The organism is Nocardia barduliensis, assembly GCF_013315795.1.
In the GTDB taxonomy this organism is placed as follows: domain Bacteria; phylum Actinomycetota; class Actinomycetes; order Mycobacteriales; family Mycobacteriaceae; genus Nocardia; species Nocardia barduliensis.
This window is the reverse complement of sequence record NZ_JABLTE010000019.1, coordinates 1-56,245: the sequence shown is the minus strand read 5'-3', so window position 1 is coordinate 56,245 and position 56,245 is coordinate 1. Positions and strand designations below refer to the sequence as shown.

The window sequence follows — 56,245 nt, the reverse complement described above, 5'->3', positions numbered from 1 at the left end:
CGACATCCGACTCGGCGGCGTCGGCCGTGGCCTTCATCGCGTCCAAGCCCTTGTTGATCGCGTCCTGGTGGCTGCCGGAGAACGCGGTGTAGACCAGGTCGCCGCCGTACGGGTGCCGCTCGTGCACCGGCAGCTGGTTGCAGTACTCGACGGTGCGGCGGATCTCGTCGATGTCGGAGAAGTTGATCTGCGGGTCGACGCCCCGGGAGAACATGTTCATCCCCAGGGTGACCAGGCAGACATTGCCGGTGCGCTCACCGTTGCCGAACAGGCAGCCCTCGATCCGGTCGGCGCCGGCCTGGTAGCCCAGCTCGGCGGCGGCGACGGCGGTGCCGCGGTCGTTGTGCGGGTGCAGCGAGAGCACGATCGCGTCGCGGCGGGCCAGGTTGCGGCTCATCCACTCGATCGAGTCCGCGTACACGTTCGGGGTGGCCATCTCCACGGTGGCGGGCAGGTTGATGATCAGCGGCTTCTCCGGCGTCGGCGCGATGATCGCCGAGACCGCGTCGCAGACGTCCCTGGCGTATTCCAGCTCGGTGCCGGTGTAGGACTCCGGGCTGTACTCGTAACGCCAGTTGGTGTCCGGGTAGCGCTGCTCGATCTCCAGGCACAGGGCGGCGGCGTCGGTGGCGATCTTCTTCACCGCGTCGCGATCGGCGCGGAACACCACCTTCCGCTGCAGGATGGAGGTGGAGTTGTAGAAGTGCACGATGACGTTCTGCGCGCCCGCGCAGGCTTCGAAGGTGCGTTCGATCAGTTCCGGACGGCACTGGGTGAGCACCTGGATGGACACGTCGTCGGGGATCGCGCCGTCCTCGATGATCTCGCGGACGAAGTCGAAATCGGTCTGGCTGGCCGAGGGGAAGCCGACCTCGATCTCCTTGTAGCCCATCCGCACCAGCAGGTCGAACATGCGGCGCTTGCGGGCCGGGCTCATCGGGTCGATCAACGCCTGATTGCCGTCGCGCAGGTCGACCGCGCACCAGCCGGGCGCACGGTCGATGACCTTGTCCGGCCAGGTGCGGTCGGGCAGCGTGATCGGCTCGACCTCCTCGGCGAAGGGCCGATAGCGGAACGTCGGCATCGAGGAGTTCTTCTGTCGGTTCCACCCGGGCTGGTCGGCCGGAGCGGGTTTGCTCGGCGCCGTGATCGAGCGGGTGGTGGATACGAACGCGTCAGCAGGGGACATGGGCGGTTTCTCCCGAGGATGTCGTTTTTCCCAATGGGCTGGGTCGACCGGCGCGGCAAAACCCCGCGACGGGAGCCGGTCCGATCAGACCCCGTCGCGGCGGTCGAGAAGAAGTGCCCGCTGCATGATGTCCGAGAGTTTACCGTGCCGGCATACCGCCGGAAAGGGAGGTCCCGTCGTCGGGTGATCCGACGACACCGCTACCGTTCGGTCCGGCAGTGGACAACGCTGGTACGGGCCCGGGGGTCCGACCGGACGTCGAAGGATTGGCTATGACCTGGCTGGAGCAACTGGCCGTCTTCGGTGCCGGCATTGCGGCGGGCGGCATCAACACTATCGTCGGCTCGGGCACGCTGATCACTTTTCCCGTTCTCCTGGCGTTCGGCCTCCCGCCGGTGACGGCGAATGTGTCCAACACCATCGGTCTGGTCCCCGGTTCGATCAGCGGCGTGCACGGGTACCGCCGCGAACTCGCGGGCCAGCGCGACCGGCTGACGCGCTTGGGCACGGCCTCGCTGCTCGGCGGCATCACAGGTGCGGTGCTGCTGCTGGTCCTGCCCGCCGGTGCGTTCAAGGCGATCGTGCCGATCTTGATCATCGTGGCGCTGGTGCTGGTCGTCGTGCAGCCGCGGCTGGCGAGCTGGGTCAGGCGCCGCCGGGAGAACGACGACGCCCCCGTACCGGAGCACGGCGGCCCCATCCTGTTCGCCGCGATCTTCGCCGCGGGCGTCTACGGCGGGTACTTCGGCGCCGCCCAGGGCGTGCTGCTGATCGGGTTGCTCGGCGTTTTCGTGCACGACGACATCCAGCGCCTCAACGGGGTGAAGAACGCGCTGGCCTTGATCGTGAACGCGGTCTCGGCGCTGATCTTCATCGTCGTGGCGGACGTGAACTGGCAGGCCGTCGCGCTGATCGCGCTGGGTTCGATTCTGGGCGGACAGCTCGGCGCGCGGCTGGGCAGGCGGATGCCGCCGACCCTGCTGCGGGCCGTCATCGTGGTGGTCGGCCTGATCGCGGTGATCCGCCTGGTGACGTCCTAGCGGAGGCGATCTCAGGGTCGGATGTCAATCCTCAGGCTGACGACGGCTGCCCGGCGCGGGCCTCAGGATGAGAGCCGTGCCTAGCTGGAAGATCGTCATCGTCGCCGCCCTCGCCGGGCTGCTACCCGCGTTGAGCGGCTGTGGCGGGCCGCCGAGCCGACACGAATCGGCGGTAGCGGACCTGGCCGCGCAGGCCGACGCGGTGCCGACGCCCCGGTTGGATTGGGCGCCCTGCGCCGAGCCGGGGCTGAACAGGTTCCAGTGCGCGACCGCGCAGGTGCCGGTGGACTACGCGCACCCGGACGGCCCGACCCTCGGGCTGGCGGTGGTGCGTCAGGAGGCCACCGACCCGCAGCGGCGGATCGGCACGCTGTTCTCCGCCGTCGGCGGTCCGGGCGGGTCGGGACTGCGCTGGGCGGCGAAGGGGGAACTGCTCGGCGGCGAACTCGCGCGCCGCTTCGACGTGATCACCTTCGATCAGCGGGGGGTCGGCCGCAGCGGGCAGGTGCGCTGTTTCGCGGACGCCGAACAGCAGCGCCGGTTCTGGTCCGCCGCGGTGCTGCCGCCGGTGAATCCCGAGCAGGAGCGCGCGGCCGACACCGCGAGCCGCGAACTGGCCGCCGGTTGCGCGGCGCACGGCGGCGCGCTGCTCGGGCACCTGACCACCGTCGACGCCGCGCGCGACCTCGACCTGCTGCGCCGGGCCGTCGGCGATCCGCAACTGACCTACGAGGGCGGTTCCTACGCGAGCTATCTGGGCCAGGTGTACGGCGCGCTGTTCGGCGATCGGGTACGGGCGCTGCACCTGGCATCGATGATCGAACCGGACGCGTACACCAACGACACCCGGCGCGCCATCGAGCGCGCCGCGGCCGGGACCGAAGAGGTCTTCGACGAATTCCTGCGGTTGTGCGCGGAGGCGGGCCCGGCGGGTTGCGCGTTCGCCGCCCAGCCGGGCGGGACCGGGGCCTCGGCGCAGGGTGGCGCCGGCGATCTCGTCCGCCCCACCGATCTGCGGGAGCGCAACGACGCTGTGCTGCAACGTCTTCGCGCGACGCCCCTCGTGGTGGGGACCGGCGAGCGGGCGCGGACGGTCACCTACGCCGAGGCGCTCTCGTCGCATGCGCTGCTGCTGTACGACGCGCAGGAGGGCTGGCCCGCCCTGGCCCGACTGCTCGCCGAACTGGAGCGCGGCCCGGCGGGCGACCCCGTCGCCGTGGGACAGATCCTCGCGGCCACCGAGCAACCGTACGATTTCCTCGACTCGTTCATCGCGATCTCCTGTGCCGACAACGCCTTTCCGCGTGACTCCGGCCAATGGCCCGCGATGGCACGGGATCTGGCGAGGGTGAGCCCGACCTACGGCGCGTTCTGGTTGTCGCTGCGTCAGCCGTGCGCGTCCTGGCCGTCCCCGCCGGAGGGATACGCGCAGCGGTATACCGGGCCGTGGATCCTGCGGTCGGACACCCCGGCTCTGCTGGTCAACAATCGATTCGACCCGGTGACCTCGCTCGGTGACGCTCGGCGCGCACAGCAGGAATTGGTGAACGCCCGGCTGGTCGTCGTCGAGGACGGGTACGGGCACACCCCGCTCAACGACTGCACCCGGAAGCTGCGCGAGCGCTACCTCGTCGACTTGCAGCTACCGGCCCCCGGGGCGACCTGCCGCCCGGACGAGCTGCCGTTCGGTCGATAGCAAAAACGGATATCTGTTCACAAAACGGGAATACCGGTAATCTGCGCACGCTAAGCCTGATGATGGAAGGTGACCGGTGCGTAGACGTGCCTTGTTCAAGGCGGTGGGCACGGCCGCCCTGCTCGGTGCTGTAGGAACGACGGCGGGGACGGGCGTGGCGCACGCCGACCCGGTTTGGGAGGGTCTGTTCCGCACCTGGGTGCCGGAGATCTTCGCCCCGATTCCCGATCCGCCGGAGCATTCGCCCGCGATCGTCGTCGGCTCCGGTTTCGGCGCCGCGGTGTCGGCGTTGCGCCTGGCCGAGGCCGGGATCGCCACCACCGTGCTGGAACGCGGGTCACGCTGGCCGAACGACCCGTGGCGCGAGATCTTCACCGGCGACGACCTGCCCGACGGCCGCGGCTTCTGGCACCGCACCCACTTCACCGGCGTGACGAAGGTGCCCATGCAGTTCGCCAGTTTCGGCGGCGTGCTGGACTGCACCGAGTACTCGGGCATCGATGTGTGGCGCGCGGCCGCGGTCGGCGGCGGCTCGGTGATCTTCAGCGGAGCCATGATCGCCCCGCAGCGCCGCTTCTTCGACCACGTCTTCGGTGGCACCGTCGACTACGGCGAGATGGAACGCGTCTACTACCCGCGCGTGCGGGAGATGCTGCGGCTGAGCCCGATGCCCGCGGACATCTACAACTCCTCGCCGTTCGCGCACTCGCGCGCCTGGGACGACCAGGTGCGCAAGGCCGGCTACCAACCGCAGGCGAACGACTCGATCTTCAACTGGGACATCCTGCGCGGCGAACTCGCTGGCGCGACAAGGGCTTCGGCCACCGCGGCCAGAAGCAACCTGGGCAACTCCAACGGTGCCAAGTTCGACTTGAACCAGAACTACCTGGCGTACGCGCAGGGCACCGGCCGGTGCGGGGTCTTCCCCGGCCACCGGGTCGACGCCATCGCGCAGGAGTCCGGCGGCCGCTACGCGGTCACCGTGGCGAAGCTGTCGCCGACCGGCGACGTGCTCGGCACCCGCACCCTCACCTGTGATCGGCTCTTCCTCGGCGCGGGCTCGATCGGCACCTCCGAACTGCTGGTGCGCGCCCAGGCCACCGGTGCGTTGCCGAACCTGAACGAACATGTCGGCGACGGCTGGGGCACCAACGGTGACGTGGTGCTCGCCAGGGGCGCCAGCGCGCTGGCCGGGCACGGGCAAGGCGTGCCGAGCGCGAGCCGGATCTTCGACGAGTCCGGCGTGCCGCTGACGCTGGAGAGCTGGTACATCCCGGGCATCCCGTTCGAGACCGGCGCGCTCGCCTCGCTCGGCATGGTGCTCGACCCGACCCGCACCCGGTTCGGCTACGACCGGGCCACCAACCGGGTCGGGCTGAGCTGGTCGACCAAGAACCGGGACGACACCGTGGCCGCGGCCAGGGCGGTCGATCGCCGGATCGCCGAACGAGCGGACGCCCTCGTCGAGTACAGCGCTCTCGGCTACGACGCGAACGCGCTGTTCACCGCGCATCCGCTCGGGGGAGCGGTGCTGGGGCGGGCCACCGACGGCCACGGCCGGGTGCACGGCCATCCCGGCCTCTACGTGATGGACGGCGCCGCGATACCCGGCAGCACCGGAACGGTCAACCCGTCGCTCACCATCGCCGCGCTGGCCGAACGCAATATCGAGGCGATCGTTCGCGCCGGTCGCTGACCGATCGGGCGCCGGGCGCGGCAACCCGGTCGGCGTTGCTCCTGGGTGTATCGCCAACTGTGCCGAGCATGCTTTTCGCGTACTAATGTCGGCGGCACCGTTCGGCGTCGAAGGGATCCGCAGTGTCCGCTCCCAGCTCCAGCTCGGGCATCGAGAGTTCGTCCGTCGACAGATACGGTCTGCGGGAACCGCAACAGCCGCAGGACTATCCACGCAAGCCGCCGATGCTGTGGACCGATTTCGTGATGCTCGCGCTGGCCGTCGTCTCCGTGGCGCTGGTGGGCTGGATCACCTTCTTCCCCGTCTCCGGGCGCACCTATCAGGTGATCGTGGTCGTGGACTGGGCGTTGTGCGCGGTGTTCGCGGCCGAGTTCCTGTGGCGCTGGCGCCGCGCGGGCTGGCCGTGGACCTTCCCGTTCGTCTACTGGTACGAGGTCGTCGGCATGATCCCGGTGACCAGCCCGTTCTTCCGGGGTTTCCGGTTGTTGCGGATCGTGGTGATCGTCGTGCGGCTGGCCAGGGTGGCCGACCGCGTGTTCGGGGACCGGGTGACGGCCGCCGTGGTGAACCGGTTCGTGGCCACCATCGTCGACACCATTCGCCGTCCGATGACGATCGCGGTGATGGACGAGGTGGCGCAGGTGCTGCGCACCGGGCATTACACCCGCAATATCGCGGCCGCCCTGGAGGAGAACCGCGCCGAGCTGGACGAGATGATCTTGGAGCTGATCAAGAAGGACCCGCAGGCGGGCCGGGTGCGCTACATCCCGTTCCACGACGAGATCATCCGGCTGATCGCCGACACCAGCTTCCGCATCGTGTTCCAGGTGCTGGAAGATCCGCGCACCGACGAACTCGTCGCGGATATGTTGCGGGAGAACATCGATCAGATTCGCGACGCGGTCCGCGACGGTGTCCGGGTGCCGCCGTCCGCGTACGGGCGCACGCCCGACGAGGACTGCGTGGCGCAGCGCGTCACTCGGCTACCGCGTGCCTGATCGCGTCCCTCGGCTGCGCCAAACGCACGGTTTCCCAGGCGATCAGCGCGACCAGCACGAGGCACAGCAGCGCCAGCGACGCCAGCGCGGGCAGGGCGCACGCCAGCGGGATGAGGGCCAGCAGCACCACCACGGCGATCACTCGCGGCGCCGTGACGGCCCCCGTGGCGAAGTGCTTGAACCCGATCAGGGCGATCAGGTACAGCGCGACGCCGCCGTAGAGGGCGTAGAGCGGAATTCCGTACAGCGCGTCCTTCAGGGTGTGGTCCGCGGAGTCCCCGACGTAGTAGAGGACCTTCTTCAGCCCGAGCGACAGCGCGATGATCCCGACGATCATCGGGAAATGCCAGAAGGTGTAGGAACCCTGCGCGATCTTGATCTGCCGCCTGCCCTCGGCGTGGACGAGTTCGTGTTCCACCGCCAAGGCCGCGACGTCGAAATACGCCCACCACAGCAGACCGGACACGGCCAGGCCGAGCAGCGAGGCGAGCGCGATCGGCCAGGAGATCGGCAGACCGGCCACCCCGATGCCGATCGAGACGATCGATTCACCGAGCGCGACGATGATGATCAGCCCGTAGCGTTCGACGAAATGCCTGGCCGAATTCAACCGCCAATCGGTACCGGCGAACAGCGTCCACAGGTAGTCGCCCGCGATCGCGGCGATCCACAGCGCGATCTGCACCTTGCCGGTGGTCATCGCGGCGACCACCAGCAGCGTGGTGCCGAGGGTGATCGAACCGAGCGCCCAGCGCAGCAGCTGGTTGCGCAACTGCGGGTCCTCGGCGCTGGCCAGCCAGAAAATCCCGAAGTGCACCAATCGCACGACCAGATAGGCGATGGCGAAGACCAAGGGCCCGAACCATCCGCCCGGCGCGTCGTCGAACGCCTCGGGGATGGTGAGCGCGGCGAGGAACGCCCCGCCCATGGCCGCGAACATCGCGACCCGCGCGAGGCCCTCGTCGGCCCGGACCACGTTGCCCAGCCAGGAGTAGGCGATCCACAGCCACCACATCACCGCGAGCACCAGCAGCGCGCGCAGCGCGTTCTTCGCGTTGGTTTCGTTCGCGACCAAGCCGGTGACCATGGTGAACGCGAAGACGAGCACCAGGTCGAAGAACAGCTCGAGCTGGGTTACCGAGGCGCCTTCGGCCATCGGCTGGAACCGCACTCGTTTGGAACCGATCATGCCGCTCATCGTCGCACCCCGATCGGTTCGGCGCCGGTTCGCTGCCCCGCTCGGCCGCCGATTTCGCGCAGAGCACAGCGCCGCAGCTACACGGGTTGATATGTCTCGCTCTGGGGGAACCGCTCGGCGAAATCGATGAAACACTCCACGACCACTTCGTTGGCCTTGCGGAAGGTGCGTTTGAGCAGAAATCCCGGAACCGGGAGGGGCAGATAGAGCTCGACGTGGTACCAGACGTGTGTGCCGTCCACGCTGTCGGACACCTCGAAAAAGCCGCCGCCTCGGACGCCGCGGGTGCTGTCGGCGACGGTCCAGGAGGTCCGGTCGTCGGTCCAATCGTATTCCAGTACTTGAAGATCCGAGCTGCCCAGCAGTTCCGCCGCGAGAAAGACGCGCCGCGGCCTGCGCCGTGCGTCGCGGGTGGCGACCCGCACGTCGCTGTAGGAGGACGACCATTCCGGAAGGGATTCGACCGCCGTCAGAGCGTCCATGACCTGTTCGGGATCGGTGTCGACGAAGAATCGGATATCCGTTTTGGTGCGCATGGCATACCTCCGACCCCCGGATGGAACAAGTCCGCCCGATTGTCTCCGCGTTTTGTCCGGTTCGTCAAATTGACTGTGGCAGGAGGAATCTCGGCTAACCGGAAACGTGCCGTTATCTGGTCGAGATCGGCGATCGGCAACCGCGGGAACATCTTCCGGATGGAAGGAGGGGTTCGCGTGGGGGTTCGCGCGCCTAGGATCGGAGCCGAATGATCGTCGGTATCCGATGCCGTCGGTCCGGTCGGGAGGTTGTCATGAAATACGCCGAACTGCTGGCGCAGACCCGGGACGCGATCACGGTGCGCCGGGTATACGGCGAGCCGTACGAATCCGGCGGGGCGACGATCATTCCCGCCGCCGCGGTCGGAGGCGGCGGCGGTGGGGGCGGCGGTACCGGGAACGGTCCCGACGGGGAGGGCGCGGGCGAAGGCGCGGCATTCGGCGTGGGCGCCAAGCCGGTCGGCGCGTTCGTGCTGCGCGACGGGGAACTCACCTGGCACCCGGCCGTGGACGTCAACGCGATCATCGAGACCGCGAGCAGGGTGCTGATCGCGGTGATCCTTGCTTTCGCGCTGACGCGCCGCGGCAGGCGACGCGCCTGACCCGCGCGGTCGGACGAAGCTCGTCGGCTAGCGCCGGGTCCGAGCGAAGGCGCCGCCTCCGCTCGCACCCGGCGAAACGTCTATTCCGACGTGGCGGGCTCGACGATCGCGTCGGGCCCTGGATACACCAGCGACTCGTGACCGTCGGAGAACCGCACCACGTACGGTGGCGTCCCGTCCGGTCCGCGGACCTCGATGATCTCGGCCAGGTGATCCACTTCTCCCACCACGTGCCCGTGCACGCAGAGTCGATCTCCTACATGTGCCATCATCGCCCCATTATCGAACGGCAGTGCTGCGGGTCACAACCACTCGCGGCAAGTGCGGCGGGTCCGGTTCAGTCCGCCGTGCCGATGACCCGCTCGACCGCGGTTTCGATCAATTGCTGGCTCTGCTCCTCGGTGAACACCTCGGGCAACGTGAGCCGATCGACGATCAGCCAGTTCAGCGCCAGGTAGAGCAGCAGTACCGACTTCTCGTCGCCGGGCAGGCCCGCTTCCAGGTGATTGCGCACGTTGTACTCGATGTCCTCGCGCACCCGCTCGGTCAGCACCGCGCGCAACTCGGGCCGCCGCGTCGCCTCCAGGCGCAATTCCAGCAGCGCCAGGTAGCCGGTGCGGAACGCCTCGATGCGTCCGACCGTCTCCCGCATCAACTCGATGATGTTGGCGCGGGTCTTCGGCCCGCCGGTCAGCTTGGCCACGGTGTCCGCGCTCGGCTGTAGCCGCTCGTAGAAACGGCGGCCCGCCTGGGTCAGCAAGTCGTCGCGGTTGGCGAAGTAGTTCGATGCCGTGCCCGCCGGTACGGCGGCCTCTTTGTCCACCGCGCGGAAGGTCAGTCCGCGTGCGCCGTCGCGGGCGAGGACTTCGATCGCGGCGTCGACCAGCGCCTGCCGACGTTCCGGGTTGGTCCGCACTTGACACCACTCCATTCGTAGTACTACCTTCAAATCACTACGAACAGAGTACAACGAGTTGGGCGGTAATTACATGCGAAAACTGGTCTACTACGTGGGCGTGTCGCTGGACGGCTACATCGCGGGCCCGCAGGGGCAGTACGACTTCTACCCCTGGGACGCCGAGATGACGGCCTGGAGCATCAGCGAATATCCCGAGTTCGTGCCCACTCATCTGCGTCAGGGCGTTGGCATGGCGGTGGACGAGCCGAACAAACGGTGTGACACCGTCGTGATGGGGCGCGGCACCTACGAACCCGGCCTGTCCGAGGGCGCGACCAGCCCGTACACGCATATGAAGCAGTACGTGGTGTCCAGCACTCTCGGCCGGATCGGTGACCCGGCCGTCGAATTGGTCGAGCGTGATCCGGTCGGGCTGGTGCGCGGCCTGAAGCAGGCCGAAGGCGGGGACATCTGGCTCGCCGGCGGCGGCAACGTCGCCGCCCAACTGCTCGGCGAGATCGACGAGATGATCATCAAGAGCTATCCGGTCGTCGCGGGCGGCGGCATCTCCGCGTTCTCCGGCGCGTTCCGGCCCACCTTGTTCACCCCCGCGCGGCGCAAGGAGTTCGGCAACGGCGCGCAGGTCACCTGGTTCGAGCGGGCCTGACCCCGCCGTCGGTTCTCGAGAGGATTCCGCATGCGAAAACTCGTCTATTTCGTCGGTCTGTCCCTCGACGGCTACATCGCTGGCCCGAAAGGTGAACTCGACTTCTACCCGCTCTCCGACGATATGTGGGACTGGCTGCGCGCCGAGTATCCGGAGACATTGCCCACCCACGTCCGGCCGCACGTCGGCATCGCCGTGGACGCGCCCAACCGAAAATTCGACACGCTGGTGATGGGCCGGGGCACCTACGACCCAGCCATCGCCATCGGCGTGACCAGCCCGTATGCCCACATGAAGCAGTACGTGGTGTCCAGCACGCTCGGCCGGATCGATGACCCGTCCGTCGTACTGGTCGAGGCCGACCCGGTCGGGCTGGTCCGCGAGCTGAAGCAGCAGGACGGTTTGGACATCTGGCTGGCGGGCGGCGGTAAGTTCGCCGCCGCGCTACTGGAGGAGATCGATGAGCTGGTGATCAAGAGCTACCCGGTCGTCGCGGGCACCGGCGTGCCCGGTTTCGCGGGCGAGTTCCGTCCGACGCTGTTCCGGCCGACCCGGCGCGCCGAAGTCGGCGGCGGAGTCCAGGTCAGCTGGTTCACCCGGGCGTGAGCGGGCGCCCGGTCCACTCGGCCGAGGCGGCTGCGAGACGAGGCTGTCGTCCGCAGGCCGCCGCCCGGGGGCGGAATGCGACCGGACCGGGTCAGCCCGCGTCGGTGAGAAAGGACAACCGCACCTGCCGGTCGGGGTTGTCGACGTTGAGATCGACCAGCGCGATCGACTGCCAGGTGCCCAGGGCGAGTGCTCCGCCCAGCACCGGGACCGTCGCATACGGCGGGATCAGCGCGGGCATCACATGCGAGCGCCCGTGCCCGCGGGAGCCGTGGGCGTGCCGCCACCGGTCGTCGGCGGGCAGGAGATCGCGCAGGGCGGCCAGCAGGTCGTCGTCGCTGCGCGCGCCGAGTTCCATGATCGCGATCCCGGCGGTGGCATGCGGCACGAAGACGTGCAGCAGTCCGTCGCCGCCCGCTTCGCGCACGAAGGTCGCGCACTGCGGCGTGATGTCCTGTACCACTTCCCGGTGACCCGTTCGCACCTCGAGCAGCGTGCTCTTCATGCGCACATCGTCCCTCATCCGCGGCGGTGCGCGCGGTGCGATCGGGATCGGATGCGGCTGTGGGTTTTTCCACAAGCCGGGTAGGTAGCGGCAAAACCGCTGGCCTCGGCCGGTAGTCTGAATGACTGTTACCAGTTTGTTGTCGATCTTGGAGGACCCTGTCGTGGCTCTCGTGGTTCAGAAGTACGGAGGATCCTCGGTGGCGACCGCCGAGCGGATCCGGCGCGTCGCTGAACGGATCGTGGAGACCAAGAAGCAGGGCCACGATGTGGTGGTCGTCTGCTCCGCCATGGGCGACACCACCGACGAGCTGCTCGATCTCGCCCAGCAGGTGGCGCCGTCGCCGCCGGCCCGCGAGATGGACATGCTGCTCACCTCGGGTGAGCGCATCTCCAACGCGCTGGTCGCCATGGCCATCCACTCCCTCGGCGCCGAGGCCCGCTCGTTCACCGGCTCGCAGGCCGGGGTGATCACCACGGGTGCGCACGGCAACGCGAAGATCATCGACGTCACCCCTGGCCGCGTGCGCGCCGCGCTGGACGAGGGCCTCGTCGTGCTGGTCGCCGGCTTCCAGGGCGTGAGCCAGGACAGCAGGGACGTCACCACCCTCGGCCGCGGCGGTTCGGACACCACGGCCGTCGCGCTGGCCGCCGCGCTGGACGCGGACGTCTGCGAGATCTACACCGACGTGGACGGCGTCTTCACCGCCGACCCGCGGATCGTGCCCGACGCGCAGCGGCTCGAGCAGGTCTCCTACGAGGAGATGCTGGAACTGGCGGCCTGCGGCGCCAAGGTGCTGATGCTGCGCTGCGTCGAATACGCCCGCCGCTACAACGTGCCCGTGCATGTGCGCTCGTCCTACACCGACAAGCAGGGCACTTACGTTTACGGATCGATGGAGGACATCCCCTTGGAGCAAGCAATCCTCACTGGCGTCGCGCACGACCGCAGCGAGGCCAAGGTGACCGTGGTCGGGCTGCCGGACGAGCCGGGTTACGCCGCCAAGGTGTTCCGCGCCGTGGCCGACGCCGAGATCAACATCGACATGGTCCTGCAGAACATCTCGAAGATCGAGACCGGCAAGACCGACATCACTTTCACGCTGCCCAAGTCCGAGGGGGCCCGCGCGGTCGAGATGCTGACCAAGCGTCAGTCCGAGATCGGCTTCTCGCAGGTGCTCTACGACGACCACATCGGCAAGGTGTCGCTGGTCGGCGCGGGCATGAAGAGCCACCCCGGCGTCACCGCCACCTTCTGTGAGGCGCTGGCCAAAGCGGGTGTGAACATCGACCTGATCTCCACCTCGGAGATCCGGATCTCCGTGCTGGTCAAGGACACCGAGCTGGACGAGGCGGTCCAGGTGCTGCACAAGGCGTTCGACCTGGGCGGCGACGAGGTCGCGGTGGTCCACGCCGGAACGGGGCGATAAGCCATGGGTATTCGGGTAGGAGTCGTCGGCGCGACCGGACAGGTCGGCGCCGTCATGCGGAAGCTGCTGGACGAGCGCAACTTCCCGGCCGACGAGGTGCGCTTCTTCGCGTCCGCGCGTTCGGCGGGCAAGACGCTGCCCTGGCGCGGCCGGGAGATCGTCGTCGAGGACACCGAGACCGCGGATCCGTCCGGCTTGGACATCGCGCTGTTCTCGGCGGGCGCCACCATGTCCCGCGTGCAAGCGCCGCGTTTCGCCGCGGCGGGTGTCACGGTGATCGACAACTCCTCGGCGTGGCGCAAGGACCCCGAGGTCCCGCTGGTGGTCAGCGAGGTGAACCCGGAGCAGACCCGCAACCTGGTCAAGGGCATCATCGCCAACCCGAACTGCACCACCATGGCGGCCATGCCGGTGCTCAAGCCGCTGCACGACATCGCCGGTCTGCGCCGGCTGATCGTGTCCAGCTATCAGGCGGTCTCCGGCAGCGGCCTGGCCGGTGTCGAAGAACTGGCGAGCCAGGCCCGCGCGGTGATCGACGACGCCGAGCAGTTGACTCACGACGGCCGCGCCGTGGACTTCCCCGCGCCGAACAAGTACGTCGCGCCGATCGCGTTCAACGTGCTTCCGCTGGCCGGTTCGCTGGTCGACGACGGCTCCGGGGAGACCGACGAGGATCAGAAGCTGCGCAACGAGAGCCGCAAGATCCTCGGCCTCCCGGATCTGGCGGTCAGCGGCACCTGCGTGCGCGTGCCTGTCTTCACCGGTCACTCCCTGTCGATCAACGCCGAATTCGCCGAACCGCTCTCGGCCGAGCACGCCAAGGAGATCCTGGCCAAGGCCCCGGGCGTCAAGCTGGTCGACGTGCCGACGCCGCTGGCCGCCGCGGGCATCGACGATTCGCTCGTCGGACGCATCCGGCAGGACCCGGGTGTGCCGGACGGCCGCGGACTCGCGTTGTTCATCTCCGGTGACAACCTGCGCAAGGGCGCCGCCCTCAACACGATCCAGATCGCCGAAGTGCTGCTCAGCAACCGCTGAGAACTTTCCCCTTCGAACGGGCCGCGAGATTCTCGCGGTCCGTTCGTCGTTTCCGGATCAGGGGCATCGGGCGCACGGCGGCGCAGTGGTACCATATGTTGTACTACTTGCTGGGAGGAATCATGGCTTCGGCGATTACCGCGAGTGAAGCGCGCAGAAACTTGTTCCCCCTGATCAGGATGGTCAACGAGGATCACGACACGATCGAGATCGTGTCGAAAGGGGGGAACGCTGTGCTGATGTCGAAGGATGATTACGACTCGCTCATGACCACCGTGGAGTTGTTGAGCGGGCGCGACGGTGCTCGTCTACGCCGATCGATCCAGGAACTCGAAGGCGGAGGCGGCGTCGAACGCGACCTCATCGAATGAAGGTCGTTTTCTCCGAATCCGCATGGGAGGAATACTCGGCGTGGCTGCAGCGCGACCGGCTCGTGCTGAAGAAGGTCAATGTCTTGATCAAAGCGATCCTGGCCGATCCCTTCCAGGGCATCGGCAAGCCTGAGCCGTTGAAGCACGACTTGGCGGGGTACTGGTCACGCCGCATCACGCAGGAACATCGCATCGTCTATCGAGTCGTGGACGATGCGATTTGGATCGCCAAGGTCGGCAAGCACCACGACTGATGCGTGCCGGCCGGTGGAAAATCGCCTGGCTCGGCGCACAGCGCGACTGTTAGCCTGCGCCGATGGCTCATCCTCATCCTCATGTGTTTCTCGGCGACCGGTTCGTTGCGGCTGATGCCGCCACGGTGGGGGTCGCGTCGTCGGCGGTGCTGTACGGGCTCAGTGTCTACACCGTCTTCCCGGTGCACGTGGATGGGGCAGCGCGGACGGCATTCCGTTTGGACGACCATTTCCGTCGGCTCGAGGAGTCCTGCAAGATCATCGGGATCGATCGGTTCGCGGCGGAGTGGGATTTCGAGCGGTTCCGTGCGACCGTCGTGGAACTGATCGCGGTGAATGCTCCGCGTGCGGACGTTTTCGTGCGGGCGACGGTGCACGTGGTCGAGTCCATTCCGGGCACTCGGGTGCGGGGCTGTGCGATTCAGGTCAGCATGTTCGTCTACGACGCGGTGCCGATCGTCCCGCAGGACGGCATGCGCCTGAAGTCAAGCCCGTGGCGCCGCATTCCGGACAACGCGATACCGTCTCGCGCGAAAGTCAATGGGGCATACGTGAATTCGGTTCTGGCCAAACAGGACGCGATCGACAGCGGCTACGACGATTGCGTTTTCCTCGACGGCAACGGGCACGTCTGCGAACTCAGCGCGGCGAACATCTTCCTCGTTCGCAACGGCACGCTGATCACTCCGGACGTCTCCTGCGACATCCTCGACGGCATCAATCGCAGGACCGTTCTCACCTTGGCGGCCGAAGACGGCATTCCGGTGGTCGAACGCACCGTCGACCTCACCGAGTTGTACATCGCCGACGAAGTCTTCGTGACCGGAACGTCGGCCGGTGCGGCACCGGTGGTCGAGGTGGACGGACGCGTGGTCGCGGACGGTGTGCCCGGCCCGATCTCCCAGGCGCTGCGCAAACGTCATCACGCGGCACTGCGCACCGACAGCGTGCACGGCTGGGTCACGGACTTGTCCACCGCCCGGTAGTTCACGACGCGTCGCTCAGCGGATACCCGGGGTGCGCGGGTCGGTGCCGAGGCAGGCGAGGATGGCGCACCCTGGCGGGGTATCCGCGAACGGCGGGGCGAGCGGTTGATTCAGGCACGCGAAGACATTGCAGCCCGGATAGGCGGCGGGCCCGATGCCGAACACGGCGATCAGGATGTCCGTGTCGACGAAGCGCCGCGGGTCCAGCCGCAACGGCGGTTCGACGTACGGGCCCGGGTCGGGCACCGGACGGTCGTAGAACGCGTCGAACACCTTGCGGAAGAACTCGTAAGGCAGTTCCTGCGTGTTCTGCACGATTCCGGACAAGCCCTGGCCGCTGACGTTTCCGAAGACGCCGGTCCACACCACCGTGAGATCCAGACTCGGAATGACGAAGACGTTCTGCAACCCCAGGCCCGCCATCGCGTACACGTCCTCGGGCAGGTAGTCCGCGATCTCGGCGCAACCGCTGCCGAGCCAGAACAGGTATCCGTAGCACGCGTTCGCGGGTGAGGGCGTGCGTGCCTTCCGCAGGTAGTCGAGCGAGACGATCTGCTGTTCGCCCCACCGCCCGTCGTTGCTCACCAAAAGACCCAGCTTCGCGAAGTCGTTCGGCGGAATCATCAGGTGCGCGTAGCCGTAGGTGTGCCCGGAGCGGTCGCGGGCCCAGTAGTAGTCACTGCGGGGAATGCCGAGCTGATCGAACAATTCGCGCTGCGCGAACTGTTGCAGCGGTTCGCCGACGGCCAGTTCCAGCACGTAGGCCAGCAGGTCGACGTTGCGCTGGCTGTAGGTGAAGACGGTGCCCGGCGGATTGTCCAGCGGCACGCCGAGCGCCTGCACCGGGCTGTCCGGGTCGATCGGGATGACGCCGGTGACACCCTCGGTCAGCACGCCGACCCGCATGCCCGAGGTCTCGGTGAGCAGGTTCTCGACGGTGATCGACCGGTGTTCCGCGTCGCCGAGGCCCGCGGGCAGGTAGCGGTCGATCGGTGCGCCGAGTTCGAGCTTGCCTTGGTCCCAGGCGATTCCGGCGAGCAAGGAGACGACGCTCTTGGTCGAACTCCAGATATTCCATGCCACATTGCCGGTCTGGTTGTTCGTCAGCCCCTCGCCGATGAGGCAGTTGTGCCGGAACACCTGCACGTTGAAACGGTTTCGCCCGGCCGCGAACGTCATCGCCTCGCGCAGCTTCGCGGAATCCAGCCCGACCTGTTCCGGCGCCGCCCGCTCCAGGTCACGTCCCGAAGTGACGGCGCACCGCACGTGATCGCCGGGCGCGGCGACCGCATTCGCCGCGAAGAGATTGCCCGCCACCAGCGAAACCGCCGCGATTCCTGCCAGGAATCCACCGAAACGCCCCATGCGCAAAAGGCTAGCGCTCTTCGGCCTGTTCAGTCGGTCAACAGGCGGGGGCGACGGTTGGCTGGGTTCGGCGTCATCGGCGGTAGCGCCTACCCAGTGCGTAGAGCGCCGTGCCGATCGCCAGCGCCCCGAGCCCGCCGAGGACGGAACCCAGGGGCAGGGAGAACCCGACGACCACACAGCCCACCGCACCGACTACCGGTATCCACCGGGGCGGGCGATTCTCCTCGGCGGTGAGCGTCGCGGCGCAGATATTGGCGATCAGGTAGTAGAAGAGCACGGTGAACGAGGAAAACCCGATGGCAGCGCGCAGATCGAAGAGTGCGGCGACCACGGCGACGATCGCTCCGACCACCAGTTCCGCGCGATGCGGCACGCCGAACCGCGGATGCACAGCGGCGAGCGCGCCCGGCAGGTAACGGTCCCGCGCCATGGCGAGCACCGTGCGCGATACGCCGAGGACCAGTGCGAGCAGCGATCCGGCCGCCGCGAGCACCGCGCCGATCCGCACCACCGGGGCGGCCGCTGGGACGCCCGCCGCACCGACCATTCGCGCCAGTGGGTCGGTGGCCTGGGCCAGCCCGGCCGAGCCGAGCACACTCAGCGCCGCGACCGCCACCAGCGTGTAGACCGCGAGGGCGATTCCGAGCGCGATCATGACGGCGCGGGGAATGGTGGTTCGCGGTTCGCGTACCTCCTCGCCGAGCGTGGCGATGCGGGCGTATCCCGCGAACGCGAAGAACAGCAGTCCCGCCGCGGTGAGCACGTCACGCGGACCGATCCGGTCGGGCAAGGCCGTTGCCGCCGAGTGCGTTCCGGCCAGCCCGATCACGATCACCGCGGCCAGCACCGCGAGCACCAGCGCGACGAGCACCCGCGTGGCCGACGCCGACTTCTGTACCCCGGTGTAGTTCACGGCGGTGATCGCCACCACTGCGCCGACCGCCACGGCATGGGCCTGCTCGGGCCAGGCGTAGCTACCGACGGTGAGCGCCATCGCCGCACAGGAGGCCGTCTTCCCGGCGACGAATCCCCACCCCGCGAGATATCCCCAGAACGGTCCCAGCCGCTCCCGTCCGTATACATACGTCCCACCGGATACGGGATACCGCGCCGCCAGCCGCGCCGACGACATCGCGTTGCAGTACGCAAGCAGCGCCGCCACCGCGAGCGCAACCAGCAACCAGCTTCCGGCCGAAGCCGCCGCGGGCGCCAGCGCCGCGAATATCCCCGCCCCCACCATCGCGCCCAAGCCGATGACAACCGAATCGGTGAGCCCGAGCCTGCGGTGCAAGGTCTCGTCCTGCGCCTTCATACGACGCATCCTCCCGCACCGTCCCCGACCCCGCAGCACAGGTACGCGGCGGCGAAGACCGAGCGGTGGACCGACCGGAGTTCATGACGAGGCTCGACGGGCGTACGACATGACAGCGCCGCCGGGTTCGCGAGGAACCCGGCGGCGCCGTGAGCTCGGACACCATGCCGGTGCCGCAACCGTGGTCGACGTCCCACAAGCGCCTCTCGGCGGGTGGTCGCTCGAAGCGACGAAGGGGATGCGGCCCGGGGCTGTCCGGACGCCGACTTCGGGTGTCGACGTCCCACAAGCGCCTCTCGGCGGGTGGTCGCTCGAAGCGACAAAGGGTGCGGCCCGGGGCTGTCCGGACGCCGACAGGGGGTTCAACCACGGGTCCCGGCAACCTATTCCGGCACTGATTTGTGACGCTCGCCACTTGGATTCGGCCCGGTCGAGGCGCTGTGACGGGTGTGTCCCGGCCGGTAGGCCCTCCTTTTCGTGCCGGAAGTTTTCTTGACTGATTCCAGATTGTTTTCTTGACTTATTCCAGAAAAGGGCCAGAATCGAAGCATGCACACCAATGGCGCCGCTCCCCGCGAGTGGCTGCGAGCAGCGGGGATGCGGGTCACCGCCCCGCGGATCGCTGTGCTGAACGCGGTCGCGGCGCGGCCGCATTCGGATGCCGACACGGTGGCCGCCACCGTCCGGGAAGCGCTGGGTTCGGTGTCGACACAGGCGGTCTACGACGTCTTGCGCACTTGCGTGCGCGCCGGAATCCTGCGCCGCATCGAGCCTGCGGGCTCGTCCGCGTTGTACGAGACCCGGATCGGTGACAACCACCACCATTTGGTGTGCCGAAGCTGCGGTGCGGTCGCCGATGTCGACTGCGCTGTGGGCGCAGCCCCCTGCTTGGACCCCTCGGACGCTCACGGATTCGTGGTCGATGAAGCCGAGGTCGTCTTCTGGGGACTGTGCCCGACGTGCCGTTCCCAGTAGCGGTCCACCCTCTCATGCCCGGGCAGCCCTCCCGGGACGATGTTCACCAGCCGAGGAGACTCCATGACCAAACCGACGACCACGAACACCGGAATCCCGGTCGAGAGCGACGACGAATCGCTCACCGCGGGCGCGCAAGGCCCGATCCTGCTGCACGACCACTACCTCATCGAGAAGCTGGCCCAGTTCAACCGCGAACGGGTGCCGGAGCGCATCGTGCACGCGAAAGGCGCGGGCGCATACGGTGAGCTGGTCGTCACCAACGACGTCAGCGGGTACACCAAGGCGAAGCTGTTCCAGCCGGGTGCGCGCACGGAGTCGCTGGCGCGGTTCTCCACCGTGGCCGGTGAGCAGGGCAGCCCGGACACCTGGCGTGACCCGCGCGGTTTCGCGGTGAAGTTCTACACCGAGGACGGCAACTACGACCTCGTCGGCAACAACACGCCGATCTTCTTCATCAAGGACCCGATCAAGTTCCCCGACTTCATCCGGTCGCAGAAGCGTTTGCCCGGCAACGGCCTTCGCGACCACAACATGCAGTGGGATTTCTGGACCCTGCGTCCGGAGACCGCCCATCAGGTGACCTGGCTGATGGGCGACCGCGGCATCCCGAAGACCTACCGGCACATGAACGGCTACGGTTCGCACACCTACCAGTGGGTCAACGCCGCGGGCGAGCGCTTCTGGGTCAAGTACCACTTCAAGACCGACCAGGGCATCGAGTTCCTGACCCAGGCCGACGCCGACCGGATCGCGGGCGAGGACGCCGATTACCACCGCAAGGATCTGTGGGAGGCGATCGAGCGCGGCGAGTTCCCGAGCTGGACGGTGTACGTGCAGGTCATGCCGGTCGCGGAGGCCGATGGCTACCGGTTCAACCCGTTCGACCTGACCAAGGTGTGGTCGCACCGGGACTACCCGCTGATCGAGGTCGGCAAGTGGACGCTGAACCGCAACCCGCGCAACTACTTCGTCGACATCGAGCAGGCCGCGTTCGAGCCGTCGAATGTCGTGCCCGGCATCGGCTTCTCGCCGGACAAGATGCTGCTCGGCCGCGTCTTCGCCTACGCGGACGCGCACCGCTACCGCATCGGCGCGAACTACGCGCAGCTGCCGCCGAACCAGGCCAGGGCGGCGGAGGTGAACTCCTACTCGAAGGAGGGCGCCATGCGCTACTACTACAACGACCCGAGCGTCCCCGTGTACGCGCCGAATTCGTTCGGCGGCCCGCACGCCGACCCGGAGAAGGCGCCCGACGGCGGCATCTGGGACTTCGACCCGGCCATCGTCCGGGCGGGCTACGTCAGGCACGCCGAGGACGGTGACTTCACCCAGGCGGGCACCCTCGTGCGCGAAGTGCTCGACGACGCGCAGCGCGAGCGGCTGGTAGGCAACATCGTCGGTCATGTGCTCGGCGGTGTGCGCGAGCCGGTGCTCAGCCGGGTCTTCGAGTACTGGAAGAACGTGGACGCCGACCTCGGCAAGCGGGTCGAGGAGGGCGTGCGCGCCGGGCTCGCGGACTGATCGCACGGAAGGCAGGTGCGCGCCACGGCGTGCGCCTGCCTTCGGCGTGTCCGGCCGATGTTGTTCTGCCCGGTGTGTGCCGGGTGCCAGATCTCCAAGACGCTCGCGGCCGCGGCGCTGCTGTACGCGCATCCGCGCCGGGTGGCCCACGGGAGACAAGACCGGCGCCGGCTCCTACGGGTCCGCCGACGACGTCGCGATCGTGGAGGCGTCCGACCGGAGGCGACACGGCTCAGGTCATTCGCCGCGCGGCTGGTCCGCCAAGACGGATTCGGAAAACCGGGCGACTTCCATATCGATCTCCTGGATCTGGAGCGTCACGCCGTCCGGATCGATGACCCGCAGGCTGCGACCGAAGTCCTCGTCGTGGATCTCGTAGTCGTATCCGCGAGCGCGCAGCCGGTCCGCGACCACTTCCAGCTTCTCGTCGGTGGCGAACCCGAGTTCGACCGATCCGGCCGGGCGACCTTTCGACACCCGGAAGTCGTGCAGTCCGACCGCGCCCGCCGCACCCGAGAGTTGCGCCCAGACATCGAGACTCGCCTCCGGATCGAGCGCGAGGCCGAGACCCGCGTAGAACTTCCGGCACGCTGCCACGTCCGCGACGTACCTGATGGGCAGGACAGTAAGCATCTTCACTCCTTCTCCGAACAGCTGGTCCGAGTGTGGAGCGAGATCGAGCGCCGCGGCACTTCCCGGCGGTGCATACGCCGGGATCCGACACGCAACGCGGTCCACATGACGGATTCCGTCACGGCGGACAGTCGCATCGTCCGGTCGTCGCCGCTACCAGGGGGCGGCGTTCCGGTGTAGGTGCCTTGCGACGGAGGTACGGCGAGGCCGGCCTGCGAAGCGCGGAAGGCTCCGCGACGTGCGGTAGTAGACCTGGCCGGGGTAGTCGGCCAGGTTCGGACACCTACAGCAGGCCCCACCAGTAGAGCAGGCTGGCCAGAATCCAGACCACCACGGTTTCCATCGTCGCTCCCAATCTCCTTGGCGCACTTGTCACCATCATCCCGCGATCCGGGGTCCTGCGGTAGGCGCTTGCCGGGTCACCACTTGGTAAAGCCCGCTCACCTGCGGATTTGATCTTGCAAGGAGTTCTTAAGTGCGCGCCAAGCCCGCGCCTGCATTGTTTCTACCGCAGGGAGGACAAGCCTCCGCCGGAGGTGCGAACCGGGGAACGACCTGTCTCGCGGGGTGACAGGCCGGGCCTCGGGGACGGTGTCCGCCGGGCCGGTCTACGAGGGGTGGCCGGCCCGGCGGACGCGGGACGCGCAGCGATCGCGCGCCGGCTCTTCCCGGAGCTGACCGGCAACGAAATGGTTGTTGCCGCTGCCGAAGGTAACCGACGAGTGTGTGGCGCCGGGTCCGGCATGGCGAAAGGGCGGCTGGGCTGGTCGTAAGGGTGATCGGCCCACCGAACTGCAACCGGTTCTAGACAGTTTTGGTATTTTGTCTTACTGTCGATACATGGTGAACGTCGCGTATCGGTCGGCTCCGGTTTTCGAACTTCGTTCCGGCCCCACGTGGGCCTCGCCGTGGGAGATGTACGCGGCGTTGCGTGCGCACGATCCGGTGCAGCACGTCGTACCGCCCGCGCGGCCCGAGAACGACTATTGGGTGCTCACCCGCCATGAGCACGTCTACGCGGGGGCGCGCGACAGCGACACGTATTCCTCACGCGACGGGTTGACGGTGGAATACGGCGAACTCGACGAACTGGGCCTGTCCGACAACCCGCCACTGGTGATGCAGGACCCGCCGCAGCACACCGACTTTCGCAGGCTGGTAGCGCGCGGGTTCACGCCGCGGCAGGTCGAGGAGGTCGAGCCGGTGGTCCGCCGGTTCGTGCGCGACCGGCTGGACGACCTCGCGGCCCAGGGTGGCGGCGACGTCGTCCGGCAGCTGTTCAAGCCCCTGCCGAGCATGGTGGTGGCGCACTACCTCGGCGTGCCCGAGCAGGATCGAGCGAGGTTCGACGGGTGGACCGACGCCGTCGTCGCGGGCAGCATCGATCGGGCGAACGCCAAGGCACAGGCGGCGTCGGCGGAGATGATGGGGTACTTCGCGGAGCTGATCAAGCGCAGGCGCACCGATCCGGGCGAGGACACCGTGTCACTGCTCGTCCAGGCGGGAATGGCCGCCGACGACACGGACGTGCGCGGCCTGGTCCAGATCCTCGCCTACACCTGGACCATGGTGGCGGGGGGCAACGACACCACGACGGGCCTGCTGGGCGGCGCGGTCCAACTGCTGCAACAGAATCCGGACCAGCGCGCCGTGCTCGCCGCGGAGCCGGACCGGATTCGCGTCGCGGTGGAGGAGTTCGCCCGGCTCACCTCGCCGGTGCAGGGGCTGGCCCGCACGACGACGCGCGATGTCGAACTGGCTGGGCGGACAGTGCCTGCGGGGCGCAAGGTGCTGCTGGTGTTCGGGTCCGCCAACCGGGACGAGCAGGCGTTCGGCGCGGATGCCGCCGACCTGGACATCGACCGTAACCCGCAGCGAATCCTCACCTTCGGGCACGGCCCGCACCACTGCCTGGGGGCGGCCGCCGCGCGGATGCAGGCCCGTGTCGCGCTCGAGGAGTTGCTCGATCGGTTCCCGGAGTACGTGGTCGACATCGACGCGGTCGAGTATGCGAACGGCCCGTACGTCCGGAGGCCGACTACCGTGCCCTTCCGGTGCAGGGGCTGAGCGGCGCGGTCGGGGCAGCGCGGTCGGGGCAGCGCGGGCACACACTGCTTCGTTCGCCCCGAAGTGGGTGTACGCGAGCCGCGGAGTTCGGTGCCGCGAGTGCGGTGGACCAGGAGAGGACGAGGACACACTATGAGTGGCGATTGGCTGGCCGACGGCCGCGCCGAACTGGCCGGTGAGCGCATCCTCGACGCGGTGCGCGCGCTGTTCATCGACAAGGGCGTCAACGGTGTCGGCATGGCCGAAGTCGCGGACGCCGCAGGCTGTTCCAGGGCGACGCTGTATCGCTACTTCGAGAACCGGCAAGCGCTCTACGTGGCGTTCGCGGGCCGGGAGGCGCGTCAGTTGGTCGAGCGGGTGTGGCGCGACCGGGCGGTGCCTGCGAGCGCGGAGCCGGGGGAGCAGTTGCTCGGCACGTTGACCGCGCTGCTGGCCGAGGTGCGCAAAACGCCGCACCTGGCGGTCTGGTTCGAACCGTCCAACGTGGGCATCGTTGCCCAGCTGGCGAATTCGCCGGGCGTGATCGACGCGCTCGCCACGAACTTCGTCGCCGGTTTCCGCCCTGGATTGCCCGCGCTCGCGGCCGAGCGCGTCGGTCGGTGGGTGGTGCGGGCGATGGTGTCGCTGCTGACGCTGCCCGGCGCGGGCGAGGACGAGGAACGAGCGATGCTGCGCAATTTCGTGTTGCCGTTCCTGCTCGACGAACGCACCGTGATCGACTGATCCCGGTACGTCGTCCGCCCGGCGCGCGGAAACCCGGTCCGAGCGTGCCCACTGCGACGCACGGGTTCAGCGCCCGGCGGTCACCGCCGAGTAGTCGGGCAGATCGTAGGTCTCGGTCTTGCTGAGCATCCGCAGCACGAGCGGGCGCATCGCCTTGGACATCATCAGCTTGCTGAGTACGTGTCCCGCGCGGATGCCCAAGCGCGACTTGGGCGTCATGGCGCTCAAGCCGCCCGGCTGCAACTGCTGGGCCTTCCGCACGAAGGGGCGCAGCACCTCTTCGTAGCGGGTCAGGCCCGCTCGGGGGTTGCCTGCGTGCGCGGCGAGTTCACCGGCGAGGACGTACCCGCCGACCAGTGCCATGGCGGTGCCCTGCCCGGTGAGCGGTGAGCCGCAGTACCCCGCGTCGCCGAGCAGGACCACCCGGCCCTCGACCCAGCTCGGCATGTCGATACGGGCCAGCTCATCGAAGTAGAAGTCCGGCGCCTCGGACATGGCCTCCGCGATGCGGGCGGACTCCCAACCGCCGCCGGCCAGGCGCGCTCGGATGAACTGCTGCTGCGCGGCGACGTCCCGGCGCAGCGCGGGATCGGCCGCGGCGCGGATCACGACGAGCGCCTTGCAGGTGGCGGGATCGGCGTCGGGCCGCATGCCCAATCCCGTGGCACCGACCAGCGAATGCATCGTGAACCAGTGCGGCTCCAGGTCTTCCGGCCGTGGCAGCGTGAAGAACGACATGTAGCCGCCCAGGTACGTGGTGAATTGCTCTTCCGGGCCGAACACCATCCGGCGGGTGGCGGAGTGCAGGCCGTCCGCGCCGATCACGATGTCGAATCGCTCGGCGGCGCCGGAGGCGAAAGTGACGTCGACGCCCGCGTCGTCCTGCCGGATCTCGGTGATCCACTCCCCGTACCGGTAGTCCACCCCGCCCTCGGCGGCGAGCAGATCCAGCAGCACCTGGTTGAGATCGCCACGGCTGATCTCGATCTCGGCGACCGCGCCCTTGCCGTCGAAGATCTCGGCGGGCATGCGGAGGATCTCGCGGCCCGCGTCGTCGACGTACTTCATGCCGCGCTCGTCGAGCTGGTATTCGCGGATGCCGGGCATCATGCCCATGCGCTCGGCCACTTCCCGGCTGGGTCCGCGCAGGTCGACCGCCTGCCCGCCCGGCCGCGGCGCCGCGGCGCGTTCCACCACGGTGGCCCGGATGCCGTTGCGGAGCAGTTGCAGCGCAACGGCATTGCCGCCGATGCCGCCGCCCGCGACGAGCACGCGGAGCTGGCTGTTGACGGAATTGGCGTTCATGACTTCCTCGACTCCCACTGGCTTGACCAAATGTCTCAGACATATGTCTAACACGGCACTTGCACGTGTGTCTAGCACAAATGTCTAAACCGGCGACCGGCGAATGGCCCGCGGCGGCGAGGAACTCTCGCGACCACGGGCCATCGGTGCGGCTAGGAGCGATGTCGCAGGTACTCGCGCCAGCTCGTGAGGTGGGTGATGTCGGTGGCGGTGCTCGCGGCATCGTGGGTACAGGTGAAGCCGACAACCTCGCGGCCGTCGGCCAGTTCGATACTGGTCAAGGCCATGGGAGCGGGCAGTCCGGCGAGAAAGCCGCCCAATCCGGCCGCGCAGACGCGGAAGAGTTCGCCTTCGATCGCGGCGCCGCGACCCGGGCCGTGACGTACCAGTCCCGGCTTGGGCGGGGTGGTGTCCAGCGCGGTCAATCGGTAGGCGTCGGTGGTCCGGATGTCACCGACGAAGCGGGCGCCGAGCTGCTCTAGCTGCCAATGCAACGGTTGTCCACGCAGGTGCGCCCCGAAGACGGCCAGATCGACACCGTGGTCGACCAGCAGTGGCGCGCTGTCGAGTCCGAGCAGGCGGGCGGCGAGGTCGATCGCCACCTGATCGGCGAACGCCGGAGTGACCAGCATGACGCCGAACGGCGCGCCGTCGGCGGTCGACGCGCCGGGGACGGCGACGGCGGCCATGTCCAGCAGATTGCAGAAATTGGTGTAGGTGCCCATCCGCCGGTTGATCCCGACCGGATCGGCTCGCACCGCGGCGATGCTCGGGTGCTCGGTGGTCGTCGGCAACAGCAGTGCGTCGAAACCGCGCAGCAGTTCGGCCGCAGCCGCTTTCGTACGGGCGAGCGTGTCCAGGTCGGCGGCGAACGCCGGTCCGGTCTTCGCGCGCGCGGCGCCGATGATGGCGGCGACGGTGGGATCCGCGCCGGCGGGGGCGGTGTCCAGGAACGCGCCGACCGCGGCATAGCGTTCGGCGACGAGCGCGCCGTCGTAGAGCAGCAGCGCGGCGTCCAGCAGGACGGAGACGTCGATCTCCTCGGTTTTCATGCCCGAGTCGGCGACCTCGGCGACGGTGCGGGCGAACGCTTCCCGATACGGCCCGCTGAGCGCGGCCAGATCTTCCGCGCGCGGCACGGCGATCCGCGGCGCGAGCGGGGCGGCCAGCCGGACGTCGGCGGGCCAGGTGCGGCTGCGCGGGTCGCGCGGCTCCGGGCCCGCCATCACCGCGGCCGCGCTGACCGCCAGGTCGAGATCGGCGGCGAAGACCGTCACGGCGTCGTAGTCGGCGCAGGCCGGCACGGTCCCGTGCGCCGGGATCACGCCCAGCGTGGCCTTGATGCCGACGATCCCGTGCAGCGCCGCGGGCACCCGGCCGGACCCGGCGGTGTCGGTGCCGATGCCGATGTCGGCGACGCCGAGCGCGACCGCCGCGGCGGAGCCGGAACTCGATCCGCCGGCCACCAGTTCCGGGTCCAGGGCGTTGCGCACCGCGCCGTACGGGCTGCGCGTCCCGACCAGTCCGGTGGCGAACTGGTCCAGGTTCGTCTTGCCCAGCACCAGCGCACCCGCCGCGGTCAACCGCTCGACCGCCGCCGCGGTGATCTCCGGCAGGTAGGCGAACTCCGGGCACGCCGCGGTGGTCGGCAGGCCCGCCACATCGATGTTGTCCTTGACCGCCACCAGCAGTCCGGCCAGCGGCAACGTCGCACCCGCGGTGAGCCGCTGGGCGAGCGCCGCGGCTTCGGCGGCGACCTCGGCTTCCGGTCGCAGCGTGATCCACACCTCCGGCCGATCGACCTCGGCGATCCGCCGATAGGCGGCCGCGACGCGTGCGACGGGGTCAGCCGGGTTGCCTGGGACGCCTGGGGGCATTCAGTCGACTCCGATCACGACTAGGGGAGTCCCCGGCTCGACTTTGGCGCCGGGGGTGGTCAGGACCTTCAACACGGTGCCATCGGTGGGGCTGTGCACCGGCAGTTCGAGTTTCATCGCCTCCAGGACGACGACCGGCGCACCGGCCGTGACGTGCTGTCCCGGCTCGACCTCCACCCGCCAGACGTTGCCGACCATCGGCGCGGTCACCACGCCCGCGCCGCCGGGCACCCCGGCCAGCGGGTCCTCGACCGGTGCGGCGACCGGCGCGACGGTGGTGCGTTCGAACTCGCCCGCCGCCCGCCATGCCTGTTTCTCCGCCTCGAACGCGGCCGCCTGCCTGGTCTCGAACTCGGCGATGGCGTCGGCCTCGGTGCGCAACAGCCGCAGATGGTCGGCGAGGGCGAAACTGCCTTCGCTCACCTCCGCGTCGAACCGGCCCGCTTCGGCCGCCGCACGGTATTCGAGCAACTGCTCGGCGCCGACCGGCTCCCAGACGATGCGGTCGAAGAACCGGAACAGCCACGGCGTGCCCGCTTCGAGCGGCGCGGACTGCCGATAGCTGGACCAGATCGGCACGGTGCGGCCGATCAGCTGGTAGCCGCCGGGGGAGGCCATCCCGTACACGCACAGGTACTTGCCGCCGATTCCGACGGCGTCGGACGGGGTCCAGGTCCGCGCCGGGTTGTACTTGGTGGTGACCAAGCGGTGGCGCGGATCGAGCGGAACGGCCAGCGGCGCACCGAGATACACGTCGCCGAGTCCGAGGACGAGGTATTCGGCGTCGAAGACGGTGCCGCGCACGTCCTCGACGCTGTCGAGCCCGTTGATGCGGCGGATGAACTCGATGTTGGACGGCAGCCAGGGCGCGGTGTCGCGCACGCCGCTGCGATAGCGGTCGATCGCCTCGGCGATGGACGGGTCGTCGAACGACAACGGCAGCCGGATGGTGCGGCTCGGCACCACCAGGTCGGTCGTGGCGGGCAGCTCGAGTTCGAGTTCGGCCAGCGTGCCGAGCAATCGGTACTGCGGCAGCACCTCGGGATCGAAGTGGATGTGCAGGGATCGGACGCCCGGCGTCACGTCCAGAATGCCGGGCAGCCGGGCGCCGGCGAGGGCCTCGGCCAGCGCGTGCACCCGCATCCGCAGCCCGAGATCCAGCACCATCTCGCCGTATTCGACCAGCACGTTGTCGTCCCCGCCGCGCAGGTACCGCACCCGCGGACGGTCCTGAGTCGCCTCGATGCCGCCGAGGACGCCGCGATCACGCAGGGCCGCGGCAGCATCGGGGACCAGGTCCGGCACGCGCCCGCGGTCGGACGCGCGCAACGCGGCCGCCTCCGCGTCGTCGACCGGCACGAAACGCACCGTGTCGCCGGGACGCAACTGGCCCATCCGCCAGCGATGCGCGGACACCACGGTGAGCGGGCAGGCGAAGCCGCCGAGGCTGGGGCCGTCCGGGCCGAGCAGAATCGGCGTGTCACCGGAGACGTTCAACGCGCCCACGCTGTAGGGGTTGTCGTGCAGGTTGGACGGGTGCAGCCCGGCCTCGCCGCCATCGGTCCGCGACCAGGCCGGTTTCGGCCCTTCCAGGCGGATGCCGGTGCGGTTGGCGTGGCTGGCGACCCGCCACGGGTGCGTGCAGAATTGGGTCATGTCGGCATCGGTGAAGTACGCGGGCGAGGTCTGCGGACCGACACCGACCGCGAGCTGCCAGTCGTGGGTGAATCGCGGCCGGACCTCGGGCGGCACCGGGGCGGGGACGCCGAGGTCGTCGGCGGTTTTCGGGGCGATGCCGAGCACATCGCCGGTGGCGACCGCTTTGCCGGTCACCCCGCCGAATCCGCCGAGGGTGAAGGTGGCCGCGCTGCCGTGATAGAGCGGGGCATCGATACCGCCGCGCACCGCCAGATAGGTGCGCAGTCCGGTGTCGGTGGGTGCGCCGATATCCAGCACCGCGCCCGCGGCCACGGTGACCGGCTCCCACATGGCCACCGGGTGGCCGTCCACCAGCACGGGGGTCGGCGCGCCGGTCACGCATACGACCGTGGTGTCGGAGAATCGCAATTGCGGGCCTTGCAAGGTGCATTCGAGTGCGGGGACGCCGACCGGATTGCCGACCGCGGTATTGGCGAGGGTGAAGGAGAGGTCGTCCATCGGACCGGACGGCGGAATGCCGACCTCCCACAATCCGATCCGGCCTGGGTAGTCCTGCACCGTGGTCATGGTCCCGCCGCGCAGCACATCGATGCGCCGCCCGACCGGGTGGATATCGGCCAGGGTCGTAGTGGTGTGCTCGGTGGCCAGCACCCGGGCGTCGCCCGCGGCTCGGCGCAATTGGGGCAGATTCGTCTGCACGCCGTAGATCCGGGTGGCGACCAGCGCGGTGCGCAACGCGGCGAACGCCTCCGTGCGGCTCTCGCCCGAACTGATCACCTTGGCCAGCAGCGGGTCGTAATACGGACCGACCTCCGAGCCGGTGCCTACCCAGGTGTCGACCCGCACGTCGGCCGGGAAGCGCGCGGCCGTGACCAGACCAGCGCTCGGGCGGTAATCGTGGCCGGGGTCCTCCGCGTAGACGCGCGCCTCCACGGCGTGGCCGGTGATCGCCGGTCCGCTCTCCGGCAGCTCGTCCACCATCGAGGTGTCGCCGCCGGCCAGGCGCAACATCCAGGCCACCAGGTCGACGCCGGTGACCGCCTCGGTGACCGGATGTTCGACCTGAAGACGGGTGTTCATCTCCAGGAACGACGCGGTGCCGTCGTCGGTGTCGTACACGAACTCGACCGTCCCGGCCGAGCGGTACCCGACCGAGCGGGCGAGTTCCCGGGACGCGGCCAGCAGGCGTTGCGACAACGCCTCGGTGAGTCCCGGCGCGGGCGCCTCCTCGATCACCTTCTGGTTCCGGCGTTGCAGTGAGCAGTCCCGGGTGCCGAGGCTGACGACGCGGCCGTGGCCGTCGCCGAACAGCTGCACCTCGACATGCCTGGCCCGTGCGACGAAACGTTCCAGGAAGACGCCCGTCGAGCCGAAGTTCGACGCCGCGACGCGCTGCACGCGTTCGTAGGCCGTGCGCACCTCGTCCTGGCCGAAACAAGCCTGCATACCGATGCCGCCACCGCCGCCGACCGCCTTGAGCATCACGGGGAAGCCGATCCGCTCCGCCTCCGCCACCGCGTGATCGACTGATTCGAGCAGGTCGCTGCCCGGTACGAGCGGCACGCCGACCGCGCGTGCCGCCGCGCGGGCGGTGTGTTTGTCACCGAAGACGCGCAGCTGCTCGGGCGTAGGCCCGACGAAGGCGATCCCCGCGTCCGATATCGCGGTGGCGAAATCGGCGTTCTCCGAGAGGAATCCGTAGCCGGGATGAATCGCCCCGGCTCCGGTCGCCAAGGCCGCCTCGACCACCAGGTCGGCGCGCAGGTAGGACGCCGCGGCGGGGCCAGGACCCAGACGCACCGCCACGTCGGCGTTCTCGACGTGCGCGGCGCCCACGTCGGCGTCGGAGTACACCGCGACCGTCTTCAACCCGAGCGCCCGTGCGGTACGCATGATGCGGCAGGCGATCTCGCCGCGATTGGCGACGAGCACCGTATCGAATTCCAGCCCCACAACCGCTCCCTGCTAATCCGTGGCCAGCGACATCGCCGTGATCGCGCGGGTGACTCGTTCGAGCACCACGTCCAGCGATTCACCGATGTGCGTGTGCAGCAGCCGGTAGGCCAGCGGGAGATCGTCGGCCAGCACGGCGTCCAGGATGCCGAGATGCTCGGCAATTGTGGTCTCGATCCGGTTGTTGACCATGAAGTCGTACATGCGCACGTGGCGGATACGGGAGTTCACCGCCTTGAGCGCGCGCACCATCTCGGTGTTGCCCGCCGCGGTCAGCAGCGTGACGTGGAATTCCTCGTCGCGCACCACGAAACCGGGTTCCTGTTCGGGCGGGTCTGCGCGCAGTTGCAGCCAGGCGGCGCGCTCGGCTTCCAGCAGTTCCCGATCGTGCGTGACGGCCGGGTTGGTCATGGCGCGCTGGAGACCGCCCAGTTCCAGGGTGATTCGCAGCTCGTACAGGTCGCGGATCAGGGGGATGCTCGGGCGCACCGGGCTGAAACCGTACTCTTCGCGTTGCAGCAGTCCATCCGAGCACAGCACGGTCAACGCTTCCCGGATCGGCGTGCGCGAGATGCCGAATCGCGCCGACAATTTCGGCTCGGTCAGGCGTTCGCCGAACTTGATGTCCCCGTTCATGAGCTCGCTGCGCAGCGCCGCGTACACCACGTCGCGCAGCGGTTTGCCCGCCGCGTCCGCCAAGGTGGCTATCCGTGTCGACATGGCTGTGTACGCTATTGACCTCGCATTTCGGTGGGGTGTCCGTAAGTTATCGCCGCGTTAGCGTCTGCTCACCACGCTGTGCCCGACGCTGGGCGAAACGGAATCCGGCGCGGTTTCGACAGAGTTGTCGAGTCGGTTGTCCCTCAGCGAATCACCAAGGAGACGGTATGAAGCGCAGCACGAAGTTCGCCGGAGCACTCGCCGCCGTAGCGGTGGCGCCGATCATCGCGGCGGGTAACGCACAGGCCGACCCGGGCACGGTCTACTTCTCGGTGGGTGGCACCAACTGCGCGATCTTCGGGAATGGTTCCGTCGGCTGCGATTTCGCCTCTCCCCTGCACCTGAGCTACTACATCGGGGACACCTACGTGCCGGTGCCGGTGAAGGTGAGCGAGATCGTGATCGACCAGCCGTGGCTGCCCGCGCATCCGACCTTCGACCTGGGCACCCCCTACACGCTGCCGGGCGGCAATCCCAGCATCTACGACGTGCAGACCGGCTCGGGACAGTGGGGTCCGATCATCGCGCACGCGGGAGCGACCTGCCAGGTCGGCTTCCACGGCAGCTTCGGCTGCCAGGCGTTGGGCCGCGGCTTCACCACCTACGGCGGCACGATCGTCGCGTGATGGTCCACTGACGTGACGGGCACGCCGCCGGGTCTACCGCGGCGGCGTTCCCGCGGCGTCGAGCCGGATGACCTGCGCGTTCACCGTGCTCGCCGCGTCGCCGGCCAGGTAGGCGACCACCGCCGCGGGCTCGGCCGGAGTGATCGCGGCAAGGGCGACTTCGAGTTCCGCGTTGTCGGTCGTGCCGGCCCCGTAGCTGACCGTGTTGACGGTGATCCGCCGCGGCACGAAGTCCGGGGCCACGGCCTGGCCGAGCTGCTCGACCGCGCCGCGCGTCGCGTCGTGCACCGCGCTGCCCGGATCGGCGGGATCGCAGACCGTGATGACCCGGCCCTCGTCGGCCAGATGCTGGAGGGCCAGCTGGAGACCGTGGAACACGCCCTTCACCGTCGTGGCGAAATGGCTGTCGAACGCCTCCGAGCTGAGCTTGGGGAACGGCTCGGATTCCGGCACCGCCGCGGTGTTGACCAGCACGTGCCAACCGCCGCATTCCTCCAGCAGCACCTGCACCAGTTCCTCGTACTCGGTGCGATCGCCGATGTCCGCCGCGAGCGCCTGCGCCGTGCCGCCCGCCTCGGTGATCTCCTTGACCACCTCCGCGGCGGGCTCCGGGAAGTGCGGATGCTGGATCACGACGTGAGCGCCTTGCGCGGCGAGCGTTTTCGCGATCGACCTGCCGAGGCCGGTGTAGGCCGCCGTCACCAGCACGGTCTTCCCGGACAGCGATTCGTCTGCGCGCACGCCATCGACGGGCTTGCTCATCTGCCGACCTTTCGTCGATTGCGGGATCAGGACTTCAGCGATGATATTCCCGCATTCGATCCATTTACTCGTAAAGCGGCAAGTGACCCACGTGTCGGAGTCGTCGTAAGCGGCGGGCCGCCCTGTTCGTGGCGATCGCTCAGGTCCGGCCGGCGCGGGCATCTGTGGCGAGCCCAGCTCTTTCGCGCCAGCGCCGTCACGAACCCGTATCCGGCCGTCCAGAGTTGATCGATCGTGTCGGTCAGCACGTCTTCGGCTTCGAAACGGGCACGGGCGGTGACGATCCCGTGCGCGCGCGTCACCACCCGTATTGCTACGCGTCGACGAACAAGTCGGTGGCCAGCGCGCCGTCGCCCGGGACGACACGGTATCGGTCCAGATCCGTCACGCCGTTGGCGGTCAGCACGTCCTCGTCGAGCAGCAGTTGGCCGGTGTAGGTCGCGGCGGGGCTGGTCACCATGAGCAGGGCGGCGTCGGCGCAGATGTGCGCGGTGCGCGACGCCGCGACGGCCTCCGCGCCGCCGAGCAGGTTGCGCACCGCAGCGGTGTCGATCTTGGTGCGCGGCCACAGCGAGTTCACGGCGATCCCGTAGGGCCGGAACTCCTGGGCCAAACCGATGGTCGCGATGCTGACACCGTATTTCGAGACGGTGTAGGCGACGCCGTTGCCCACCCACTCGGGATTCATATTCAGCGGCGGGGAGAGGGTGACGATGTGCGGATTCCGTCCGGCTCCGGCCGAGACGCGCAGATGCGGCAGCACCAGCTTCGACAGCAGGAACGGGGCGCGCAGGTTCACCGCCTGCATGTGGTCGTAGCGCTGCATGCCGATCTGCTCGGCAGCGGTCAGATCGACCGATCCGGCGTTGTTGACCAGGATGTCGATGCCACCGAACCGGTCGACGACCCGCTCGACCGCCTCCGCCATCGCCTTGTCGTCGCGCACATCCGCCACCAGCGGCAGCACATCACCACCCGCGGCCTCCGCACGCGCGGCGGCGGTGTGGATGGTGCCCGGCAGCTTGGGATGCGGCTCCTGAGTACGGGCGATCATCGCGACGTTCGCCCCCTCCGCCGCGAACCTGACCGCGATCGCCAAGCCGATACCACGGCTGGCTCCGGTGATCACCGCGGTCTTGCCGCTGAGCAGGCCCTCGACTGCATCGTGGGAAGTGGATCCGTGCATAGCTGGTGCTGCCCTTCGGATTCGGGTCGATCGTGCTCCGAGGCTAACCGGCTATCGAGGGACGCGGGAGCGGTTCGGAGGTCACCGCCGAGTGCCACGAGTTCGCTGTCTCGTGCCCACAAAAGAAGGCCCCGACCGTGTACCGGTCAACAAACAACCTGGATGCTTCTCGGTGAGCGAAGTACCCAGCGCGATATGCTAGGTGCGTGAGTTTTGGAACGCTGGAAGCTTTAGCAAGTGCGCTCCACAAATCCTGGTCCGCAGATACTAGTAGTGCTCCCGGCTGGACGGAAGATAACGGTGCCAAGGGGCAATGCGCCGTCACCGCGTGTGTGGTGCAAGATTACCTCGGCGGGCATATTCTCAACACGATCGCTACCCTTCCGAACAATGAAACAGTATCGCACTATTTGAATATCGTAGACGGCAAGATGATCGACCTGACCCGGCAGCAGTTCCCGGAGGGAACGATGTTCACGAAGCCGACAGAAAAGAAGGGTCGATACTCCTCAACTCGCGAGTATTGCCTCTCGTACGAGAGCACCCGGTTGCGATATGAAAAGCTCCGTGACCGGGTTGCTGACTACATTGGTAGCGGCGCGTAACATCACCCAGCCATCCACATCCCGAGGAACGCTCGTGCCTCCGGCACCGTCGAGTACGACCGCAGCTGGTTGACGATTTCGCTGAGAGCGCTCTGGAGCCGGGTTGATGCCACTGCCCGAATGTGGGCAAAATTGTCAGTCAGTAGGGTGCAGCCGTCGTCGATGACCTCGGCCTGAATCATGTTCTGGGCCAGGCGAATCTGCCAGGCGGTCCGTTCACGCGGGTAAGCCGCAGTTCCGTTGATGGCGGACCGCAGGTATGTGGTCGCCGTCTGGTAGTCGCCCAGGTGCATAAAGGCCAGTCCGGTAAGGCCGCTGATCTGGGCTTCGGGCAAGTGAACGAGATAATCGGGGTCATGCCCCCTGGTCGACTCGTAGGCGCGGTGCGCCCGGCTGACCGCTGACACCATGGCAGTCCGGTCACCAATCACACTATGGGCTTCGGCTTCTCGAATCGCTGCCAAGGCTCGCAGCTTCGGACCGCCCTCGCGTCGGGCGGCGAGCTGTGCGGCTTCGGCCAGTTGAACACCTTCCTTTGGCCGTGAACCCTCCCGGTACGACAGCAGGCATGCGTTGATCCACGCATGGGCCGCGGCGATGCCATCGCCCGCGACCGTGGCGGCGTGTGCGGCATCGGCGTAATAGCGTCGGGCTTCGCGCCAACGGCCGGCGTCATAGTGGACCCAGCCTGCGGCAGTCATCATCTCGGCAGCGGCGCCGGTCAGCAGCTTGCCTACTTGGTCGGTGTAGCTACCCGCGTCCAGCAACTGCTCGACATACCGCACTTCGTTGGCCGCGACTGCGCACAAGCGATCGCCTCCCGCCACCAGTTGAAGCTCATGGATCTGGTTGATATTGCTCATGATCCGCTCGACGTCCGATTTGTCCACCCGCACCTCCGCGCCCGGGACCGCGACACCAGGGTTCTGCCCTTGGCCTGCCACCACTGCGGCACCGACTGTCCCGGTTCTGAAGAACTGACGTCGGTTCACATCCGCCTCCTCATCCGATTGCACCGCCAGTATGGTCATCGGTACTTGCAGCGCTTTTGCCACACGGCGGAGAACGCGGACATCGTAAACGGCGGGGCCGTCATGTTCCAGCTGCGAGATGGCAGGTTGTGTGAAGTGAATGAGCGCGCCGAGTTCCGCCTGGGTCATTCCGGCGGATTTGCGAATCCGGCGGATGGTCTCGCCCGTCGTCATATACATCTTCGGTACCCCCTGCCGCGTCGTATGGTCGTAGATAGTCGTCAAGTGTTATCTACCAATTGAATTTGGCCCGCCCGCACCATATATCGATCTCCATATGTTTCAACAGGTTTCGGCATTCAACCGGAGACAGGCGGGTTTTCAGCCGTACGGTTCGCTGGGTATCCGGCACCGGGACGACGCCGTACTTCCGCACGGCGCACCAGCTCGCCAGAGTGGCAGGCCGGTGGCGCAAGCCCCCGGTGCCGGTACCGCCCGAACCTTCGCCGCTCCGGATCGGAAGGAAGTACAGCGCCATGCCCACCAAATCCCTTGCCGTCTACCCACTCGTCGCCATGCGCGATGAAGTCGCCCTGAGGCGCCAAGCGTGCCGTTCACGATCTCGCAGGCACCCACGGTGATGCGCTACCGCGTGGCCTGCCGGGCGAAGCGCTGCCCGCGCAAGGCCGCCGCGCCGTACGAGGGCGAACCGGCATGACGACATCGAACCCCGGAGCGCATAGCACGTTCGTACACGCCGACGGCGTTCTGGCCGAGGTGATGTGCCGAGTCCACCTACTGGAATTGACGGTTGAGCGCGCCCGGCAGCTGCTGCAGCTCCACTGCGAACACCACCCGGACGAATGCATGGTGCACCTGGAGGCGGCATATCTGCTGCTGATCGAGGGAGACTTCTGAGCGATGCCATTACTCCTTGTATCGGTGCCATGGGTCGGCTCAGTCGTCTTCGTGGGAGTGCTGTGCTTCCGGGCGGGCGTGTGGCGAGGTGTTCGCCTTCCGAGTGGGCACACCAACGCGTTGGACAGCCGTCGCAGTGATGAAGCGGAGGCGTACCAGCCGACCCCCGTCGTGGAGCTGGTAGTGGACGACGCTGATACGGAGGTCTTGCCGCAGATACAAGATATTGTTCCGCCGCTGCGGCCGACGCCGATTCGACGGCCGCCCTGGCTGTGAGACCCGGCGCTCCCGACCACAAAGAAGGCCCCCGACCGGATACCGGTCAGGGGCCTTCCCGTCGTCTCAACCACGAGTCGGGGTGACAGGATTTGAACCTGCGACCTCTTCGTCCCGAACGAAGCGCGCTACCAAGCTGCGCCACACCCCGTGAAGCGAACCTGGAGTAGCTTACAACAGGGTGGCGCGAGACGTTAAACCGGCAGGTCAGTCAGCCTTCGGAGGCGCGGATGCTGGTGAAGATGCGCTTGGCGGTCTCGGCGTCGAGTGCGTGCGGAACGCCGGTGTCGGCGGCGATCACCATGACGAAGTTCCCGCTGTCGTTGGGGAACGCGGCGGTGTAGACGGAGTACGCCTTCGCGCAACCGGGCTTGGCGTCGGCGACGGTGCCTTTGGTCTCCACGAACATGCCGTGCTGGGAGCCGTCCAGCGAGGCCAGCGGCATGGGCAGGCCGGGTGTGCCACCGGAGGTCGCCTTGTAGGCGAGCGTGGCGGTCTTCGTGCCCAGTTCGGTGGCCGCCTTGCCCGGGTCGGAGGTGTTCGAGCCGGTGAGGAAAGCGACGGTCCGGGTCGAGCCGGGGCAGTAGCCCTTGCCCTCGCTGGCCAGGCCCTTACCCGCGACGGCGTTCGGCGGTTCCCCGAAGCCGCCGATGGTGCCTTGCGGGGCGACGGTCCAGTCGGCGGGCACGTCGTAGGCGGCCCCGCTGTCGGGTGCCTTGACGACCTGGTAGCCGGGGATGAGGGGGGTCTTGTCGGCTGGCCCGCGCGCGGTCGTGGTCGGGGCGGGCTTGGTCGTGGCAGGAGCGGTCGAGTTCGCGGCGGCGCCGGTGGTGGTGGTGAGCGCGTTCACCATCGACGGCGGGCTGTCCTGCGCCGAATCCTCCGACTTCATCGTCGTCAAGGCGACTGCACCGGCGACGAGACCGGCCACCAGCAGTGCCACGAGCCCGGCCGACAGGACCAGCTTTCCTCCCGGATCGCTCTGCTGTGGCGGCGGTGCCGCGAATCCGCCCTGCGGAGCGGACTGATATCGCCCGTCGGGTGCCGCGCCGTAGTGCCCCGGTCCGCCGACTGGTTGCCACTGCGAGATCTGCGCCGGTGGGCCGAACCCATCGGCGTTCGGATAGCCGAGCAGGGTGGGCGCCGAGTCGCTCGGCCCCCGGCCGAAGGGACCGTGCTGGTCGATCGCGCCGAGCGGTTGTCCGAGCATGGTCGGGTCGTTGCGCCCGTGAGGACCGGGACCCGGCTCGGCCTGCGGCGGCCACTGCCCCGATGGCGGCTGCCCGAGGGATCGGGCCAGCATCGTCGGATCGTTCCGGCCGCCCTGGTCGGGTGGCGCGGAATCCGGCTGTCCGCCACCCAGCGACGGGCCGAGCAAGGTCGGATCGGTCAGCGGGGGCGTGTGCGGCTCAGGCATCCAGGACGTGGCGGGATCACTCTGCCCGCCCTGCCATTGGAGCGTCGGCGCGGGCTCTTCGTTCGGCGGCCATCGGGTGGGGTCGGGCTGCCACGGATCAGGCGACGCGCCCCCGGCACCGGCGCCCGGCAACTGCGACGTCGGCGCGGGCTCGTTCGAGTTCAGCGGCCGCCACCCCGAAGCGTGACCGGAGGACTGCTCTTCGGCGCCGCGCTGCCATGGCGTGACAGCGGGGCGTCCGGTTTCGTCGTCCCCGGGCCGCTGCCACGGCGCCGACTGTTGCGGCGCACCAGCCTGCCGGGCGCCGTCGGCGTCACCGGATGGCGGAGAGGCGAAACGCGGTGGGAAAGACTGTTGCCGGGGAGTGGGCGGCCCGGCGGACCGTCCCGGAGTCGTCGGGTCGTCGCGCCGGTCGTCGAATCCACTCACAGTTGTCCCCTACCTGCCACACGTCTCGGCAGGGGACCTTAGCGGGCGACGGCCTCCGATGCCGACACACCCTGACCCGTGTCGGCGACCGGACGCTTCGGCGGCGCGGCCACCAGCGTCAACAAGGTCGCCTCCGGGCGGCAGCAGAACCGGTAGGGCGCCCACGGCGAAGTGCCGATGCCCGCGGAGACGTGCAGCTGGGTGTGTTCACCCCACTTCGACGGACCCTTCACCCGGGACCGGTCGATCCCGCAGTTGGTGACCAGGGCGCCGTAACCGGGCAGGCACAACTGGCCGCCGTGGGTGTGCCCCGCCATCACGAGGTCGTAGCCGTCCTCGGCGAAGCGGTCCAGTACCCGGGGCTCGGGCGAGTGGGTGAGGCCGATGCGCAGGTCGGCCAGCGGGTTCGGGGCGCCTGCGACGGTGTCGTAGCGGTCGCGCTGCAGGTGCGGATCGTCGACGCCCGCGGTGGCGATGCGGATACCGGCCACCTCGAGGTCGCGGCGCACATGCGTCAGGTCGAGCCAGCCACGCTCGGTGAAGGCCGCGCGCAGGTCCTTCCACGGCAGCGGCGCGCCGTAGGTGCGGCGGTGGTCCTTCTTGAAGTAGTTGAACGGGTTCTTCGCCACCGGCGCGAAGTAGTCGTTGCTGCCGAAAACGAAAAGGCCAGGGCGGGAGAGCAATCCGCCGAGGGCCTGGACCACCGCGGGCACCGACTTCTGATGCGAGAGATTGTCGCCGGTGTTGATCACCAAGTCCGGCTCCAGCCGGTCCAGCTCCCGTAGCCACTGCTGCTTGAGCTTCTGGCCGGGCGTCATGTGCAGGTCACTCAGGTGCAGCACGCGCAGCGACGACGACCCCGGCGCCAGTACAGGCATGGTCGCCTCCCGCAGAACGAAGGCGTTGCGTTCGACCAGCGAGGCGTAGCCGAGTCCGGCCACCGCGGCCCCGGCGGCTCCCAGCGCGGTCGTGCGTACAGCAGAGGTCGAGATCACGGGCATTTGCCCAGCATAGGTGACCCCGCTCGAGCGCGCCGAGTGTGTTTCCGCACAAGCGCCCGTTATCGGGCGGGAAAACCGGCGACGCGGCAAATGTAGTGGGACCGCCGCGCCGCAGCGGCTACCGTGATCGGCATGTCGGAACTCAAATCGCAGCTGAGGGCGGATCTGACCGCCGCGATGAAAGCCAAGGACACGCTGCGCCTTTCCACGTTGCGGATGCTGCTGTCGGCGATCCAGACCGCCGAGGTCGCCGGTTCGGAGGCCCGTGAGCTCACCGACGCCGAGGTCGTCTCCGTGCTGCAGAAGGAGTCGAAGAAGCGCAACGAATCCGCGGAGGTCTACACACAGGCCGGGCGCGGCGAACTGGCGGCGAACGAGCACGCCGAGGCGCGCATCATCGACGAGTATCTGCCGACCCAGCTCACCGACGCCGAAGTCGCCGATCTCGCCGACACCGCCATCGCGCAGGTCGCCGAGGAGAACGGCGAGCGTCCCGGCATGCGCCAGATGGGGCAGGTCATGAAGATCGCCACCGGGCTCGCCGCGGGCAAGGCCGACGGCTCGCGTATCTCGGCCGCGGTAAAGGCGCGGCTGTAGGGCAGCGACGCGAAAAGGGGCCGCGAACCGTGTGGTTCGCGGCCCCTTTTCGCGTGCTCAGCGCGGGATCGGAATCGGAATCGGGATCGGAGGCAGCCGCGGCGGTAGCGGCAGCCCCGGAATGCCCGGCGCCGGTGGGGGCGGCCCCGGCGGCGGCGCGGCCCGGACGGTGCCGTCGCTGATGTACAGCGTGATCACCGAACCGGGGATCGCCGAGCCGTTCGGGGCGGTGCCCATCACGGTGCCCTTGGGTCGATCGCCCGCCCCCGTCACCGGCTGCACCTGGAAGCCCGCGGCGACCAGCGCCGAGGTGGCCTCACCCTGGGTCATGCCGACGACGTCGGGCACCTGCGCGTTGTTCGCGCCGCGCACGTACTTGTCGTCCAGCGGCGGCAGCGCGGGCGGCGGGAACAGCGGCACCACCGGCTTGATGGCGTTGAACCAGGTCCGAGCCGGTTCGTTACCACCGAACAGGTTGCCGTCCCCGCAGTTGCGCAGCGGGAACGAGCAGATCTCGCCCGGGGTGGGGCTGTCGCCGTAGACGTAGACCGCGGCGGCGAGCGAGTTGGTGAAGCCGAGGAATGCCGAGGAGCGGTGGCTCTCGGTGGTACCGGTCTTGCCCGCCATGGGGAGGTTCCAGCCCACCGACTGGGCCGCTGCCGCCGCCGTGCCCGCGGTGTCGTCCTTGCTCATCGCGTTGGCGAGAGTGTTCGCCAGGCCGGGCTCGATGACCTGCTCGCAGGCCTGCTGGGTCAGCGGCACCTGCTTGCCCTGGCGATCGATGACTTCCTTGATCGGGTTCGGCGGGCACCACCGGCCGCCGGACCCCAGCGTCGCGGCCACGTTGGACAGCTCCAGCGGGTTGATCGCGACCGGGCCGAGGGTGAACGAGCCGAGATTCTGGCTCTTGATCATGTCGGCCAGGCTCTGGTTGCCGTGGCCGGAGGAGCCAGCTTCGGTGAACGAGCGCATGCCGAGCCGGACGGCCATGTCGACGGTCGGGGTGACCCCGACGGCCTGGATCAGCTTGACGAACGCGGTGTTCGGCGAGGTGGCCAGCGCCTCGGTGACGGACATCGGCGATTTGTACCGGCCCGCGTTCTCCACGCAATAGGTGGCGGGCGGGCAGCCGCGGGCGCCACCGTTACCCATGCCCTTGGCCTCGAACCGGCCGGGCACGTCGAGCTGGGCGTTGATGCCGAGGCCCTTCTCCATGGCGGCGGCGGTCGTGAAGACCTTGAAGATCGACCCAGCGCCGTCGCCGACCATCGAGTACGGCTGCGGCTGCACGGTCTCGCTCGCGTCCCGGTTCAGGCCGTAGGTGCGGCTGCTGGCCATCGCCAGGACGGGATGCGTGTCCTGCCCCGGCGCGACCACGGACATGACCTCCGCGATGTTGTCCAGGTTCGGATTGGCCGCGTCGGTCACCGCCCGCTTCACCGAGTCCTGCACGGCCGGATCGAGGGTGGTCCGGATCAGGTAGCCACCCTTCTCGATCTGTTCGCGGCTGATTCCAGCGTTGGCCAGGTACTGCAGCGCGTAGTCGCAGAAGAAGCCACGGTCGTTGGCCGCGATGCACCCGCGCGGCAGACCTTTGGGCTCCGGCAGCACGCCCAGCGGCTTGGTCTTGGCCTCGCGGAACTCCTCGGCGCGGCTGGGGATGTTCTGGATCATGGTGTCCAGCACGGTGTTGCGCCGGGCCAGCACGCCGTCCGGGTTGGTGTAGGGGTTCAGCTTGGACGAACTCTGCACCATGCCCGCCAGCATCGCGGCCTGCGACACGTTCAGCTCGGCCGCGTCGACGCCGAAGTAGGTCTTCGCGGCGTCCTGGATGCCGTAGGACGAGTTCCCGAACGGGACCAGGTTGAGGTACCTGGTGAGGATCTCGTCCTTGGTCAGCTCACGGTCGAGCGTCAGCGCCATCCGGATCTCCCGGATCTTGCGGGCGGGGGTGGTCTCGATGGCGGCGCGCCGTTCGGCGTCGGTCTTGGCGACCACCAGCAGCTGGAAGTTCTTCACATACTGCTGATCCAGCGTCGACGCGCCCTGCTGCACCTCGCCGCTGGTGGTGTTGGTCAGGAACGCGCGCAGCGTGCCCTGCCAGTCCACGCCCTCGTGCTCGGCGAAGCGGCGGTCCTCGATGGACACGATCGCGAGTTTCATGTCGTTGGAGATCCGGTCGCTGGGGACCTCGAATCTGCGCTGCTCGTACAGCCAGGCGATCGGATTGCCCGCCGCGTCGACCATGGTCGAGACCGCGGGCACCGTTCCCTCGACCAGCTCCGCGGAGACGTTGTCGACGGCGTCGGCGGCGCGGTTGGAGACGAACCCGAAGCCGCCGGCGAGCGGGAACAACAACCCGGCGACGAGCACGGAGGCCAGCACGCAGCTGCCGGCCAGCCGCGCGAGCGTATGTGTGATCGGCACGAATCAAGACTACGGGTTGCCATTCGAGCCTTCTTGGCGGCATTTGTCCGACGGCCGGAACTGGTTGTTCGCGAACCGGAATGGGCGTGTCGCGCGATCGTGCCCGGCGTGTCGCGCGAGGGCCCGCACGCAATCTGCCTGCCCGTCCTGTGCGCACCCGGCTTTGCAGGGACGGACGTACCAAAAAATCTCGAGGTGGTCTTGCGCAAGCGCCATACCTTTACCTAGATTGAGAACCCAGTGTGATAGAGCTAACACTCAAAGTGGAATGTGGTGCACTTCGCAGCGGGGTTTGGGTGCTGCGTGGTGACAACGCGATTCTGGAGCGCCGTTGACCGGTGTTCGGACTGCAAAGGGGCACACCAAATGCACATGACAACCCCCATCGCTCGATTGGACGTGGAGCAGGCCGAAGCAAGGATCGCCTGGGTAGCCCAGGCCCGATGCAAGGAAGTGGATCCCGATCAGTTGTTCGTCCGCGGCGCGGCGCAGCGCAAAGCGGCGACGATCTGCAGGCACTGCCCGGTGCTCATGCAGTGTGGTGCCGACGCGCTGGACAATCGCGTCGAGTTCGGTGTGTGGGGCGGGATGACGGAGCGGCAGCGTCGCGCCCTGTTGAAGCAGCATCCAGAAGTGACCTCGTGGGCCGATTTCTTCCAGGCCCAGCGCCAGCACCAAGTGGCGATGTAGTTCCGCAAAACCGAAACAGAGCCCGCGCGAGCGGGCTCAGTTTCGTTTCAGGACCGATGCTCCGGTTGGAAGCAATAGCGGATACGCCTAAGTATCAGGCGGTCGCGCGGGTCGTGCGGGTGAGCTGATCGCCGACCACGCGCAGCGCGTCGAGATCGGACACCTCGAACGGAAGCGCGGTGACCGAGACGATCGGCACCCGGGGGTGCGCGCCCGTGAAGCGGTGCAGCAGGTGCTGCTCGCGCTTGTCGGTGGCGACCCGGCGGGCGTGCACCCGCAAGACCGCCGCGGTGAGCGGATCGGATTCGGCCACCTGATCGGCGGCGGTGAGCGCGTGATCGGCCGACAGTGAACTCAGCACCGGATGTGTGCGGTTGAGCACCAGTCCCGCCAGCGGCATGCGCTCGGTGGAGAGGCGGTCGACGAAGAACGAGGCCTCCCGCAGCGCGTCCGGTTCCGGCGCCGCCACCACCAGAAAATGCGTGCCCGGCTTCGACAGCATCGCGAAGGTACGCTCGGCTCGCTCCTGGAAGCCGCCGAACAGCGATTCCAGAGATTGCAGGAAGTTCGACGCGTCCTTGAGCATCTGACCGCCCACGACAGTGGACACGCCCCGCACGGCCAGGCTCATCGCGCCGGTCACCAACCGGGTCACGCCGCGGCCGGGAGCCATGATCACCCGGATCATGCGTCCGTTGAGGAAATTGCCCAGCCGCTTGGGGGCGTCCAGGAAGTCGAGGGCGTTGCGCGAAGGCGGCGTGTCGACCACGATCAGGTCCCATTCGCCCCGGTGGGCCAGCTGGCCCAGTTTCTCCATCGCCATGTATTCCTGCGTGCCGCCGAAGGAGGAGGCGACCGTCTGATAGAAGGGGTTGGCGAAGATCTGCTCGGCTTTCTCCCCGCTGGTGTGCTCGAGCACCATGTCGTCGAACGTGCGACGCATGTTCAGCATCATCGCGTACAGCTCGCCCTTGACCTCCGGACCCAACGCCACCCGCTGCGGGTTGTTGCCCAGGTCCGCGACGCCCAGCGACTGGGCCAGCCTGCGCGCCGGATCGATGGTGAGCACCACGACCTTGCGCCCCTCCTCGGCGGCGCGCAGCGCGATAGCGGCGGCGGTGGTGGTCTTCCCGACGCCGCCGGAACCGCAGCAGACCACCACGCGCGCGGAGGGGTCGGCGATGATCCGCGAGACATCCAGCGGGGCAGCCGTGGGGTGGGTCGGCGTGCTCATCGGACTCCCTGGGCGGTGAGGTGTTCGGCTAGTTCGTACAGCCCGCCAAGATCCATCCCGTCGGGCAGGGCGGGCAGGTAGAGGCGGGAGATGTCGACTTTGGCCAGCTCATCGGCACTGTCGTCCTGGGCTTGCAGCGTGGCGGAGTGCTCGATCGTTTCGGTGAGCAGGCCCTGGAAGTCGCTGTCGGAGAGGGTGATCCCCGCGGAGGTGAGTCCGGCGCGAACGGAGTCGGCGTCCAGCTCGCCCCGAGCGGCCCGTGCGCGCAGCTCGGGTGGGAGCTGGCCTTCGGTCGCGCGGTTCACGATGACGGTGCCGATGCGCAGGTCGGCGGCGGTGAGTTCGGCGATCGCGTCGGCGGTCTCCTGCACCGGCAGCGCCTCCAGCAGCGTGACCAGATGAATCATGGTCTGGTCGGAGTGCAGCAGCTGCGAGACGCCCTCGGCCTGCGAGGCGATCGGCCCGCCCTTGGCGACCTCGGCCATGGCCTTGGTGACGTCGAGGAAGCCGGCGATCCGGCCGGTGGGCGGGGCGTCGACCACGATCTCGTCGTAGACCCGCTTTCCGGACTTGTCCACGCGTACCGCGCACTCCTTGATCTTGCCGGTCAGGATGACGTCGCGCAGGCCGGGCGCGATCGTGGTGACGAACTCGATGGCGCCCATCCGGCGCATCGCCCGTCCCGCGAAGCCGAGGTTGTAGAACATGTCGAGGTATTCCAGGAAGGCGTGCTCGATGTCCAGCGCCAGCGCGACGACTTCGCCGCCGCCGTCCGCGGTGGCGATCCGTGTCTCGGTCGGCGGCAGCGGCGGCAGATCGAACAGCTGCGCGATCGATTGCCTACTCTCCACCTCGACCAACAGCACGCGCCGTCCGCCCGCGGCGAGCGCGAGCGCCAGCGCCGCGGCCACCGTCGACTTGCCCGTGCCTCCCTTTCCGGAGACGTAGTGCAAGCGGGCCTGCTCAGCGCGCTTCGGCCACCCTGTGTCCAGTCCCGGCTCCGCCGAAAGCGGCACTGCAGTTGGTACTCCCACGCTCGCGAGCCTATAACTGGTCCGCGACCGCGGGGCACCGGCCGTACCAGACGGGTGGGTCGAGGCGCCGACCCCCGCTCCCGCCCCGCCGTCATCCGAGTTCCGCCACACCCCGGCGAGCAGCCCATCGCTACCCAGGTAGTGCGCTACGACGCCCACGCACTCAGCCCACACCCGACCGCCGCTTTCGAGCGAAGCGAGCCCACCCAAGCACCGTTCCCGGCCCGCCTCACGTTCGCGCGGCCGCCGCACACGCGACGAAGGAGCAAGCCGCGGCCGCGAAGGCCACAAAGCCCCGCGGCCACGCCGCATCGCAAGCCACCTGCCCTGCGAACTGCCGTGCGTTCTGTCCTGAGTTCGACTCTCCACGCCCCCAGCGCACCGCAACCACGTCTTTCGAGCGAAGCGAGACCGAGCATGCGCCGTTCGCGGCCCGGCTCGCGTTTGCGCGGCCGCCGCGCAAGTGACGAAGGAGCAAGTCGCGGCCGCGGAGGCCACAAAGCCCCGCGGCCACGCCGCATCGCAAGCCACCTGCCCTGCGAACTGCCGTGCGTTCTGTCCTGAGTTCGACTCTCCACGCCCCCAGCGCACCGCAACCACGTCTTTCGAGCGAAGCGAGACCGAGCATCCGTCGTTCGCGGCCCGGCTCGCGTTTGCGCGGCCGCCGCGCAAGTGACGAAGGAGCAAGTCGCGGCCGCGGAGGCCACAAAGCCCCGCGGCCACGCCGCATCGCAAGCCACCTGCCCTGCGAACTGCCGTGCGTTCTGTCCTGAGTTCGACTCTCCACGCCCCCAGCGCACCGCAACCACGTCTTTCGAGCGAAGCGAGACCGAGCATGGGCCGCGAACCCGCCGCGACGAAGTCGCGGCAATTAAACAGAGCTACGCTCTCGCACATGAGTGATACGACCCTGTGGGAGTACGCGACCGTGCCGCTGCTGACGCATGCGACGAAGCAGATTCTGGACCAGTGGGGAGCCGACGGCTGGGAGTTGGTCACCGTGCTGCCCGGCCCGACGGGTGAGCAGCACGTCGCCTATCTGAAGCGGCCGAAGTAGAGGTGGGTGACGCGGTGACCCAGTGGGAGAAGAATCTCGCCGAACTCGGCATCACTCTGCCGCCGGTCGCGGCTCCGGTCGCGGCTTACATTCCCGCGATCCGCACGGGGTCGCTCGTCTACACCTCCGGGCAGCTGCCGTTCGTGAACGGCGAGTTGTCCGCGGTCGGCAAGGTCGGTGCGGAGGTTTCGGTCGAGGCGGCCAAGGAGGCGGCCCGGCTGTGCGCGCTGAACGCGCTGGCCGCGGTGCACGACCTGGTGGGGTTGGACGCGGTGGTGCGCATCGTGAAGGTGGTCGGATTCGTCGCCTCGGCGCCGGGATTCGGCGATCAGCCGGTGGTGATCAACGGCGCGTCGGAGTTCCTCGGTCAGGTCTTCGGTGACGCGGGCAAGCACGCGCGCTCGGCTGTCGGCGTCTCCGAACTTCCGCGCAATACCCCCGTCGAGGTCGAACTGATCGCCGAGGTGCGCTAGACCGGAACTGTCGGCTCCGTTTCTATCCGAGGTTTTGCGATGACGTTGACTCACCCCGCCTACGGGCAGCTCCGGCAGGTCACCGAGACGGCGGCGGTGCTGCTCGCCGACAATCCGGGCCAGATGACCTTGGAGGGCACCAACACCTGGATCCTGCGCGCGCCCGGACGGTCGGATTGTGTGGTGGTGGATCCGGGGCCGAAGGACAAGTCGCACTGTGCGGCGATCGTCGAAGCGACCGGCGGCCGGATCGCGCTCACCTTGATCACCCACCGTCATCACGACCACACCGGCGGGATCGATCGCCTGGTGAAGCTGACCGGGACGCCTGTGCGGGCCAAGGACCCCGCTTTCCTGCGCGGTGCGGATGCCCCGCTCGCCGACGGTGAGGTGATCGAGGCGGCGGGCCTGCGGATCACCGTGGTGGACACACCGGGCCACACCGGCGACTCGGTCAGTTTCGTCCTCGACGACGCCGTGCTGACCGGTGACACCATCCTGGGCGCGGGCACCACCGTGCTCGACTCCACCGACGGGGCACTGGCCGACTATCTGTCCTCGCTGGACCGGCTGGTCGAGGCGGGGAAGGGTAAGGCGTTGCTGCCCGCGCACGGCCCGGACCATCCGGATCTGGAGCCGGTCGCCCGCTACTACATCGCGCATCGGCACGAGCGACTCGGCCAGGTGCGGGACGCGCTGCGGGCGCTCGGCCCGGACGCGGGCGCGATGGCGGTGGTGCGGAAGGTGTATTCCGACGTGGACAAGCGGCTTTGGCCGGCCGCGCGCAGTTCGGTGCAGGCGCAGCTGGAGTACCTGCGCGTGCACGGCTAGCCGGAACGACACGACGCCGGGTTCAGTGGAGCGCTGAACCCGGCGTTCGCCGTAGGGGATCCGTTATCGCGCGCGGCGGGCCAGGCGCTCGGAGTCGGAGATGAGCACGCTCTTGCCCTCCAGGCGCAGCCAGCCGCGATGCGCGAAGTCGGCGAGCGCCTTGTTCACGGTCTCGCGGGAGGCGCCGACCAGCTGGGCGATCTCCTCCTGGGTGAGGTCGTGGGTGACCCGCAGCGCGCCCGCCTCCTGGGTACCGAAGCGCTGCGCGAGCTGCAGCAGCGCCTTGGCGACCCGGCCAGGGACGTCGGTGAAGATCAGGTCGGCCAGGTTGTTGTTGGTCCGGCGCAGGCGGCGCGCGAGAACACGCAGCAATTGCTCGGCGATCTCGGGTCGCTGATCGATCCAGGTCTTGAGGGCGTCGCGGTCCATGGTCACCGCGCGCACCTCGGTCACCGTGGTTGCGGTGGACGTACGCGGTCCCGGGTCGAAGATCGACAGTTCGCCGAACATGTCGGACGGGCCCATGATGGTCAGCAGGTTCTCGCGGCCGTCGGGCGAACGACGTCCGATCTTCACCTTGCCGGAGGTGATGATGTAAAGCCGGTCGCCCGGCTCGCCCTCGTTGAAGATGACGTGGCCACGCGGGAAATCCACCGGTTGAAGTTGCTTGGCGAGGGCGGCCACCGCAGTGGGCTCGACGCCCTGGAAGATGCCTGCTCTGGCGAGGGCCTCGTCCACGAATGTGCTCCTTAGGGAAATGGCTCTGTACTGGACCGAAGCGACTCGGCCAACAGCGCAGTCTACGCGGCGTGCCTACAGCGTAGTGACGGACACCACGTAACGAGTGGATTGCGCGACGCTCGCGCCGGATCAGCTCGCGCGGGCCACGTCCAGCTCATCGCCGCGGGAGCGGCGCCTGCGCATCCGGGCCACGGCGGCCGGAAGACCGAGCTTCGTCAGCTCCTTCACTTCGGCGTTGCTGGCCTTGTCCAGGTACTGCTGAACCTCTTCGTCGGGTTCGAGAAGCTTGCGGAGCCGATTCTCGACCCGCTCCATACCCAGTGCGAACAGCATCAACACCACTGGGAAGAGCACCACAGCGAGTCCTTGCATGACGAGCAGTAAACACCGTCGAGGTCTCAGATGGAACACGGCAACTGAACTGGAAGGGCAACGTTGTCTGCCGGTTCCGTATGGTGGACGCGTGCGCGTCTCCCCCTCCACCGCCGCCGGGAACGGGCTTCCGGCCGGCTCCGAGTCCTCCGAAACGCCGCCGATCGCCGCCGCGGCTCCGAGACGGAAAACCAGGGCGCGACAGGCGGAAACCCGGCTCGGGCTGGTCCGCAGGGCGCGCCGGATGAACCGCGAACTCGCGGTCGCTTTCCCCGACGCGCACTGTGAGCTGGATTTCACCACGCCCCTCGAATTGGCGGTCGCGACAATCCTTTCCGCGCAGTGCACCGACGAGCGAGTGAATCTCACCACCCCCGCACTGTTCGCCCGCTACCCCGACGCACGGGCGTATGCCGAGGCAAACCGCGCGGAGCTGGAGGAATACATCCGGCCCACCGGGTTCTTCCGGAACAAGGCCGCCTCGCTGATCGGACTGGGCCAGGCACTGCTGGAGCGGCACGACGGTGAGTTGCCTCACACCCTGGCCGAACTGGTCCAGCTGCCCGGCATCGGGCGCAAGACCGCGAACGTCATCCTCGGTAACGCGTTCGGGGTGCCCGGCATCACGGTCGACACCCATTTCGGCCGCCTGGTGCGCCGCTGGGGATGGACCGAGGAAGAAGATCCGGTGAAGGTCGAGCACATCGTCGGCGCGCTGATCGAGCGCAAGGAGTGGACGATGCTCTCGCACCGGGTGATCTTCCACGGCCGCCGGGTCTGCCACTCCCGCAAGCCCGCCTGCGGCACGTGCGTCCTGGCCAAAGACTGCCCGTCGTTCGGGATCGGGCCGACCGATCCGGAGGCCGCGGCCCAACTGGTGAAAGGGCCGGAGCGGGAGCATCTGCTCGAGCTGGTGAGCCGGTGAGCTCGGAGCCCTCGGGCCGAAGGAGTCATGCGTGGCGGTGGGCGCTCGCCGGTCTGATCGCGGTGCTGGCGCTGGCGGTCGCGGTGTGGCCGCGCGGCGACGACGGCGAGACGACGGGGCCGCGGTCCACCTCGCTCGCCTCCGGCGCTTCCGATGACCTGCGCGCCGCCGCAGGCCTGCCCGACTGCCCGAGCGGCGCCGAGCCCGGCAACGGCCCGCTGGCCGGGATAACCCTGCAGTGCCTGGCGAACGGCAAGCCGGTCGACCTGGCCGCCGCGCTGGCGGGCAAGCCCGCCTTGCTGAACCTGTGGGCGTACTGGTGCGCACCGTGCGCCGAGGAGTTGCCGTATTTGCAGCAATACGCCCAACGCGCCGGGAACGCGGTTACGGTGCTGACCGTGCACAGCGACCCTGATGAGGCGAAGGCCCTGTCCCGGCTGCGCGGACTGGACGTTCGGCTGCCCGGCGTGCTCGACGCCGACGCGCGGGTGCGCACGGCCGTTGGCGCCCCCGCGGTGCTGCCGATCTCGGTGCTGGTGCGGGCCGACGGCTCGGTCGCCGAGGTCGTGGTCCGCGCTTTCGAGGGGGTGGATGACATCGCGAACACGGTCGCGGGCAAGCTCGGAGTGGCCGCATGACAGTGCGGGTGGACAAATCACTGGTGGAGGTGTCGGTGCGGGCGGTCAGTCGGAGACGCGTGCGCGGGGGAGGTGTGCGATGACGATCGAGCCGCCGCGAGATCTACCGGCCTGGCTGGCCCGCTCCGCGGAACCGGCCGTCGACAGCGCCGACACCTTGACCAGGGCTCGTGCGCTGCGCCGGGTCCTGACCGCCACGTCGAAACCGCGCCAAGCCGCCGTGCTCGTGCTGTTCGGCGGCTCGCCCGAGGCGGACCCGGACGCTCCGGGCGGACTACCCGCCGACGCCGAGGTACTGCTCACCCAGCGCGCGTCCACGATGCGCCAGCATCGCGGCCAGGTCGCGTTCCCCGGCGGCGCGGTGGACCCGGAGGACGACGGGCCGATCGACACCGCGCTGCGCGAGGCGTGCGAGGAAACCGGCCTGGACCGTTCGGGCGTCGAGCCGTTCGCGGTGCTGCCGAAACTGTTCGTGCCGCCCTCCCGGTTCGACGTGACACCGGTCATCGCGTACTGGCGCACGCCGGGCGAGGTGCGGGTGGTGGACGAGAGCGAGACCGAGCGGGTGGTGCGCGTCCCGCTGGCCCAGCTGCTCGATCCGGCGAATCGCTTCCTGGTCCGCAGCACGCTGGGCTATCAGAGTCCGGCGTTCCAGGTGGACGGGATGCTGGTCTGGGGGCTGACCGGCGGCATCCTGGCGGGGATCAGCAAGGCGTCGGGGTGGGACCGGGAGTGGGACCACGAGGACGTTCGTGACCTGGAGACCGCACTCGCCGCCGTGGGGATGACGTTATGAGCTCGTCGGCCTGGCTCGACATCGCCGTCGTGCTGCTCGCGCTGCTGGCCGCCTCCTCGGGGTGGCGGCAGGGCGCGGTGGCCTCGGCGCTGGCCTTTCTCGGTGTGGTGCTGGGCGCCGTCGCGGGCATCCTGATCGCGCCGCACATCCTGGTGCACGTCGACGAGGGCCGCACCAGGGTGCTCACCGGTGTGCTGCTCATCGTGGTGCTGGTGATCGTCGGCGAGGTCGCGGGCATGGTGCTCGGTCGCGCCGCGCGCAGCGGCATGCGTCATCCGTTCACCCGCAGCGTGGACAGCGTGGTCGGCGCGGGGCTGCAGGCGGTCGCCGTGCTGGTCACCGCGTGGCTGCTGGCGCTGCCGCTGGCCACCTCGTCGCAGCCGGCCATCGCCACCGCGATCAACGGCTCGCGGGTGCTCGCCGACGTCAACGACGTCGCGCCGAATTGGCTGCGCAGGCTGCCCAACGAGTTCTCCAAGCTGCTCAACACCTCCGGCCTGCCGGACGTGATCGGGCCGTTCGGGCGGGCGCCGATCGCGGCCGTCGAACCGCCTGATCCGAGCGTGCTGGCCAGCCCGGTCGCGGCGTCGCTGCAGCAGAGCGTGCTGCGCATCCGCGGGGTCGCCCCGAGTTGCCAACGGGCGCTGGAAGGTTCCGGCTTCGTGATCGCGCCGGAGCGCGTGATGACAAACGCGCACGTCGTCGCGGGCACCACGAGCATCGATGTGGACACCGCCTCCGGCTCGCTGCCGGCTTCGGTGGTGCTGTTCGACCCGTTCACCGACGTCGCGGTGCTCTCGGTACCCGGCCTCACCGCTCCGGTCGTTCCGCAGGCGCCCGCTCCCGCTCGTTCCGGCGAGAGCGCCATCGTGCTCGGCTACCCGGGCGGTGGCCGGTACACCGCGAGCGCGGCTCGCATCCGCGAGACCCTGGATCTGACCGGGCCGAACATCTACCGGGACGGCACGGTGAAGCGCGAGGTGTACACGGTGCGCGGGCTCGTTCAAGCGGGCAACTCCGGTGGGCCGCTGGTGGATACCCAGGGACAGGTGCTCGGAGTCGTCTTCGGCGCAGCGGTGACCGACAACGACACCGGCTACGTCCTGACCCTCAACGAGGTCCGTTCCGAACTCGAGGCTTCGGAGCGTTCCGCGGGCCCGGTCGCCACCGGAGCGTGTGTGCTCAGCTGATCCCGTTCCTCGGTTTCCGGCCGCGGCAGCCGGAAACCGAGGTCATCCGGCGGGGCCGGGGCACGAGCGGTCAGTCCAGGAGCTTCGCGAGTTCCGCCGTGACCACGTCGGGGTTCTCCTGGTGTGCGAAGTGGGCCGCGCCGGGCACGGGGACCAGTTGTCGTCGCGGTGACCATTCGTGCCCGCGGCGGAACGTGGCGGGCAGGATGTAGGGGTCCAGTTCGCCGCGCATGGCGAGGACCGGGATGTGAATGGGGTCGCGCATGGTCGCCATGAAGCGGCGGCCGTCCGGACGCCACTGGCTGCGGAAGGCCCAGCGCTGGTACTCCAGTGCGCAATGCGCGGCGCCGGGGATCTGGATGGCCGAGCGCATCCGCCGCGCCGTGTCCACGAATTCGGCCGTGCCCGACCATCCCGGGCTCACCCGCTGCCGCAGCAGCCGTTCCACTTCGAAGCCGTCGGTGGTGGTCAGCAGATGCTCGCCGTACCGGGGCACCTGGTAGCGAAGGAAGTTCGGCAGCCAGGCCGCGCGCTGGCGGCGGTTGCGCAGGATCGAACTCTTCAGCGCCGCCGGATGCGGGGAGCCGACCAGCGCGATGGAGCGGACCAGTCGCGGATGCAGCACCGCGGTGGTCCAGCAGACCAGCCCGCCGTCGGCGTGCCCGACCAGGGTGGCCTCGGTGTAGCCGAGCGCCCGGATGAGCCCGGCGACGTCACCGGCGAGCGTCCAGCCGTCGTATCCGCGCGGCGGCTTGTCGCTGTCGCCGTAGCCGCGCAGGTCGACGGCCACGGTGCGGTAGCCGAGTTCGGCCAGGCCGGTCAATTGGTGACGCCAGGACCACCAGAAGTCCGCGAAGCCGTGCAGCAGCACGACCAGCGGGGCGTCGGACCGCTCCGGTGCGGCGTCCACGACGTGGAATCGAATGCCGTTGGCGTGCACGTCCCGATGGGTCCACGGTCCGTCGTAACGGACGCTGGACGGATCCGGAAGCAAGTTCGCCGACACGGCGACCGAGCCTAGTAGCCGCCGTACCGGCTCGCGAACGCGCGCCTAGGAAGTCCGCTTCTCCAGCGCGAGACGGTCGTCGTGCGCGCCGGCGCCCAGGCTGTGCGGCAGCACCGTGCGCGCCTGCTTGAGCGAGTCGATCGTCTTCTCCGGCGCGCGCAGTTTCTTCACCCGCAGGTACCCGAGCAACGCCAGCGCCGCGGTCGCCACGACCATCAGCAGGAAGACGATGAGGAAGGCCGCCCAGCGCGCCAGCCACACGTCGAGCAGTTCGCCGAGGAAGAAGAAAAAGAAGAACGTGCTGAACAGCAGCACGGTGAGGGCGAGGATGAAGAAGACGCTGCCCTGCAGGCCCTTCTTGATCTCGCCGGTGACCTCGGCCTTGGCCAGTTCGACCTCGGCGCGGACCAGGGTCGACATCTGCTCGGCGGCGTCGCGGACCAGCGTCCCGAAGCTCGCGGAGCCGAGCGGATCGGCGTCCGTGAGCGGAATGGAGGTGACCGTACGACCGCGCTCCGCGTCGCTCCCGTTACCGCCGTGGTTGAAACTCACTTGGTCGACCCTTCTCCCTGTCCCGGCACTGCTGAAACTCCCGTTCGATCGGCGGCGCTCCCGGTGCCCTCCGTGGTCACGCAGGCTACCGCCTCCGGGCGGATCGCTCGCGCCGCCGTACTGTTCACGTTGTAGCGCACGGGCGTCCCGCCGAGCCTGGTGGACACGCCCACGCCGCAACAGTAGCGCCGAACCGGCGAGCGACGCCGCCATTGATGTCACCAACACAGCTGCTTTCGCCAACTCGACGGCTGACCCGTCCGCGACGTCGGCCAGAGCGAGTTCCGCCACCAGAAGGCTAACCGTGAAGCCGATCGCGCCGAGCACCGACAGTGCGAACATGTCCCGCCAGCCGAGTCCGCCGGGGCGCGTCGCGATGCCCAACCGGATTGCCACCCAGCTCATCCCGAAGATCCCGACGACCTTGCCCACCAGGAGACCGAGAATCACCGCCAGCGCGAGCCGGTCGGTGAACAACTCGCCGAAGACCCTGGGATTCAGAGGGACTCCGGAGGCGAACAGGGCGAACAGCGGGACGCAGAATCCGGCGGAGACCGGCTGGAACAGGTGCTCGAGCCGGGCGGCGGGCGCTATCTGTTCACCGGGGTCCGGGCGCACCCGGGTGAGCAGACCGAGCGTGACACCGGCCAAGGTGGGGTGGATGCCCGCCTCGTGCAGCGCGTACCAGGACGCCAACGCCAGCGGCACATAGAGCAACGGCGTGCCGATTCGGGCGTGTTGCGCCAGCGCCCACCCGGCGAAGCATCCGGCGGCGACGAGCAGCCACAGCAGCGACACCGTCGTGGTGAACAGCACCGCGATCAGGACGATCGCCATCAGGTCGTCGACCACCGCGAGGCTGAGCAGGAATACGCGCGCGCCCGCGGGGATGCGCGAACCGGTCAGCGCGAGCACGGCGAGCGCGAACGCGATGTCGGTGGCGACGGGGATGGCCCACCCGCGGTCCATGCCGGGGACGCCGAATCCGACGACCGCCGCGATCAGCGCGGGGGTCACCACTCCGCCGACCGCCGCGATGACCGGCAGCGTGGCGCTTTTGCGGTCGGAGAGCTCGCCGACGACCAGTTCGCGTTTGAGTTCCAGCCCGGCGACGAAGAAGAACACCGCGAGCAGGCCGTCCTTGGTCCAGTCGGCGATGGTCAGTTCCAGGTGCAGCGGCGGCAGCGCGACGACCGTCTCGGTTATCGTCAGATAACTCGCTCCCCACGGCGAGTTCACCCACAGCAACGCCGTCGCGGCCGCGATCAGAAGCAGTGCGCCGCCGACGGTTTCCGTGCGGAGGTAGCGAGACAGTTCCGAGCGCACTTGGGTGATCACGGGAAACCTTTCGGGCGCGGGCAGGCAGCGCGGAAGCGGCACCCGCCGAAGTCGGCTCAACGGGTGCGCGACCGCTCGCCGACCAGACTTCCCGGCACACCTTACGCAATCTTAGCGGGTGCGGCCGGTGACGAACCCGCCACCGGCCGCGCTCAGCGCTGGACGGTCAGTCCTTGCCCGCCCGGATCGCCTCGAAGACGCTCGGGTCCACGAGGGTGGAGGTGTCGCCGAGTTCGCGTCCTTCGGCGACGTCGCGCAGGAGGCGGCGCATGATTTTGCCGCTGCGGGTTTTGGGGAGTTCGGGGACGATGTGGATTTCGCGGGGTCG

Annotated in this window: 53 protein-coding genes, 1 tRNA gene and 1 pseudogene (1 of these 55 cut by a window edge); 28 read left to right on the top strand and 27 right to left on the bottom strand. The window is 68.6% G+C overall.

Features of this window, described 5'->3' with window-relative positions; genetic code table 11:
* A protein-coding gene (gene leuA / locus HOV91_RS11160) for a 2-isopropylmalate synthase (RefSeq protein WP_174185374.1) crosses the window boundary here: on the bottom strand, positions 1-1,189 show its 5' portion. The gene continues 605 nt to the left of window position 1, outside the view; only the first 1,189 of its 1,794 coding nucleotides appear in the window; it begins with the start codon at positions 1,187-1,189; its stop codon lies off the left edge, out of view.
* A gap of 272 nt (positions 1,190-1,461) precedes the next feature.
* Between leuA and HOV91_RS11155 the strand changes: the two genes are divergently transcribed.
* The 4 genes from HOV91_RS11155 to HOV91_RS11140 all read left to right on the top strand — a co-directional run bounded on the left by HOV91_RS11155 (position 1,462) and on the right by HOV91_RS11140 (position 6,619).
* Complete coding sequence (locus HOV91_RS11155; RefSeq protein WP_174185373.1) at positions 1,462-2,229, top strand: sulfite exporter TauE/SafE family protein; 768 nt, start codon at positions 1,462-1,464, stop codon at positions 2,227-2,229.
* 67 nt (positions 2,230-2,296) lie between these two features.
* On the top strand, positions 2,297-3,925 hold the full coding sequence (locus HOV91_RS11150; protein WP_174185372.1) for an alpha/beta hydrolase: 1,629 nt from the start codon (positions 2,297-2,299) through the stop codon (positions 3,923-3,925).
* 76 nt (positions 3,926-4,001) lie between these two features.
* A complete protein-coding gene (locus HOV91_RS11145) occupies positions 4,002-5,621 on the top strand; it encodes a GMC oxidoreductase (RefSeq protein WP_174185371.1) in 1,620 nt (539 codons plus the stop codon).
* Positions 5,622-5,743: 122 nt separating this feature from the next.
* Entirely contained in the window at positions 5,744-6,619 is an 876-nt protein-coding gene (locus tag HOV91_RS11140; protein ID WP_438822651.1) for an ion transporter, read from the top strand.
* Here the strand turns inward: HOV91_RS11140 and HOV91_RS11135 are convergent.
* Positions 6,597-7,808, bottom strand: a complete 1,212-nt coding sequence (locus HOV91_RS11135; RefSeq protein WP_174185370.1) for a low temperature requirement protein A — start codon at positions 7,806-7,808, stop codon at positions 6,597-6,599. The two genes, HOV91_RS11140 and HOV91_RS11135, sit on opposite strands and share 23 nt — an antisense overlap.
* Positions 7,809-7,894: 86 nt before the next feature.
* Complete coding sequence (locus HOV91_RS11130) at positions 7,895-8,353, bottom strand: SRPBCC family protein (protein ID WP_174185369.1); 459 nt, start codon at positions 8,351-8,353, stop codon at positions 7,895-7,897.
* A 254-nt stretch (positions 8,354-8,607) separates the two neighbouring features.
* On the opposite strand from HOV91_RS11130, the gene HOV91_RS11125 reads away from it, so the two are divergent.
* Positions 8,608-8,955, top strand: coding sequence for a spore germination protein GerW family protein (locus HOV91_RS11125; RefSeq protein WP_174185368.1), 348 nt, complete (start codon positions 8,608-8,610; stop codon positions 8,953-8,955).
* A gap of 80 nt (positions 8,956-9,035) precedes the next feature.
* On the opposite strand, the gene HOV91_RS11120 is transcribed toward HOV91_RS11125, so the two are convergent.
* A complete protein-coding gene (locus tag HOV91_RS11120; RefSeq protein WP_174185367.1) occupies positions 9,036-9,227 on the bottom strand; it encodes a DUF1918 domain-containing protein in 192 nt (63 codons plus the stop codon).
* Positions 9,228-9,292: 65 nt separating this feature from the next.
* Positions 9,293-9,886, bottom strand: coding sequence for a TetR/AcrR family transcriptional regulator (locus HOV91_RS11115; protein ID WP_174185366.1), 594 nt, complete (start codon positions 9,884-9,886; stop codon positions 9,293-9,295).
* A gap of 58 nt (positions 9,887-9,944) precedes the next feature.
* Between HOV91_RS11115 and HOV91_RS11110 the strand changes: the two genes are divergently transcribed.
* Together HOV91_RS11110 and HOV91_RS11105 are read left to right on the top strand one after the other, a co-directional pair.
* Entirely contained in the window at positions 9,945-10,520 is a 576-nt protein-coding gene (locus HOV91_RS11110; RefSeq protein ID WP_174185365.1) for a dihydrofolate reductase family protein, read from the top strand.
* Between the two features lie 30 nt (positions 10,521-10,550).
* A complete protein-coding gene (locus tag HOV91_RS11105; protein ID WP_174185364.1) occupies positions 10,551-11,126 on the top strand; it encodes a dihydrofolate reductase family protein in 576 nt (191 codons plus the stop codon).
* 91 nt (positions 11,127-11,217) lie between these two features.
* On the opposite strand, the gene HOV91_RS11100 is transcribed toward HOV91_RS11105, so the two are convergent.
* Entirely contained in the window at positions 11,218-11,631 is a 414-nt protein-coding gene (locus HOV91_RS11100) for a secondary thiamine-phosphate synthase enzyme YjbQ (RefSeq protein ID WP_174185363.1), read from the bottom strand.
* 163 nt (positions 11,632-11,794) lie between these two features.
* Between HOV91_RS11100 and HOV91_RS11095 the strand changes: the two genes are divergently transcribed.
* The 5 genes from HOV91_RS11095 (at position 11,795) to HOV91_RS11075 (ending at position 15,709) form a co-directional block, all read left to right on the top strand.
* The gene (locus HOV91_RS11095; RefSeq protein WP_174185362.1) at positions 11,795-13,060 is read left to right on the top strand and encodes an aspartate kinase; all 1,266 of its coding nucleotides are present in this window, start codon (positions 11,795-11,797) and stop codon (positions 13,058-13,060) included.
* A 3-nt stretch (positions 13,061-13,063) separates the two neighbouring features.
* Entirely contained in the window at positions 13,064-14,098 is a 1,035-nt protein-coding gene (locus HOV91_RS11090) for an aspartate-semialdehyde dehydrogenase (RefSeq protein ID WP_174185361.1), read from the top strand.
* 107 nt (positions 14,099-14,205) lie between these two features.
* A complete protein-coding gene (locus HOV91_RS11085; protein ID WP_312884560.1) occupies positions 14,206-14,469 on the top strand; it encodes a type II toxin-antitoxin system Phd/YefM family antitoxin in 264 nt (87 codons plus the stop codon).
* Positions 14,466-14,723 (top strand): Txe/YoeB family addiction module toxin, encoded by a 258-nt coding sequence (locus tag HOV91_RS11080; RefSeq protein ID WP_174185360.1) that lies wholly within the window; start codon positions 14,466-14,468, stop codon positions 14,721-14,723. Before HOV91_RS11085 ends, HOV91_RS11080 begins: the two co-directional genes overlap by 4 nt.
* Before the next feature lie 62 nt (positions 14,724-14,785).
* The gene (locus HOV91_RS11075; RefSeq protein WP_174185359.1) at positions 14,786-15,709 is read left to right on the top strand and encodes an aminotransferase class IV; all 924 of its coding nucleotides are present in this window, start codon (positions 14,786-14,788) and stop codon (positions 15,707-15,709) included.
* Positions 15,710-15,724: 15 nt separating this feature from the next.
* Here the strand turns inward: HOV91_RS11075 and HOV91_RS11070 are convergent, their stop codons facing one another.
* Positions 15,725-17,074: a serine hydrolase domain-containing protein gene (locus HOV91_RS11070; RefSeq protein WP_174185358.1), complete on the bottom strand. Its 1,350-nt coding sequence runs from the start codon at positions 17,072-17,074 to the stop codon at positions 15,725-15,727.
* Positions 17,075-17,147: 73 nt separating this feature from the next.
* The gene (locus tag HOV91_RS11065; protein WP_174185357.1) at positions 17,148-18,389 is read right to left on the bottom strand and encodes an APC family permease; all 1,242 of its coding nucleotides are present in this window, start codon (positions 18,387-18,389) and stop codon (positions 17,148-17,150) included.
* 549 nt (positions 18,390-18,938) lie between these two features.
* Here HOV91_RS11065 and HOV91_RS11060 point away from each other — a divergent pair.
* Positions 18,939-19,364 carry a Fur family transcriptional regulator gene (locus HOV91_RS11060; RefSeq protein ID WP_174185356.1) on the top strand — a complete coding sequence of 142 codons (426 nt, stop codon included), beginning with the start codon at positions 18,939-18,941 and terminating at the stop codon, positions 19,362-19,364.
* Positions 19,365-19,427: 63 nt separating this feature from the next.
* A complete protein-coding gene (locus HOV91_RS11055; RefSeq protein ID WP_174185355.1) occupies positions 19,428-20,888 on the top strand; it encodes a catalase in 1,461 nt (486 codons plus the stop codon).
* A gap of 237 nt (positions 20,889-21,125) precedes the next feature.
* Here the strand turns inward: HOV91_RS11055 and HOV91_RS11050 are convergent, their stop codons facing one another.
* Positions 21,126-21,521: a VOC family protein gene (locus HOV91_RS11050; protein WP_174185354.1), complete on the bottom strand. Its 396-nt coding sequence runs from the start codon at positions 21,519-21,521 to the stop codon at positions 21,126-21,128.
* A gap of 840 nt (positions 21,522-22,361) precedes the next feature.
* Here HOV91_RS11050 and HOV91_RS11045 point away from each other — a divergent pair.
* On the top strand, positions 22,362-23,588 hold the full coding sequence (locus HOV91_RS11045; protein WP_174185353.1) for a cytochrome P450: 1,227 nt from the start codon (positions 22,362-22,364) through the stop codon (positions 23,586-23,588).
* A 132-nt stretch (positions 23,589-23,720) separates the two neighbouring features.
* Positions 23,721-24,311: a TetR/AcrR family transcriptional regulator gene (locus tag HOV91_RS11040; protein WP_174185352.1), complete on the top strand. Its 591-nt coding sequence runs from the start codon at positions 23,721-23,723 to the stop codon at positions 24,309-24,311.
* 66 nt (positions 24,312-24,377) lie between these two features.
* On the opposite strand, the gene HOV91_RS11035 is transcribed toward HOV91_RS11040, so the two are convergent.
* From HOV91_RS11035 to HOV91_RS11020, 4 genes are all read right to left on the bottom strand, one after another.
* Positions 24,378-25,616: an FAD-dependent monooxygenase gene (locus HOV91_RS11035; RefSeq protein WP_174185351.1), complete on the bottom strand. Its 1,239-nt coding sequence runs from the start codon at positions 25,614-25,616 to the stop codon at positions 24,378-24,380.
* 152 nt (positions 25,617-25,768) lie between these two features.
* A complete protein-coding gene (atzF, locus tag HOV91_RS11030) occupies positions 25,769-27,493 on the bottom strand; it encodes an allophanate hydrolase (RefSeq protein WP_174185350.1) in 1,725 nt (574 codons plus the stop codon).
* Complete coding sequence (uca, locus tag HOV91_RS11025) at positions 27,494-31,105, bottom strand: urea carboxylase (RefSeq protein ID WP_174185349.1); 3,612 nt, start codon at positions 31,103-31,105, stop codon at positions 27,494-27,496.
* 12 nt (positions 31,106-31,117) lie between these two features.
* Complete coding sequence (locus HOV91_RS11020; protein ID WP_174185348.1) at positions 31,118-31,825, bottom strand: GntR family transcriptional regulator; 708 nt, start codon at positions 31,823-31,825, stop codon at positions 31,118-31,120.
* 167 nt (positions 31,826-31,992) lie between these two features.
* Here HOV91_RS11020 and HOV91_RS11015 point away from each other — a divergent pair, with 167 nt between their 5' ends.
* Positions 31,993-32,451: a hypothetical protein gene (locus HOV91_RS11015; RefSeq protein ID WP_174185347.1), complete on the top strand. Its 459-nt coding sequence runs from the start codon at positions 31,993-31,995 to the stop codon at positions 32,449-32,451.
* A gap of 33 nt (positions 32,452-32,484) precedes the next feature.
* Here the strand turns inward: HOV91_RS11015 and HOV91_RS11010 are convergent, their stop codons facing one another.
* Together HOV91_RS11010 and HOV91_RS11005 are read right to left on the bottom strand one after the other, a co-directional pair.
* Positions 32,485-33,213 carry an SDR family NAD(P)-dependent oxidoreductase gene (locus HOV91_RS11010; protein ID WP_174185346.1) on the bottom strand — a complete coding sequence of 243 codons (729 nt, stop codon included), beginning with the start codon at positions 33,211-33,213 and terminating at the stop codon, positions 32,485-32,487.
* Between the two features lie 313 nt (positions 33,214-33,526).
* Complete coding sequence (locus HOV91_RS11005; protein WP_174185345.1) at positions 33,527-34,399, bottom strand: SDR family oxidoreductase; 873 nt, start codon at positions 34,397-34,399, stop codon at positions 33,527-33,529.
* Positions 34,400-34,605: 206 nt separating this feature from the next.
* Here HOV91_RS11005 and HOV91_RS11000 point away from each other — a divergent pair, with 206 nt between their 5' ends.
* Complete coding sequence (locus tag HOV91_RS11000) at positions 34,606-35,004, top strand: YunG family protein (protein WP_174185344.1); 399 nt, start codon at positions 34,606-34,608, stop codon at positions 35,002-35,004.
* A gap of 2 nt (positions 35,005-35,006) precedes the next feature.
* On the opposite strand, the gene HOV91_RS10995 is transcribed toward HOV91_RS11000, so the two are convergent.
* Entirely contained in the window at positions 35,007-36,215 is a 1,209-nt protein-coding gene (locus tag HOV91_RS10995; protein ID WP_174185343.1) for a helix-turn-helix domain-containing protein, read from the bottom strand.
* 474 nt (positions 36,216-36,689) lie between these two features.
* On the opposite strand from HOV91_RS10995, the gene HOV91_RS10990 reads away from it, so the two are divergent.
* Positions 36,690-36,893 (top strand): hypothetical protein, encoded by a 204-nt coding sequence (locus HOV91_RS10990; RefSeq protein ID WP_174185342.1) that lies wholly within the window; start codon positions 36,690-36,692, stop codon positions 36,891-36,893.
* Between the two features lie 353 nt (positions 36,894-37,246).
* Here the strand turns inward: HOV91_RS10990 and HOV91_RS10985 are convergent.
* The 3 genes from HOV91_RS10985 to HOV91_RS10975 form a co-directional block, all read right to left on the bottom strand.
* Positions 37,247-37,320 (bottom strand) — tRNA-Pro (locus tag HOV91_RS10985).
* 60 nt (positions 37,321-37,380) lie between these two features.
* Positions 37,381-39,015: a DUF8017 domain-containing protein gene (locus HOV91_RS10980; protein WP_174185341.1), complete on the bottom strand. Its 1,635-nt coding sequence runs from the start codon at positions 39,013-39,015 to the stop codon at positions 37,381-37,383.
* Between the two features lie 38 nt (positions 39,016-39,053).
* Positions 39,054-40,016 (bottom strand): metallophosphoesterase, encoded by a 963-nt coding sequence (locus tag HOV91_RS10975; protein ID WP_174185340.1) that lies wholly within the window; start codon positions 40,014-40,016, stop codon positions 39,054-39,056.
* 132 nt (positions 40,017-40,148) lie between these two features.
* Between HOV91_RS10975 and HOV91_RS10970 the strand changes: the two genes are divergently transcribed.
* On the top strand, positions 40,149-40,613 hold the full coding sequence (locus HOV91_RS10970; protein WP_174185339.1) for a GatB/YqeY domain-containing protein: 465 nt from the start codon (positions 40,149-40,151) through the stop codon (positions 40,611-40,613).
* 57 nt (positions 40,614-40,670) lie between these two features.
* Here the strand turns inward: HOV91_RS10970 and HOV91_RS10965 are convergent, their stop codons facing one another.
* Positions 40,671-43,040 carry a penicillin-binding protein gene (locus HOV91_RS10965; protein WP_174185338.1) on the bottom strand — a complete coding sequence of 790 codons (2,370 nt, stop codon included), beginning with the start codon at positions 43,038-43,040 and terminating at the stop codon, positions 40,671-40,673.
* Between the two features lie 366 nt (positions 43,041-43,406).
* Between HOV91_RS10965 and HOV91_RS10960 the strand changes: the two genes are divergently transcribed.
* Positions 43,407-43,730: a WhiB family transcriptional regulator gene (locus tag HOV91_RS10960; protein ID WP_014981178.1), complete on the top strand. Its 324-nt coding sequence runs from the start codon at positions 43,407-43,409 to the stop codon at positions 43,728-43,730.
* Between the two features lie 94 nt (positions 43,731-43,824).
* Here the strand turns inward: HOV91_RS10960 and bagB are convergent, their stop codons facing one another.
* Together bagB and bagA are read right to left on the bottom strand one after the other, a co-directional pair.
* Positions 43,825-44,964 carry an ATPase BagB gene (gene bagB, locus HOV91_RS10955; protein WP_174185337.1) on the bottom strand — a complete coding sequence of 380 codons (1,140 nt, stop codon included), beginning with the start codon at positions 44,962-44,964 and terminating at the stop codon, positions 43,825-43,827.
* Positions 44,961-45,980, bottom strand: coding sequence for an ATPase BagA (bagA, locus tag HOV91_RS10950; protein WP_174185398.1), 1,020 nt, complete (start codon positions 45,978-45,980; stop codon positions 44,961-44,963). Before bagA ends, bagB begins: the two co-directional genes overlap by 4 nt.
* Before the next feature lie 913 nt (positions 45,981-46,893).
* Here bagA and sp36 point away from each other — a divergent pair.
* From sp36 to HOV91_RS10935, 3 genes are read left to right on the top strand one after another with little or no spacing between them, the layout of a single operon-like run.
* A complete protein-coding gene (gene sp36 / locus HOV91_RS10945) occupies positions 46,894-47,055 on the top strand; it encodes a Sp36 family protein (protein ID WP_085994820.1) in 162 nt (53 codons plus the stop codon).
* Between the two features lie 14 nt (positions 47,056-47,069).
* On the top strand, positions 47,070-47,528 hold the full coding sequence (locus HOV91_RS10940; RefSeq protein WP_067799624.1) for a RidA family protein: 459 nt from the start codon (positions 47,070-47,072) through the stop codon (positions 47,526-47,528).
* Between the two features lie 39 nt (positions 47,529-47,567).
* Positions 47,568-48,359 (top strand): MBL fold metallo-hydrolase, encoded by a 792-nt coding sequence (locus tag HOV91_RS10935; protein ID WP_174185335.1) that lies wholly within the window; start codon positions 47,568-47,570, stop codon positions 48,357-48,359.
* Between the two features lie 63 nt (positions 48,360-48,422).
* On the opposite strand, the gene HOV91_RS10930 is transcribed toward HOV91_RS10935, so the two are convergent.
* Together HOV91_RS10930 and HOV91_RS10925 are read right to left on the bottom strand one after the other, a co-directional pair.
* Entirely contained in the window at positions 48,423-49,097 is a 675-nt protein-coding gene (locus HOV91_RS10930) for a Crp/Fnr family transcriptional regulator (RefSeq protein WP_039794544.1), read from the bottom strand.
* Between the two features lie 132 nt (positions 49,098-49,229).
* The gene (locus tag HOV91_RS10925) at positions 49,230-49,472 is read right to left on the bottom strand and encodes a hypothetical protein (RefSeq protein ID WP_040773075.1); all 243 of its coding nucleotides are present in this window, start codon (positions 49,470-49,472) and stop codon (positions 49,230-49,232) included.
* A 163-nt stretch (positions 49,473-49,635) separates the two neighbouring features.
* On the opposite strand from HOV91_RS10925, the gene nth reads away from it, so the two are divergent.
* The 4 genes from nth (at position 49,636) to HOV91_RS10905 (ending at position 53,021) form a co-directional block, all read left to right on the top strand.
* The gene (nth, locus tag HOV91_RS10920) at positions 49,636-50,397 is read left to right on the top strand and encodes an endonuclease III (protein ID WP_312884564.1); all 762 of its coding nucleotides are present in this window, start codon (positions 49,636-49,638) and stop codon (positions 50,395-50,397) included.
* Positions 50,394-51,035 (top strand): TlpA family protein disulfide reductase, encoded by a 642-nt coding sequence (locus HOV91_RS10915; protein WP_312884559.1) that lies wholly within the window; start codon positions 50,394-50,396, stop codon positions 51,033-51,035. The genes nth and HOV91_RS10915 overlap by 4 nt, the downstream gene beginning before the upstream one ends.
* Before the next feature lie 79 nt (positions 51,036-51,114).
* Complete coding sequence (locus HOV91_RS10910; protein WP_174185334.1) at positions 51,115-51,831, top strand: NUDIX hydrolase; 717 nt, start codon at positions 51,115-51,117, stop codon at positions 51,829-51,831.
* Positions 51,828-53,021 (top strand): MarP family serine protease, encoded by a 1,194-nt coding sequence (locus HOV91_RS10905; protein ID WP_174185333.1) that lies wholly within the window; start codon positions 51,828-51,830, stop codon positions 53,019-53,021. Before HOV91_RS10910 ends, HOV91_RS10905 begins: the two co-directional genes overlap by 4 nt.
* A gap of 70 nt (positions 53,022-53,091) precedes the next feature.
* On the opposite strand, the gene HOV91_RS10900 is transcribed toward HOV91_RS10905, so the two are convergent.
* The 3 genes and pseudogenes from HOV91_RS10900 to nhaA all read right to left on the bottom strand — a co-directional run.
* Positions 53,092-54,027, bottom strand: coding sequence for an alpha/beta fold hydrolase (locus HOV91_RS10900; protein ID WP_174185332.1), 936 nt, complete (start codon positions 54,025-54,027; stop codon positions 53,092-53,094).
* Between the two features lie 45 nt (positions 54,028-54,072).
* A complete protein-coding gene (locus HOV91_RS39825; RefSeq protein ID WP_174185395.1) occupies positions 54,073-54,579 on the bottom strand; it encodes a phage holin family protein in 507 nt (168 codons plus the stop codon).
* 102 nt (positions 54,580-54,681) lie between these two features.
* A pseudogene (gene nhaA / locus HOV91_RS39820) lies at positions 54,682-55,914 on the bottom strand (Na+/H+ antiporter NhaA); the annotation flags it as partial.
* Positions 55,915-56,245 lie beyond the last annotated feature (331 nt).

Bases quoted from the DNA above. Each gene is read 5' to 3' on its own strand.
- HOV91_RS11105 (WP_174185364.1), top strand. From the start codon at position 10,551: ATGCGAAAACTCGTCTATTTCGTCGGTCTGTCCCTCGACGGCTACATC.
- HOV91_RS11070 (WP_174185358.1), bottom strand. From the start codon at position 17,074: ATGGGGCGTTTCGGTGGATTCCTGGCAGGAATCGCGGCGGTTTCGCTG.
- HOV91_RS11010 (WP_174185346.1), bottom strand. From the start codon at position 33,213: ATGAGCAAGCCCGTCGATGGCGTGCGCGCAGACGAATCGCTGTCCGGG.
- HOV91_RS11135 (WP_174185370.1), bottom strand. From the start codon at position 7,808: ATGATCGGTTCCAAACGAGTGCGGTTCCAGCCGATGGCCGAAGGCGCC.
- HOV91_RS10935 (WP_174185335.1), top strand. From the start codon at position 47,568: ATGACGTTGACTCACCCCGCCTACGGGCAGCTCCGGCAGGTCACCGAG.
- HOV91_RS11020 (WP_174185348.1), bottom strand. From the start codon at position 31,825: ATGTCGACACGGATAGCCACCTTGGCGGACGCGGCGGGCAAACCGCTG.
- HOV91_RS10910 (WP_174185334.1), top strand. From the start codon at position 51,115: ATGACGATCGAGCCGCCGCGAGATCTACCGGCCTGGCTGGCCCGCTCC.
- HOV91_RS10905 (WP_174185333.1), top strand. From the start codon at position 51,828: ATGAGCTCGTCGGCCTGGCTCGACATCGCCGTCGTGCTGCTCGCGCTG.
- HOV91_RS11080 (WP_174185360.1), top strand. From the start codon at position 14,466: ATGAAGGTCGTTTTCTCCGAATCCGCATGGGAGGAATACTCGGCGTGG.
- HOV91_RS11150 (WP_174185372.1), top strand. From the start codon at position 2,297: ATGAGAGCCGTGCCTAGCTGGAAGATCGTCATCGTCGCCGCCCTCGCC.
- HOV91_RS11015 (WP_174185347.1), top strand. From the start codon at position 31,993: ATGAAGCGCAGCACGAAGTTCGCCGGAGCACTCGCCGCCGTAGCGGTG.
- HOV91_RS11130 (WP_174185369.1), bottom strand. From the start codon at position 8,353: ATGCGCACCAAAACGGATATCCGATTCTTCGTCGACACCGATCCCGAA.
- HOV91_RS11055 (WP_174185355.1), top strand. From the start codon at position 19,428: ATGACCAAACCGACGACCACGAACACCGGAATCCCGGTCGAGAGCGAC.
- HOV91_RS11090 (WP_174185361.1), top strand. From the start codon at position 13,064: ATGGGTATTCGGGTAGGAGTCGTCGGCGCGACCGGACAGGTCGGCGCC.
- HOV91_RS11040 (WP_174185352.1), top strand. From the start codon at position 23,721: ATGAGTGGCGATTGGCTGGCCGACGGCCGCGCCGAACTGGCCGGTGAG.
- HOV91_RS10995 (WP_174185343.1), bottom strand. From the start codon at position 36,215: ATGTATATGACGACGGGCGAGACCATCCGCCGGATTCGCAAATCCGCC.
- HOV91_RS11100 (WP_174185363.1), bottom strand. From the start codon at position 11,631: ATGAAGAGCACGCTGCTCGAGGTGCGAACGGGTCACCGGGAAGTGGTA.
- HOV91_RS10960 (WP_014981178.1), top strand. From the start codon at position 43,407: ATGCACATGACAACCCCCATCGCTCGATTGGACGTGGAGCAGGCCGAA.
- HOV91_RS11060 (WP_174185356.1), top strand. From the start codon at position 18,939: ATGCACACCAATGGCGCCGCTCCCCGCGAGTGGCTGCGAGCAGCGGGG.
- bagB (WP_174185337.1), bottom strand. From the start codon at position 44,964: ATGAGCACGCCGACCCACCCCACGGCTGCCCCGCTGGATGTCTCGCGG.
- HOV91_RS11155 (WP_174185373.1), top strand. From the start codon at position 1,462: ATGACCTGGCTGGAGCAACTGGCCGTCTTCGGTGCCGGCATTGCGGCG.
- HOV91_RS11075 (WP_174185359.1), top strand. From the start codon at position 14,786: ATGGCTCATCCTCATCCTCATGTGTTTCTCGGCGACCGGTTCGTTGCG.
- atzF (WP_174185350.1), bottom strand. From the start codon at position 27,493: ATGCCCCCAGGCGTCCCAGGCAACCCGGCTGACCCCGTCGCACGCGTC.
- HOV91_RS11125 (WP_174185368.1), top strand. From the start codon at position 8,608: ATGAAATACGCCGAACTGCTGGCGCAGACCCGGGACGCGATCACGGTG.
- HOV91_RS11045 (WP_174185353.1), top strand. From the start codon at position 22,362: ATGGTGAACGTCGCGTATCGGTCGGCTCCGGTTTTCGAACTTCGTTCC.
- sp36 (WP_085994820.1), top strand. From the start codon at position 46,894: ATGAGTGATACGACCCTGTGGGAGTACGCGACCGTGCCGCTGCTGACG.
- HOV91_RS11065 (WP_174185357.1), bottom strand. From the start codon at position 18,389: ATGAAGGCGCAGGACGAGACCTTGCACCGCAGGCTCGGGCTCACCGAT.
- HOV91_RS11050 (WP_174185354.1), bottom strand. From the start codon at position 21,521: ATGCTTACTGTCCTGCCCATCAGGTACGTCGCGGACGTGGCAGCGTGC.
- HOV91_RS10925 (WP_040773075.1), bottom strand. From the start codon at position 49,472: ATGCAAGGACTCGCTGTGGTGCTCTTCCCAGTGGTGTTGATGCTGTTC.
- HOV91_RS11005 (WP_174185345.1), bottom strand. From the start codon at position 34,399: ATGCACGGATCCACTTCCCACGATGCAGTCGAGGGCCTGCTCAGCGGC.
- HOV91_RS10970 (WP_174185339.1), top strand. From the start codon at position 40,149: ATGTCGGAACTCAAATCGCAGCTGAGGGCGGATCTGACCGCCGCGATG.
- HOV91_RS10975 (WP_174185340.1), bottom strand. From the start codon at position 40,016: ATGCCCGTGATCTCGACCTCTGCTGTACGCACGACCGCGCTGGGAGCC.
- HOV91_RS11110 (WP_174185365.1), top strand. From the start codon at position 9,945: ATGCGAAAACTGGTCTACTACGTGGGCGTGTCGCTGGACGGCTACATC.
- HOV91_RS10990 (WP_174185342.1), top strand. From the start codon at position 36,690: ATGACGACATCGAACCCCGGAGCGCATAGCACGTTCGTACACGCCGAC.
- HOV91_RS11115 (WP_174185366.1), bottom strand. From the start codon at position 9,886: ATGGAGTGGTGTCAAGTGCGGACCAACCCGGAACGTCGGCAGGCGCTG.
- HOV91_RS11035 (WP_174185351.1), bottom strand. From the start codon at position 25,616: ATGAACGCCAATTCCGTCAACAGCCAGCTCCGCGTGCTCGTCGCGGGC.
- HOV91_RS11120 (WP_174185367.1), bottom strand. From the start codon at position 9,227: ATGATGGCACATGTAGGAGATCGACTCTGCGTGCACGGGCACGTGGTG.